Origin of the sequence: Escherichia sp. MOD1-EC6098 (assembly GCF_002965865.1) — a bacterium.
GTDB lineage: Bacteria > Pseudomonadota > Gammaproteobacteria > Enterobacterales > Enterobacteriaceae > Escherichia > Escherichia marmotae.
In genome coordinates this window covers 1-57,671 of record NZ_PTSN01000012.1, presented here as the reverse complement: position 1 = coordinate 57,671, position 57,671 = coordinate 1, and the positions used below count along the sequence as shown (strand labels likewise).

Annotated in this window: 50 protein-coding genes and 4 pseudogenes; 23 read left to right on the top strand and 31 right to left on the bottom strand. The window is 49.2% G+C overall.

Annotated features, from left to right (window positions below; translation table 11 throughout):
• Window positions 1–8: 8 nt before the first annotated feature.
• Both kdgT and sodA read right to left on the bottom strand, forming a co-directional pair.
• Window positions 9–992, bottom strand: a complete 984-nt coding sequence (gene kdgT / locus C0K55_RS13625; RefSeq protein WP_010376485.1) for a 2-keto-3-deoxygluconate transporter — start codon at window positions 990–992, stop codon at window positions 9–11.
• Window positions 993–1,251: 259 nt separating this feature from the next.
• Complete coding sequence (gene sodA, locus C0K55_RS13615; RefSeq protein WP_010350891.1) at window positions 1,252–1,872, bottom strand: superoxide dismutase [Mn]; 621 nt, start codon at window positions 1,870–1,872, stop codon at window positions 1,252–1,254.
• Window positions 1,873–2,156: 284 nt separating this feature from the next.
• Between sodA and rhaT the strand changes: the two genes are divergently transcribed.
• Window positions 2,157–3,191, top strand: coding sequence for an L-rhamnose/proton symporter RhaT (gene rhaT / locus C0K55_RS13610; protein WP_001517487.1), 1,035 nt, complete (start codon window positions 2,157–2,159; stop codon window positions 3,189–3,191).
• On the opposite strand, the gene rhaR is transcribed toward rhaT, so the two are convergent.
• On the bottom strand, window positions 3,188–4,036 hold the full coding sequence (gene rhaR / locus C0K55_RS13605; RefSeq protein WP_001517486.1) for an HTH-type transcriptional activator RhaR: 849 nt from the start codon (window positions 4,034–4,036) through the stop codon (window positions 3,188–3,190). The two genes, rhaT and rhaR, sit on opposite strands and share 4 nt — an antisense overlap.
• Window positions 4,037–4,108: 72 nt before the next feature.
• Entirely contained in the window at window positions 4,109–4,945 is an 837-nt protein-coding gene (gene rhaS, locus C0K55_RS13600; RefSeq protein ID WP_001517485.1) for an HTH-type transcriptional activator RhaS, read from the bottom strand.
• Between the two features lie 287 nt (window positions 4,946–5,232).
• Here rhaS and rhaB point away from each other — a divergent pair, with 287 nt between their 5' ends.
• The 4 genes from rhaB to rhaM all read left to right on the top strand — a co-directional run bounded on the left by rhaB (window position 5,233) and on the right by rhaM (window position 9,270).
• Entirely contained in the window at window positions 5,233–6,702 is a 1,470-nt protein-coding gene (gene rhaB, locus C0K55_RS13595; protein ID WP_105266123.1) for a rhamnulokinase, read from the top strand.
• On the top strand, window positions 6,699–7,958 hold the full coding sequence (gene rhaA / locus C0K55_RS13590) for an L-rhamnose isomerase (protein ID WP_001517483.1): 1,260 nt from the start codon (window positions 6,699–6,701) through the stop codon (window positions 7,956–7,958). The genes rhaB and rhaA overlap by 4 nt, the downstream gene beginning before the upstream one ends.
• 163 nt (window positions 7,959–8,121) lie before the next feature.
• A complete protein-coding gene (gene rhaD, locus C0K55_RS13585) occupies window positions 8,122–8,946 on the top strand; it encodes a rhamnulose-1-phosphate aldolase (RefSeq protein WP_016262733.1) in 825 nt (274 codons plus the stop codon).
• Window positions 8,947–8,955: 9 nt separating this feature from the next.
• Window positions 8,956–9,270: an L-rhamnose mutarotase gene (gene rhaM / locus C0K55_RS13580; protein WP_000619483.1), complete on the top strand. Its 315-nt coding sequence runs from the start codon at window positions 8,956–8,958 to the stop codon at window positions 9,268–9,270.
• Between the two features lie 94 nt (window positions 9,271–9,364).
• Here rhaM and C0K55_RS26600 read toward each other — a convergent pair.
• The 8 genes and pseudogenes from C0K55_RS26600 to C0K55_RS13545 all read right to left on the bottom strand — a co-directional run.
• Window positions 9,365–9,457 (bottom strand): annotated as a pseudogene (locus C0K55_RS26600) (MipA/OmpV family protein); the annotation flags it as partial.
• A pseudogene (locus C0K55_RS13575) lies at window positions 9,438–9,635 on the bottom strand (type II toxin-antitoxin system HicB family antitoxin); the annotation flags it as partial. The pseudogenes C0K55_RS13575 and C0K55_RS26600, both read right to left, overlap by 20 nt.
• Before the next feature lie 361 nt (window positions 9,636–9,996).
• Entirely contained in the window at window positions 9,997–11,535 is a 1,539-nt protein-coding gene (gene aldB / locus C0K55_RS13570) for an aldehyde dehydrogenase AldB (RefSeq protein ID WP_001517481.1), read from the bottom strand.
• A gap of 165 nt (window positions 11,536–11,700) precedes the next feature.
• The gene (yiaY, locus tag C0K55_RS13565; RefSeq protein WP_105266124.1) at window positions 11,701–12,852 is read right to left on the bottom strand and encodes an L-threonine dehydrogenase; all 1,152 of its coding nucleotides are present in this window, start codon (window positions 12,850–12,852) and stop codon (window positions 11,701–11,703) included.
• A 188-nt stretch (window positions 12,853–13,040) separates the two neighbouring features.
• A complete protein-coding gene (selB, locus tag C0K55_RS13560) occupies window positions 13,041–14,885 on the bottom strand; it encodes a selenocysteine-specific translation elongation factor (protein WP_105266929.1) in 1,845 nt (614 codons plus the stop codon).
• Complete coding sequence (gene selA / locus C0K55_RS13555) at window positions 14,882–16,273, bottom strand: L-seryl-tRNA(Sec) selenium transferase (protein ID WP_000206266.1); 1,392 nt, start codon at window positions 16,271–16,273, stop codon at window positions 14,882–14,884. Before selA ends, selB begins: the two co-directional genes overlap by 4 nt.
• Before the next feature lie 97 nt (window positions 16,274–16,370).
• Window positions 16,371–16,979: a glutathione S-transferase gene (locus C0K55_RS13550; protein ID WP_001517478.1), complete on the bottom strand. Its 609-nt coding sequence runs from the start codon at window positions 16,977–16,979 to the stop codon at window positions 16,371–16,373.
• A 147-nt stretch (window positions 16,980–17,126) separates the two neighbouring features.
• Window positions 17,127–18,302, bottom strand: coding sequence for an autotransporter outer membrane beta-barrel domain-containing protein (locus tag C0K55_RS13545; protein WP_001517477.1), 1,176 nt, complete (start codon window positions 18,300–18,302; stop codon window positions 17,127–17,129).
• 26 nt (window positions 18,303–18,328) lie between these two features.
• Between C0K55_RS13545 and C0K55_RS13540 the strand changes: the two are divergent.
• Window positions 18,329–18,421 (top strand): annotated as a pseudogene (locus C0K55_RS13540) (AraC family transcriptional regulator); the annotation flags it as partial.
• A gap of 154 nt (window positions 18,422–18,575) precedes the next feature.
• Here the strand turns inward: C0K55_RS13540 and C0K55_RS13535 are convergent.
• Window positions 18,576–19,712 carry an HlyD family secretion protein gene (locus C0K55_RS13535; RefSeq protein WP_001517476.1) on the bottom strand — a complete coding sequence of 379 codons (1,137 nt, stop codon included), beginning with the start codon at window positions 19,710–19,712 and terminating at the stop codon, window positions 18,576–18,578.
• Window positions 19,713–19,714: 2 nt separating this feature from the next.
• Entirely contained in the window at window positions 19,715–20,077 is a 363-nt protein-coding gene (locus C0K55_RS13530; protein WP_001517475.1) for a DUF3302 domain-containing protein, read from the bottom strand.
• Between the two features lie 535 nt (window positions 20,078–20,612).
• Here C0K55_RS13530 and mtlA point away from each other — a divergent pair.
• From mtlA to mtlR, 3 genes are all read left to right on the top strand, one after another.
• A complete protein-coding gene (gene mtlA, locus C0K55_RS13525) occupies window positions 20,613–22,526 on the top strand; it encodes a PTS mannitol transporter subunit IICBA (RefSeq protein WP_000093278.1) in 1,914 nt (637 codons plus the stop codon).
• 235 nt (window positions 22,527–22,761) lie between these two features.
• Window positions 22,762–23,910, top strand: a complete 1,149-nt coding sequence (gene mtlD, locus C0K55_RS13515) for a mannitol-1-phosphate 5-dehydrogenase (RefSeq protein WP_000645402.1) — start codon at window positions 22,762–22,764, stop codon at window positions 23,908–23,910.
• Window positions 23,910–24,497 (top strand): mannitol operon repressor MtlR, encoded by a 588-nt coding sequence (mtlR, locus tag C0K55_RS13510; protein ID WP_000228285.1) that lies wholly within the window; start codon window positions 23,910–23,912, stop codon window positions 24,495–24,497. The genes mtlD and mtlR overlap by 1 nt, the downstream gene beginning before the upstream one ends.
• Window positions 24,498–24,508: 11 nt before the next feature.
• Here the strand turns inward: mtlR and yibT are convergent, their stop codons facing one another.
• Window positions 24,509–24,721 carry a protein YibT gene (yibT, locus tag C0K55_RS13505; RefSeq protein ID WP_010376448.1) on the bottom strand — a complete coding sequence of 71 codons (213 nt, stop codon included), beginning with the start codon at window positions 24,719–24,721 and terminating at the stop codon, window positions 24,509–24,511.
• Between the two features lie 267 nt (window positions 24,722–24,988).
• Here yibT and C0K55_RS13500 point away from each other — a divergent pair, with 267 nt between their 5' ends.
• Window positions 24,989–25,351, top strand: coding sequence for a YibL family ribosome-associated protein (locus C0K55_RS13500; RefSeq protein ID WP_016262730.1), 363 nt, complete (start codon window positions 24,989–24,991; stop codon window positions 25,349–25,351).
• 545 nt (window positions 25,352–25,896) lie between these two features.
• Here the strand turns inward: C0K55_RS13500 and C0K55_RS27150 are convergent.
• Window positions 25,897–25,953, bottom strand: coding sequence for a lipoprotein (locus tag C0K55_RS27150; RefSeq protein WP_225996959.1), 57 nt, complete (start codon window positions 25,951–25,953; stop codon window positions 25,897–25,899).
• Here C0K55_RS27150 and C0K55_RS13495 point away from each other — a divergent pair.
• The 6 genes from C0K55_RS13495 to trmL all read left to right on the top strand — a co-directional run bounded on the left by C0K55_RS13495 (window position 25,935) and on the right by trmL (window position 36,213).
• Window positions 25,935–26,582: a hypothetical protein gene (locus C0K55_RS13495; RefSeq protein ID WP_442899380.1), complete on the top strand. Its 648-nt coding sequence runs from the start codon at window positions 25,935–25,937 to the stop codon at window positions 26,580–26,582. The genes C0K55_RS27150 and C0K55_RS13495 overlap by 19 nt on opposite strands.
• 43 nt (window positions 26,583–26,625) lie before the next feature.
• The gene (locus tag C0K55_RS13490; protein WP_105269113.1) at window positions 26,626–31,665 is read left to right on the top strand and encodes a YadA-like family protein; all 5,040 of its coding nucleotides are present in this window, start codon (window positions 26,626–26,628) and stop codon (window positions 31,663–31,665) included.
• Between the two features lie 408 nt (window positions 31,666–32,073).
• Window positions 32,074–33,729, top strand: a complete 1,656-nt coding sequence (lldP, locus tag C0K55_RS13485; RefSeq protein WP_001055313.1) for an L-lactate permease — start codon at window positions 32,074–32,076, stop codon at window positions 33,727–33,729.
• Window positions 33,729–34,505, top strand: coding sequence for a transcriptional regulator LldR (lldR, locus tag C0K55_RS13480; protein ID WP_001517469.1), 777 nt, complete (start codon window positions 33,729–33,731; stop codon window positions 34,503–34,505). Before lldP ends, lldR begins: the two co-directional genes overlap by 1 nt.
• Complete coding sequence (gene lldD / locus C0K55_RS13475; RefSeq protein ID WP_000586943.1) at window positions 34,502–35,692, top strand: quinone-dependent L-lactate dehydrogenase; 1,191 nt, start codon at window positions 34,502–34,504, stop codon at window positions 35,690–35,692. Before lldR ends, lldD begins: the two co-directional genes overlap by 4 nt.
• A 47-nt stretch (window positions 35,693–35,739) precedes the next feature.
• Window positions 35,740–36,213 (top strand): tRNA (uridine(34)/cytosine(34)/5-carboxymethylaminomethyluridine(34)-2'-O)-methyltransferase TrmL, encoded by a 474-nt coding sequence (gene trmL / locus C0K55_RS13470; RefSeq protein WP_000932355.1) that lies wholly within the window; start codon window positions 35,740–35,742, stop codon window positions 36,211–36,213.
• A 55-nt stretch (window positions 36,214–36,268) separates the two neighbouring features.
• Here trmL and cysE read toward each other — a convergent pair whose 3' ends face one another.
• The 5 genes from cysE to C0K55_RS13445 all read right to left on the bottom strand — a co-directional run bounded on the left by cysE (window position 36,269) and on the right by C0K55_RS13445 (window position 39,541).
• Complete coding sequence (gene cysE, locus C0K55_RS13465) at window positions 36,269–37,090, bottom strand: serine O-acetyltransferase (RefSeq protein ID WP_001277564.1); 822 nt, start codon at window positions 37,088–37,090, stop codon at window positions 36,269–36,271.
• 79 nt (window positions 37,091–37,169) lie between these two features.
• Window positions 37,170–38,189 (bottom strand): NAD(P)H-dependent glycerol-3-phosphate dehydrogenase, encoded by a 1,020-nt coding sequence (gene gpsA / locus C0K55_RS13460; protein ID WP_105266829.1) that lies wholly within the window; start codon window positions 38,187–38,189, stop codon window positions 37,170–37,172.
• Window positions 38,189–38,656, bottom strand: a complete 468-nt coding sequence (gene secB, locus C0K55_RS13455; protein ID WP_000003377.1) for a protein-export chaperone SecB — start codon at window positions 38,654–38,656, stop codon at window positions 38,189–38,191. The genes gpsA and secB overlap by 1 nt, the downstream gene beginning before the upstream one ends.
• Window positions 38,657–38,718: 62 nt before the next feature.
• On the bottom strand, window positions 38,719–38,970 hold the full coding sequence (grxC, locus tag C0K55_RS13450; RefSeq protein ID WP_000024387.1) for a glutaredoxin 3: 252 nt from the start codon (window positions 38,968–38,970) through the stop codon (window positions 38,719–38,721).
• Window positions 38,971–39,109: 139 nt separating this feature from the next.
• Window positions 39,110–39,541: a rhodanese-like domain-containing protein gene (locus tag C0K55_RS13445; protein WP_105266828.1), complete on the bottom strand. Its 432-nt coding sequence runs from the start codon at window positions 39,539–39,541 to the stop codon at window positions 39,110–39,112.
• Between the two features lie 244 nt (window positions 39,542–39,785).
• Between C0K55_RS13445 and gpmM the strand changes: the two genes are divergently transcribed.
• From gpmM to C0K55_RS13425, 3 genes are read left to right on the top strand one after another with little or no spacing between them, the layout of a single operon-like run.
• Window positions 39,786–41,330: a 2,3-bisphosphoglycerate-independent phosphoglycerate mutase gene (gene gpmM / locus C0K55_RS13435; protein ID WP_001517465.1), complete on the top strand. Its 1,545-nt coding sequence runs from the start codon at window positions 39,786–39,788 to the stop codon at window positions 41,328–41,330.
• A gap of 33 nt (window positions 41,331–41,363) precedes the next feature.
• Window positions 41,364–42,623 (top strand): murein hydrolase activator EnvC, encoded by a 1,260-nt coding sequence (envC, locus tag C0K55_RS13430; RefSeq protein WP_001517464.1) that lies wholly within the window; start codon window positions 41,364–41,366, stop codon window positions 42,621–42,623.
• 3 nt (window positions 42,624–42,626) lie between these two features.
• A complete protein-coding gene (locus C0K55_RS13425; protein WP_000483843.1) occupies window positions 42,627–43,586 on the top strand; it encodes a divergent polysaccharide deacetylase family protein in 960 nt (319 codons plus the stop codon).
• On the opposite strand, the gene waaH is transcribed toward C0K55_RS13425, so the two are convergent.
• The 3 genes from waaH to kbl form a co-directional block, all read right to left on the bottom strand.
• Window positions 43,573–44,607, bottom strand: a complete 1,035-nt coding sequence (gene waaH, locus C0K55_RS13420) for a UDP-glucuronate:LPS(HepIII) glycosyltransferase (protein ID WP_000982071.1) — start codon at window positions 44,605–44,607, stop codon at window positions 43,573–43,575. The genes C0K55_RS13425 and waaH overlap by 14 nt on opposite strands.
• A 238-nt stretch (window positions 44,608–44,845) precedes the next feature.
• The gene (gene tdh, locus C0K55_RS13415; RefSeq protein ID WP_000645981.1) at window positions 44,846–45,871 is read right to left on the bottom strand and encodes an L-threonine 3-dehydrogenase; all 1,026 of its coding nucleotides are present in this window, start codon (window positions 45,869–45,871) and stop codon (window positions 44,846–44,848) included.
• 9 nt (window positions 45,872–45,880) lie between these two features.
• Entirely contained in the window at window positions 45,881–47,077 is a 1,197-nt protein-coding gene (gene kbl / locus C0K55_RS13410; protein ID WP_001213851.1) for a glycine C-acetyltransferase, read from the bottom strand.
• Between the two features lie 213 nt (window positions 47,078–47,290).
• Here kbl and rfaD point away from each other — a divergent pair, with 213 nt between their 5' ends.
• From rfaD to C0K55_RS13390, 4 genes are read left to right on the top strand one after another with little or no spacing between them, the layout of a single operon-like run.
• A complete protein-coding gene (gene rfaD / locus C0K55_RS13405; RefSeq protein ID WP_000587764.1) occupies window positions 47,291–48,223 on the top strand; it encodes an ADP-glyceromanno-heptose 6-epimerase in 933 nt (310 codons plus the stop codon).
• 9 nt (window positions 48,224–48,232) lie between these two features.
• Window positions 48,233–49,279, top strand: coding sequence for an ADP-heptose--LPS heptosyltransferase RfaF (rfaF, locus tag C0K55_RS13400; RefSeq protein ID WP_000699256.1), 1,047 nt, complete (start codon window positions 48,233–48,235; stop codon window positions 49,277–49,279).
• A 3-nt stretch (window positions 49,280–49,282) separates the two neighbouring features.
• Complete coding sequence (rfaC, locus tag C0K55_RS13395) at window positions 49,283–50,242, top strand: lipopolysaccharide heptosyltransferase RfaC (RefSeq protein ID WP_105266827.1); 960 nt, start codon at window positions 49,283–49,285, stop codon at window positions 50,240–50,242.
• Between the two features lie 9 nt (window positions 50,243–50,251).
• The gene (locus tag C0K55_RS13390; protein WP_061090971.1) at window positions 50,252–51,517 is read left to right on the top strand and encodes an O-antigen ligase family protein; all 1,266 of its coding nucleotides are present in this window, start codon (window positions 50,252–50,254) and stop codon (window positions 51,515–51,517) included.
• Window positions 51,518–51,542: 25 nt separating this feature from the next.
• Here C0K55_RS13390 and C0K55_RS13385 read toward each other — a convergent pair whose 3' ends face one another.
• From C0K55_RS13385 to C0K55_RS13355, 7 genes and pseudogenes are all read right to left on the bottom strand, one after another.
• Entirely contained in the window at window positions 51,543–52,616 is a 1,074-nt protein-coding gene (locus tag C0K55_RS13385; protein ID WP_001236429.1) for a glycosyltransferase family 9 protein, read from the bottom strand.
• 32 nt (window positions 52,617–52,648) lie between these two features.
• The gene (gene waaZ / locus C0K55_RS13380) at window positions 52,649–53,500 is read right to left on the bottom strand and encodes a 3-deoxy-D-manno-oct-2-ulosonate III transferase WaaZ (RefSeq protein WP_061090972.1); all 852 of its coding nucleotides are present in this window, start codon (window positions 53,498–53,500) and stop codon (window positions 52,649–52,651) included.
• Between the two features lie 73 nt (window positions 53,501–53,573).
• A complete protein-coding gene (gene rfaY / locus C0K55_RS13375) occupies window positions 53,574–54,272 on the bottom strand; it encodes a lipopolysaccharide core heptose(II) kinase RfaY (RefSeq protein ID WP_000615163.1) in 699 nt (232 codons plus the stop codon).
• A gap of 17 nt (window positions 54,273–54,289) precedes the next feature.
• Window positions 54,290–55,306 (bottom strand): lipopolysaccharide 1,2-glucosyltransferase RfaJ, encoded by a 1,017-nt coding sequence (rfaJ, locus tag C0K55_RS13370; RefSeq protein ID WP_061090973.1) that lies wholly within the window; start codon window positions 55,304–55,306, stop codon window positions 54,290–54,292.
• A gap of 39 nt (window positions 55,307–55,345) precedes the next feature.
• Window positions 55,346–56,365, bottom strand: a complete 1,020-nt coding sequence (gene waaO / locus C0K55_RS13365; RefSeq protein WP_061090974.1) for a lipopolysaccharide 3-alpha-galactosyltransferase — start codon at window positions 56,363–56,365, stop codon at window positions 55,346–55,348.
• A complete protein-coding gene (gene waaB / locus C0K55_RS13360; protein ID WP_061090975.1) occupies window positions 56,365–57,444 on the bottom strand; it encodes a lipopolysaccharide 1,6-galactosyltransferase in 1,080 nt (359 codons plus the stop codon). The genes waaO and waaB overlap by 1 nt, the downstream gene beginning before the upstream one ends.
• A gap of 43 nt (window positions 57,445–57,487) precedes the next feature.
• Window positions 57,488–57,671: pseudogene (locus C0K55_RS13355) on the bottom strand (lipopolysaccharide biosynthesis protein); the annotation flags it as partial.

Below are 57,671 nucleotides of genomic sequence, written 5' to 3'. Positions count from 1 at the left end.
ATGGGGGATTATTTCACCGCACCTAATATTTCGATCTTCGCCACTCTGGCTTTAACTTTACGCGACCAGACAGAAGTCAAAATCGGCACCAGAATCGAAGTCACAATCACCGACGTTGCCACCAGTGAGGTTGCTGCTGGAGCCATAGGTTTAAAGGCCGGGATCATTTCTGCAATCAGTACCGGCGTAGCCACCGCAGCACCGGCAGAACTGGAAGCCGCAATTCCGGCAGTACCATCGCCACCACCAATCAACTTATCAGCAATAATCAATGGAATACCGGTCACGACAATCACCGCCACACCCAGCAAGATCCCCAGCAAACCAGTCTGAGCAATCACGGTTAAATCAATGGTATTGCCCAATGCAAAGGCAAAGAACGGGATCAGCGTCTGGACTGCTTTGCTGAAAAATTCTCGCAACTCAGGGTCAAGGTTCCCTAACGCAAAGCCTACGAGGAACGGTAATACCGCACCGACAAAAACATGCGGTTCGAACGAGGCAATTCCGGCGGTTCCCAGAATAATCATCGTCATGAGCGGCCCGGACTCCAGCGACATCAACACAAACGCTCCGGCCTCTTCTTTGGTGCCATACTGTTGCATGATCGAAGCGTAAAGCCCGCCGTTGGTCATATCCATTGCCGCCACCAGCGCCAGCGTTGAAAGTCCGGCAAAGAATCCGACTTCAACGCCATGTTCGGGAATAATGCGCGAGGCAATTGCCGCAACCACCCATGCAACAGCAATTTTGGTTACCACCAACGTGCCGGATTTACGCAACACCGTTCCCGTCGCGCTTAATTTGATCGACGCCCCCATGCAGAAAAACCACACCGCCAGAATCGGCACCGTGCCGGTAATCATCCCGTTAGTGAATGAGCCAAAGTATTTTCCCGCCCCTGGCGAGAAGGTGTGACACAGTGCGCCAAGGAACAACGGGATGAGCATCATCCCCCCTGGGATTTTCTCTATCGTGCGTTTTATCTGCATTTTCATCACCTATCGGCATATTTTTATAGGCTGATGCATACGTCCTTCACGGTGCATCAGTGTTGATGGAAACGAAGATAGACATTCAACAGAGCAATAAAAGTGATCAAAACCACACCAATTGAAACGTTGTTTTATTTTTATAGGATCATTGTTTTTATTTTGAAATTGATCACAAAAAAACCACCGCTATCTGCGATGGTTTGTTTTTTATGCTGGCAAATGGCGTTAACGCCTCATTGCAGCAGGCAATATGCGATTATTTTTTCGCGGCGAAACGTGCCGCTGCTTCGTCCCAGTTCACCACGTTCCAGAACTCTTTAATGTAGTCCGGACGGCGGTTCTGGAATTTCAGGTAGTAAGCGTGTTCCCACACATCCAGACCCAGAACAGGGAAGCCGGAAGCGCCAGAGATAGCTTCGCCCATCAGCGGGGAGTCCTGGTTAGCAGTAGAAACCACCGCCAGTTTATCGCCTTTCAGCACCAGCCATGCCCAGCCGGAACCAAAGCGGGAAGCTGCCGCTTTCTCAAATTCTGCTTTGAAGTTATCAACGGAACCGAAATCACGTTCGATAGCCGCTTTCAGATCGCCCTGCAGGGTGGTGCCTTTTTTCAGGCCTTTCCAGAACAGGCTGTGGTTAGCATGGCCGCCTGCGTTGTTGCGCAAAACGGTTTTCTTGTCTGCTGGCAGTTGATCCAGCTTAGTGATCAGCTCTTCAACCGGCAGGTTGGCAAATTCTGGCAGGCTTTCCAGCGCCGCGTTAGCGTTGTTGACGTAGGCCTGATGGTGTTTGGTGTGGTGGATTTCCATGGTCTGCTTATCGAAGTGCGGTTCCAGGGCATCGTAAGCATACGGCAGGGATGGCAGGGTGTAGCTCATATTCATCTCCAGTATTGTCGGGCGGCCGATTGTTAATGCCGCGTAAGCAGTTGGTTCATTATAGTTAATTAAATGATATTGAAAATGATTATCAATGCCGTACTTTTCGTAAGGATATGGTTTTGCAGGAAAATGCCAGAGATGTGAGCCAAATCACCCACTTAATGCCGTGATTGCCAGTAAATCGGCAACGGCGGCAACAGGCGAAAGGTTAATCGACAGCACGATTTTTACACTCATCTCGTCGGAGATGTGACGCGACGAAAAATGATGAGGATAAGAAAATGAGTAACGCGATTACGATGGGGATTTTTTGGCATTTGATCGGCGCGGCCAGTGCAGCCTGTTTTTACGCTCCGTTCAAAAAAGTAAAAAAATGGTCATGGGAAACCATGTGGTCAGTCGGTGGAATTGTCTCGTGGATTATTCTGCCGTGGGCTATCAGCGCCATGCTACTACCTGATTTCTGGGCATATTATAGCTCGTTCAGCCTCTCTACCTTGCTGCCGGTATTTTTGTTTGGCGCAATGTGGGGGATTGGTAATATCAACTACGGCCTGACCATGCGTTATCTCGGCATGTCGATGGGGATAGGTATCGCCATTGGCATTACGTTGATCGTCGGTACACTGATGACGCCAATTATCAACGGCAATTTCGATGTGTTAATTAATACCGACGGTGGGCGAATGACGTTGCTCGGCGTGCTGGTAGCGCTGATTGGCGTGGGAATTGTGACCCGCGCCGGGCAATTGAAAGAGCGCAAAATGGGCATTAAAGCCGAAGAGTTCAACCTGAAAAAAGGGCTGGTACTGGCGGTGATGTGCGGCATTTTCTCTGCAGGGATGTCCTTTGCGATGAACGCCGCAAAACCAATGCATGAAGCGGCTGCCGCGTTGGGTGTTGATCCATTGTATGTCGCTCTGCCAAGCTATGTTGTCATCATGGGCGGCGGCGCGATTATTAACCTCGGTTTCTGTTTTATTCGTCTGGCAAAAGTGAAAGATTTGTCGCTAAAAGCCGACTTCTCGCTGGCAAAACCGCTGATCATTCACAACATATTGCTCTCGGCGCTGGGCGGTTTGATGTGGTATCTGCAATTCTTTTTCTATGCCTGGGGTCACGCCCGCATTCCGGCGCAATATGACTACATCAGTTGGATGCTGCATATGAGTTTCTACGTTCTGTGCGGCGGTATCGTCGGTCTGGTTCTGAAAGAGTGGAACAATGCGGGTCGCCGTCCGGTAACGGTGTTGAGCCTCGGCTGTGTGGTGATTATTGTCGCCGCCAACATCGTTGGTATGGGCATGGCGAATTAATCTTTCTGGGAACAGAGATGACGCCACTGGCTGGGCGTCATCCCGGTTTCCCGGGTAAACACCACCGAAAAGTAGTTGCTGTCTTCAAAGCCACATTCTGTCGAGATATCACTGATTAACAGGCGGCTATGCTGGAGAAGATATTGCGCATGGCACACTCTGACCTGCCGCAGATATTGATTGATGGTCATGCCGGTCTGCTGGCGAAATTGCTGACGCAGGACGCGTTCACTGCACGATGCCTCATCACAAAATTTATCCAGCGCAAAGGGACTTTTCAGGCTGGCCGCCAGCCGGGTAATCAGCTTATCCAGCAACGTTTCGCTGGATGTTGGCGGCAACGAATCACTGGTGTAACGATGACGCTTCAAAAGCATCACCAACTGCCCAAACAGTAACTCCGCCATCTCGTTGGCGAACGGTGCATGCTGACTGCTTTCGTGCTCAAGCTGACCGATAACCTGCCGCGCCTGTGCCATGCCTACGCTACCTAAACGCCAGTGTGATTGTCCTGCGCTGGCGTTAAATCCCGGAATCGCCCCCTGCCAGTCAAGACTAAGCGTCAGTCGCTCCGGGCAATAAATAATGTTCTGCAACACCAGATCGTTAACAGAAGCGTAGGAGTGTTTATCATCAGCGTGAATATAAAAGAGATCGCCACGGGTAATGCGATAAGGGCGATCGTTGAGCACATGCAGACCATTACCGCGCCAGACGATCACCAGTTCACAAAAATCATGTGTATGTTCGGCAAAGACATCCTGCGGATAACGGTCAGCAACAGCGACCGCCTGCTGTTCGCTGGCAAAAAAATCTTTTTTGCGAAGGATTAACTGATGAACCACCGTGCCACCTCAGCCAGAAAACGCATTTGATTATTCATAATCTGGCGTGGAAATACGTTGAGAAGATTCGCGTTATTGCAGAAAACCATCCCGCCCCTGGCGAATATCACGCGGTGACCAGTTAAACTCACGGCGAAACAGCGTCGAAAAGTGGTTACTGTCGCTGAACCCGCAGCGATATGCGATTTCGGTCACGCTGGCCTCGCTATGACGTAACAGATGACGCGCCTTCACCAACCGTAAACGGTTAAGGTAACGCTGGGGAGTCAAACCGGTTTGCTGTTTTAGCTGACGATGCAAAGTGCGTAGTGACAGAGAAAACTTATCCGCCACCGTTTCCCAATTAACCTCGTCGGCAAAATGCTCCTCCAGCCAGGCCAGGAGCAAGTTCAGACGTGATTCACGACTTTCCATACTCTCCTGCAAACTGTTTTTACGCAGCAAGAGCAGTAATTGCATAAACAAAATCTCGCGACTGGCTTTCGAGGGTAAATCACTCGCCCTTTCATGCTGTTCCAGTTGCGAAACCAGTTGCCGCACCTGCTGCAATACGCTTTGGCTCACGCGCCAGTGAGACGGATATTGCCCGTCCAGCTCTTGCGGAAGAAGCTGATGCAGCCCGGCGAGAAACTGAAATCGATCCGGTGAGCGATACAGCACATTGGTCAAACACAGATTGTCCGTATGTTCGTATAAATGCCGATCATGATCGCGCACGAAGCAGATTGTGCCACCGGAGATGGTATAAGGCTGCCCATTGAAAATGTGGATACCCGTGCCATATTCAACAATCACAATCTCATGAAAATCATGGTGATGCTCAGGGAAATCCGCTTGCGGAAGCCGGGGTTCTATCGCCACGGACGCGTGACCAGACGGAAAAAAATCCACACTTTGTAATACGGTCATACTGGCCTCCTGATGTCATCAACATGGCGGAATAGTAATCAAGCGGTTTGGTTCTTACCTTAAATTTTTGACGGCAAAACTCGTAAAAAATGTCGATTTTTCAAGATACAGCGTGAATTTTCAGGAAATGCGGCAAACATCACACCACCACAATTCAGAAAATTGTGAACGCTATCACGTTCATCTTTCCCTGGTTGCCAGTGGTGTATTTTCCTGTCAGTAACAAGAAGGTAGCGAACTCGGGCGCTTTTTAGACTGGTCGTAATGAAATTCAGCAGGATCACATTATGACCTTTCGCAATTGTGTCGCCGTCGATCTCGGCGCATCCAGTGGGCGCGTGATGCTGGCGCGTTACTCCCGTGAATGTCGCAGCCTGATGCTGCGTGAAATCCACCGATTTAACAATGGACTGCATAACCGGAACGGCTATGTCACCTGGGATGTGGATAGCCTGGAGAGCGCCATTCGCCTTGGGCTAAACAAGGTTTGTGAGGAAGGGATTCGTATCGATAGCATCGGTATTGATACCTGGGGCGTGGACTATGTACTACTCGACCAACACGGTCAGCGCGTGGGTCTGCCTGTTGCTTATCGAGATAGCCGCACCAGTGGTCTGATGGCGCTGGCACAACAGCAATATGGAAAGCGCGATATTTATCAGCGTAGCGGCATTCAGTTTTTGCCCTTCAATACGATCTATCAGCTACGTGCGCTGACAGAGCAACAACCCGAACTTATTCCACACATTGCTCACGCTCTGCTAATGCCGGATTACTTTAGTTATCGCCTGACCGGCAAGATGAACTGGGAGTACACAAACGCCACCACCACGCAACTGGTCAATATCAATAGCGATGACTGGGATGACTCCCTGCTGGCGTGGAGCGGTGCCAACAAAGCCTGGTTTGGCCGCCCGACGCATCCGGGCAATGTCATTGGTCACTGGATTTGTCCGCAGGGTAATGAAATTCCTGTGGTCGCCGTTGCCAGCCATGATACCGCCAGCGCGGTTATCGCTTCGCCGTTAAACGGATCACGCGCCGCTTACCTCTCCTCCGGAACCTGGTCATTGATGGGCTTCGAAAGCCAGACGCCATTCACCAATGATGCGGCGCTGGCAGCCAACATCACCAATGAAGGTGGTGCGGAAGGTCGCTATCGGGTGCTGAAAAATATTATGGGCTTATGGCTGCTTCAGCGGGTGCTTCAGGAACGGCAAATCAACGATCTCCCGGCACTTATCGCTACGACACAGGCGCTTCCGGCCTGCCGCTTCATCATCAATCCCAATGACGATCGCTTTATTAATCCTGACGCGATGTGCAGCGAAATTCAGGCTGCGTGTCGGGAAACGGCGCAACCGATCCCAGAAAGTGATGCTGAACTGGCGCGCTGTATTTTCGACAGTCTGGCAGTGCTGTATGCCGATGTGCTGCATGAACTGGCACAGCTACGCGGTGAAGATTTCTCGCAACTGCATATTGTCGGCGGCGGCAGCCAAAACGTACTACTCAACCAGTTGTGCGCCGATGCCTGCGGTACTCGGGTGATCGCCGGGCCTGTAGAAGCTTCAACGCTCGGCAATATCGGCATCCAGTTAATGGCGCTGGATGAACTCAACAATGTGGATGATTTCCGTCAGGTGGTAAGCGCCACTGCGAATCTGACCACCTTTACCCCTAATCCTGACAGTGAAATTGCCCACTATGTGGCGCAGTTTCGCTCTACACGACAGACTAAGGAGCTTTGCGCATGACCACTCAACTGGAACAGGCCTGGGAACTGGCGAAACAGCGTTTCGCGGCGGTAGGAATTGATGTCGAGGAGGCACTGCGCCAACTTGATCGCTTACCCGTTTCAATGCACTGCTGGCAGGGCGATGATGTTTCTGGTTTTGAAAACCCGGAAGGTTCGCTGACTGGAGGGATTCAGGCCACCGGCAACTACCCGGGAAAAGCGCGCAATGCCGAAGAGCTGCGTGCCGATTTGGAACAGGCTATGCGGCTGATTCCGGGGCCGAAACGGCTTAATTTACATGCGATCTATCTGGAGTCAGACACGCCAGTCTCGCGTGACCAAATCAAACCTGAACACTTCAAAAACTGGGTTGAATGGGCGAAAGCTAATCAACTCGGTCTGGATTTTAACCCTTCCTGTTTCTCGCATCCGCTAAGCGCCGATGGCTTTACGCTCTCACATGCCGACGACCGCATTCGCCAGTTCTGGATTGATCACTGTAAGGCCAGCCGCCGCGTTTCGGCCTATTTTGGCGAACAACTCGGCACGCCATCAGTGATGAACATCTGGATCCCGGATGGCATGAAAGATATCACCATTGACCGCCTTGCCCCGCGCCAGCGTTTGCTGGCAGCACTGGATGAAGTGATCAGCGAAAAGCTGGATCCGGCGCACCATATCGACGCCGTAGAGAGCAAATTGTTTGGCATTGGCGCGGAGAGCTATACGGTTGGCTCTAATGAGTTTTATATGGGTTATGCCACCAGCCGCCAGACTGCGCTGTGCCTGGATGCCGGACACTTCCACCCGACTGAAGTCATTTCCGACAAGATTTCCGCCGCCATGTTGTATGTGCCGCAGTTGCTGCTGCACGTCAGCCGCCCGGTACGCTGGGACAGCGATCACGTCGTGCTGCTGGATGATGAAACCCAGGCGATCGCCAGCGAGATCGTCCGTCATGACCTGTTTGACCGGGTACATATCGGCCTCGACTTCTTTGATGCCTCCATCAACCGCATTGCCGCGTGGGTCATTGGTACACGCAATATGAAAAAAGCTCTGCTGCGTGCGTTGTTAGAACCGACAGCCGAACTGCGCAAGCTGGAAGCGGCAGGCGATTACACCGCGCGACTGGCGTTGCTGGAAGAGCAGAAATCGTTGCCGTGGCAGGCGGTATGGGAAATGTATTGCCAGCGTCATGATACGCCAGTGGGTAGCGAGTGGCTGGAAAGCGTGCGGGCTTATGAAAACACGATTTTGCGTCAACGCGGGTAAATACCGCTGAATGCGGCACAAGTGACTTATCCGATCTACAGGTCAGCAACAGTTATATGCCTGATAAGACGTATCAGGCATTGAGTGCCGGATGCGGCACAGGTGCCTTATCCGGCCTACAGGTCGTGCATCCGACAACACCGAATTTACAGGAACACAGAACATGCAAAACATTACCCAGTCCTGGTTTGTCCAGGGAATGATCAAAGCCACCACCGATGCCTGGCTGAAAGGTTGGGACGAGCGCAACGGCGGCAACCTGACGCTGCGCCTGGATGACGCCGATATCGCGCCTTATCACGACAATTTCCATCCACAACCGCGCTATATCCCGCTCAGTCAGCCAATGCCTTTACTGGCAAATACACCGTTTATCGTCACCGGTTCCGGCAAATTCTTCCGTAACGTCCAGCTCGATCCCGCTGCCAATTTAGGCATCGTAAAAGTCGACAGCGACGGTGCGGGATACCACATTCTCTGGGGGCTAACCAACGAAGCCGTTCCGACCTCCGAACTTCCGGCTCATTTCCTCTCCCACTGCGAACGCATTAAAACCACCAACGGTAAAGATCGGGTGATCATGCACTGCCATGCCACCAACCTCATCGCCCTCACCTATGTGCTGGAAAACGACACGGCTGTTTTCACCCGCCAACTGTGGGAAGGCAGCACCGAGTGCCTGGTGGTATTCCCGGATGGTGTCGGCATTCTGCCGTGGATGGTGCCAGGCACGGACGAAATCGGCCAGGCCACCGCGCAAGAAATGCAAAAACATTCACTGGTACTCTGGCCATTCCACGGCGTCTTCGGCAGCGGTCCGACGCTGGACGAAGCGTTTGGCCTGATCGATACCGCAGAAAAATCGGCGGAAGTGTTGGTAAAAGTGTATTCGATGGGCGGCATGAAACAGACCATCGGCCGTGAGGAGTTGATAGCCCTCGGCAAACGTTTCGGCGTTACGCCACTGGCTAGCGCGCTGGCGCTGTAAGGAGTAAACATGATCCGCAAAGCCTTTGTTATGCAGGTAAACCCCGACGCCCACGACGAGTATCAACGTCGGCATAACCCGATCTGGCCGGAACTGGAAGCGGTATTGAAATCTCACGGCGCGCACAACTACGCTATCTATCTCGATAAAGCGCGAAATTTGCTGTTTGCCAGCGTGGAAATTGAATCTGAAGAACGCTGGAATGCGGTTGCCAGCACTGACGTTTGCCAACGTTGGTGGAAATATATGACTGACGTTATGCCCGCTAATCCGAATAACAGCCCGATCAGTAGCGAGCTACAAGAAGTGTTTTATCTGCCGTAATCCATTGCGGTGCCGGATACCCCTCCGACACCGTAATTACAACTGATTAATATAGATTTTGCTAACGCAATTTATCCAACATCTCCCTGGTCAATTAAAAACGCCAGCTCACACCAGTGACAAACATAAAACTCTCATAACGATCGATCATTGGGCTGTCGGTAATCTCGTCCGGCAGCTTCTGCCAGAAACGCACTTCTGCTGGCGTAATCAGGATGATTGCGCACGTAGGTATCAATCTTGTTCAGTAACCCTTTCGGCATTGTAATATTGATTCGTTCAGCCCGACCTTCGAACTGATTCATATTGATATCTACCAGCAGCCATTGCCCGCCAATAAAGTCCTGCACCCGCTGAGCCAGATGTTTTGGTAGCAATCACGATAGCGCGATTTATATAGGCCGTCAGGTGGATAAAGTTGACTCAGGAATGTCGCTCGGAAGAAGAATAATGGTGTGCAGTAACTTGTTGAAAAGATGTGAGGATACTCGCAATTTAGTTCAATAAATATTCAGCTATTCAAGACGTAAACATTTGAACCGATAAGACGCGCAAGCGTCGCAGATAGTGATAACGTGCGCGTTGCTTATGCCGGATGCGGCGTGAACGCCTTATCCGGCCTACAATATCATGCAAATTCAATATATTGCATGAGCCATGTAGGCATGATAAGACGCGCAAGCGTCGCATCAGGCAATGAATACCCGATGCAACCCGTTTTTCACATCAGAACAGCCCCAACGGTTTATCCGAGTAGCTCACCAGCAGACACTTAGTTTGCTGATAATGCTCCAGCATCATCTTATGGGTTTCACGCCCAATACCCGACTGCTTGTAGCCGCCAAACGCCGCATGTGCCGGGTAAGCGTGATAACAGTTGGTCCACACGCGCCCAGCCTGAATGCCGCGCCCCATCTTATAGGCCAGATTGCCGTTACGACTCCAGACGCCTGCGCCCAGGCCATATGGCGTATCGTTGGCAATCTCCAGCGCCTCGTCCATCGTCTTAAATGTCGTCACCGCCAGCACCGGGCCAAAAATCTCTTCCTGGAAGACGCGCATATTATTCTGACCAAACAGGATCGTCGGTTCGAGGTAGTAGCCGTCTTTCAGTTCCCCTTCCAGTAGCTTACGCCGCCCGCCGGTAAGCACATCCGCACCCTCTTTTTTACCGATATCAATGTAATTGAGGATGGTTTCCAGTTGTCCGTGAGAAACCTGCGCGCCCATTTGCGTCACGCTGTCGAGCGGGTTACCGCTACGAATGCTTTCAACACGACGGATGGCGCGTTCCATAAAGCGTTCGTAGATAGACTCCTGCACTAAAGCACGACTCGGACAGGTACAGACTTCGCCCTGGTTGAAGGCGAACAATGCAAAGCCCTCCAGCGCCTTGTCGAAGAAAGCATCTTCTTCATCCATGACATCAGCAAAGAATATATTTGGCGACTTACCGCCCAGCTCCAGCGTCACCGGAATAATGTTCTGGGTAGCGTACTGCATAATCTGCTGACCGACTTCCGTTGAGCCGGTAAATGCCACTTTAGCAATGCGTTTTGAGGTCGCCAGATATTCGCCAATTTCGCCACCAGCGCCGTTGACCACGTTGACTACGCCTGGCGGCAGTAAATCACCCACGATTTCCATCAGCAGCAGCACCGAAAGTGGAGTGAGTCGCGCCGGTTTCAGCACCACACAGTTGCCCGCCGCCAGCGCCGGAGCCATTTTCCAACTCGCCATCAACAGCGGAAAGTTCCACGGGATAATTTGCCCCACCACACCTAACGGTTCGTGGAAGTGATAAGCCACGGTTTCGCTATCCACTTCACTGATCCCGCCTTCCTGCGCCCGAATACACGAAGCGAAATAGCGAAAATGGTCAATTGCCAGCGGCACATCGGCAGCACTGGTTTCACGAATGGGCTTGCCGTTATCCCAGGTTTCTGCCGTCGCCAACAGTTCCAGATTTTGCTCCATCCGATCGGCAATCTTAAACAGAATCGCCGCACGATCCTGCACCGAGGTATGCGCCCATTTATCTTTCGCTTTATGGGCTGCATCCAGCGCCAGATCGATATCGCGTTTGCCCGAAGACGCCACTTCGCACAGAAGCTGCCCGGTCACTGGCGTCAGGTTCTGGTAGTACTCGCCGTCGGCGGGCGCGACCCATTCGCCGCCGATAAAGTTGTCATAGCGGGTTTTTAACTTGAGGGGGAAACCATATTCGCCGGGCTTAATCTGTGCTGAAGGGGGATTGTTGGTCATGGTAGTCTCCTTGCTGTGTGAGGTATAACAAGGGTAGACATGGTTGGTGAAATCTTCGCCAGCCGGTGATAGCTTTACGACGGCAATCACAAATTTACGGGCAAGGATTACAGAGATAGTTGATAAAAAACGGCTGACAATTTGCCAGCCGTTACGGGAAGGTGATTACATCGCAGCGCGATAAATCGCCATAATTTCTTCGTGAGTTGCCTGAATCGGGTTAGTAAAACCGCAGGCGTCTTTCAGGGCATTGGTCGCCAGCACCGCAAAATCTTCCTCTTTTACGTTCAGGTCACGCAGACCCGCAGGGATATTCACTTTCTTCGCCAGTTCACGAATAGCGTTAATGCAGGCTTCTGCACCTTCCGCGTCGTTTTTACCCGTCACGTTCACGCCCATTGCCGCCGCGCAGTCACGCAGACGCGCACCGGCAACTTTGCTGTTGAACACCTGAACATGCGGCAGCAGAACGGCATTGCATACGCCGTGCGGCAGGTTGTAGAAACCGCCTAACTGGTGCGCCATCGCATGAACATACCCCAGAGAGGCATTGTTGAACGCCATACCCGCGAGGAACTGAGCGTAGGCCATTGCTTCACGCGCTTTAACGTTGCTGCCATCTTCTACTGCTACTGGCAGGTTTTCGGCAATCATGGTCACTGCTTTCAATGCGCAAGCGTCGGTGATCGGCGTTGCCGCAATAGAAACATACGCTTCGATGGCGTGCGTTAAGGCGTCCATCCCGGTAGCGGCAGTCAGTGATTTCGGCATACCGATCATCAGTGAGGAGTCATTGACAGAAAGCAGCGGAGTCACGTGTTTATCCACAACCGCCATTTTGATGTGACGCGCTTCGTCGGTGATGATGCAGAAACGGGTCATTTCAGACGCAGTGCCCGCAGTGGTATTGATGGCAATCATCGGCAACTGCGGTTTTGCAGAGCGATCAACGCCTTCGTAATCGCGAATATCACCACCGTTGGCTGCCACCAGCGCAATACCTTTTGCGCAGTCGTGCGGAGAACCACCACCTAAGGAAATCACGCTATCACAATTATTTTCTTTTAGTAATTTCAAACCTGCCGCGACGTTTTCCGTGGTTGGGTTCGGCTGGGTGCCATCATAAATAACGCTAAAAATATTGCGTTCTTCCAGTGCTTTTTGCACATCACCCGCCATGCCTAATTTCGTTAACATATTGTCAGTAACAATTAATGTACGGCGAAATCCATATTCTGCCATCATATTCATTGCATCATTCAATGAATCAGCACCGATGACATTCACTGAAGGAATAAAAAAGGTTGAAGCTGCCATAAAACACTCCGGGAAGAGTAAAAAGGGCTGGCAGATTACAAAGTATTTTCATTCGAAAATATGATCGACATTCCCGTTTATTAAAATATTTTTAATAAAAAGCACGTTATATTCATCATACAACGTGCTTCCTTAATATTAATAAGAATTTTGTATTAATTCATATTTGTTATGAATTAATCATTTCCTTATTTTTCGGGAAATAATAATGCGTCACGTAATAAATGATCATTTCCACGGCGACGCGTAAAGCCAATCCGGTCAAAATATTCCAGAATTTGAATCGCCAGTTTTCGGCCAACGCCTAAGCGATCGCGGAAATCCGCCGCGCAGGTCGAGCCACACTCCTGATCGAGATCACGGATCATATTGGCAAACTCGACAATTCGATCATTGCGATAATAACGATCTTTGACGATCGCCGTAATTATCCCCTGCTGTGCCGCCTGGCGCAGCGTCAGGCGCATTGCCTGCTCGTCGGTTCCCGTCTCTTTTGCCAGGTCGCGTACCCACCACGGCTCGTCGCCAAACAGCGGTTCCACTTTTTGCCAGATAGCCTGCTGCTCTTCGCTAAATCCGGCTTTGTGATCCGGCAGATGCAGCCAGCCGTGATGGCTGTGGATCTCGCCGCTTTCGCGCATCTTTTCAATCAGCAACAGTACCAGGGCTTCATCTTCCATCGGCAACGCCATGCGCCGCAGACGTTCGCGTCCCGGCCCTAGTTCGTCGCGATGCTGTTCATGATAAGCCGCTAATGTGTCGAGAATTTTACGCTGCCAGCGAGCAGCAACCGGTGCATTCAGCAAGCTATAACCGGCCTGAATATAGCCCGGCTGTTGCAGCAATTCGCGCATCCCTTCGCCGTTGAGCTGACGCGCCCATGCAAAATCCGCGAGATTCACCGCACCGCGCTCCAGGTGAACAGCCAGCGCTTCGGCATCATTCTGCACCCGTGCCAGTAACGCCAGCCATTGCAGATATTCCGGCTTACGTTTACCGCGGCGCGGCGGGTTGAGCATCACCACGCGGGCACCCGCCAGCGTGTTGCGGGCTGATATATCGCGTAGCACTAAGCGATCGTTATCCGCCAACCACAGCGGCGTGTCGAACACCAGTTCGGCAAGGTTATCTTCCAACAGCGAAACACGCCCCGTAACGTGGCTGGCGGCGTGGTGAATATGCAGCGGCTGCCACTGGGTCAGCGGCGTATGGGTTTGAAGCTCGACAATCACCCGCGTGAACGGATCTGGCGGCACATCTGCCAGCAGCCAGTCGCCTCGATTAATCTGTTCTTTCTCCGCATCACCGGCGATATTAAGCGCAATACGCTGCCCGGCATGGGCGGTTTCTGTTGGTTGATTTTGCGCATGGAGAGCACGCACGCGCATCGGTTTATTTACCCCCGTCAACCATAATGAATCGCCAACATTCACTTCCCCACTTAACGCCGTACCCGTCACCACCAGCCCGGCACCTTTTACGGTAAAAGCACGGTCGATAGCGAGGCGGAAACTGTGCTGACTGGCGTGTTCACGTTCCGGCAACTGAAGCAGATGTTCGCGCAGAGCATCAATTCCCCTTCCTTCAGTCGCTGCGGTGACAAACAGTTTTGCCTCAGCAAAACCGTATTCCCGCAGCACCTCCTTTACCTGGCGTTCAACCTCATCAACGCGCGCTTCGTCCACGCGATCGGCTTTGGTCAGCGCGACCGTCAGCATCGGGTTACCGGTAAGCTGCAAAATCGCCAGATGCTCACGGGTCTGTGCCATCACGCCGTCATCGCACGCCACCACTAACAGCGCATGATCGATACCACCAACGCCCGCCAGCATGTTGGAAAGAAACTTTTCATGGCCGGGAACATCAATAAATCCAGGAACGCGTCCATCCGGCTGCGGCCAGTAGGCATAGCCGAGATCGATGGTCATGCCACGCTTTTTTTCTTCCGGCAGACGGTCGGCATTTACGCCAGTAATCGCCTGTAATAATGTCGTTTTGCCGTGGTCAACGTGTCCGGCAGTCGCAATAATCATTTCAACAACATCTCCAAAAACCGTTGCTCATCTTCAAGGCAGCGTAAATCCAGCCACAGACGCCCGTCGTAAATGCGGCCAATCACTGGCACCGGCAATTCACGCCAGCGGGCGGCTAATGCCTCAAGGTGGCTACCGCGTCCATCATGAGGTGTAAACGTTAATGCCGCGCTCGGCAGGCGATCAACAGGCAGCGAACCACTGCCGATCTGCGACAAGCATGGCATAACTTGTACCGCAAACTCCGCGCCGTAATGTGCGGCAAGGGGAGCCTGTAAACGTTGCGCCTGGATTTGAATGACCTCTGCGCTGCGGGTAAGCAGACGCAGGGTCGGTAATTTTTCTGTCAGAGCCTCAGGGTGTAAATAAAGACGCAGCGTGGCTTCCAGCGCCGCGAGGGTCATTTTATCTGCGCGTAATGCACGCTTCAGCGGGTGACTTTGCAGCCGGGCGATCATCTCTTTTTTACCGACGATAATCCCTGCCTGTGGCCCGCCTAACAGCTTGTCGCCGGAGAAGCTCACGAGGCTGACGCCCGCGGCAATCAACTCCTGCGGCATCGGCTCTTTCGGCAAACCGTACTGGCTAAGATCGACCAGCGAACCGCTGCCTAAATCAGTCACTACTGGAACATCCAGCTCTCTGCCGAGCACCACCAACTCCGCTTCGTCTACCGCTTTGGTGAACCCCTGAATGCTGTAGTTACTGGTATGCACCTTCATCAACAGCGCGGTATTTTCATTCACCGCCTGACGATAATCATTAGCGTGGGTACGGTTGGTGGTTCCTACTTCATGCAGGGTACAGCCTGCCTGACGCATTACGTCAGGGATACGAAACGAGCCACCAATCTCCACCAGTTCACCGCGAGAAACCACCACCTCTTTGCCGCTGGCAGTTGCTGCCAGCATTAACAGCACCGCTGCTGCATTGTTATTGACGATGCAGGCATCTTCCGCGCCAGTAAGGCGGCACAACAACTGTGCCAGCGCGCGATCGCGATGCCCACGTCCGGCGTCATCCAGATCATATTCCAGCGTCACCGGTGAACGCATAACTTGCGCAACAGCTTCCACCGCCGCTTCCGCCTGCAATGCCCGACCAAGATTAGTATGCAGCACCGTTCCCGTCAGGTTGATCACCGGACGCAGCGCGCTCTGCGCCTCTTTCGCCAGTCGGGCATTGACTTCTTGCGCCCAGTTCTCACACCACGCGGGTAGCGTCTGACTGTCGCGAATTACTTCTCGCGCTTCGTCAAGCATCTGACGCAGCAACTCCACCACGCGAGTGTGGCCATAAGTATCACGTAAAGAAAGGAAGGAACTATCACGCAATAAGCGATCAATAGCGGGAAGCTGACTATAGAGGGAACGCGTTTCGGTTGTCATAGGAAACCAGGCTCATCAAGGCCCTCTCACACGGAGAAGGGCGTTTAACATAACCGCAGATTGTAACGTGAGAAGTGTCTGGAGGACATATCGCGCATCAAGCCTTTGGCGGTTCGGTGCGAGCGAAGCTTTCGCGGCTAAAGAGATTCTCGACCAGTTTGACTAAGTGTGGGCGGTCCACACACCAGCCCGGCGCAACGCGGCGGAAATTGAGATACCCGACGGCACAGGCAATAGCGATAGTCGCCAGATTGACCGTATCGGTTTTGAGCGTGCCATCGACCAGATATCCTTCCAGCACATCCAGACTGCGGTTGATTTTCTCCCGCTGGCGTAACAGCTCATCTTCAGACTGCTGCGCCGCCGGGCGCGCCTGCTCACGCACCGAAGCCAGCCCGGCATCCATAATGCCATCTGCCAACGCCTCAATCTTACGCACTCGCAACGACTCTAGCGGATCGCGCGGCAGCATCGCCGGAGCAACGTTCATTAATTCGATATATTCGGCAATGATTGGCGAATCAAACCAGCATTCGCCCTCTTCGGTCACCAGCACCGGCACTTTCCCTAACGGGTTAAATTTCGCCACGCCGTTGTCTACGTTATAGGGCAGTTCATTGATAAATTCGAAAGTAATGCCCTTTTCTAACAACAGAATAGAAAGTTTGCGTACAAACGGGCTGGTGTAGCTACCGATGAGTTTCATTATGTTTCCTTTTTGTTAACAAAATATGAGTATGACCCAGGGTTAAAAAAAAGGGCAGATGTTATTGATATGAGCGTGATGACAAACACAAGATGGCCCGATACGTACACATACCGGGCCTTGTAAATGAAACGATCTTTTTAAATATCAGAATGAATAGCGGATATTCGCATTGATAGCATTATCGACGTTGTACTTACCAAATGCTGATTTCTCAACGGTCAGGCCGATACGGGTATTGTCTTTAATGCGTGTATCAATCCCAATGTTGGCTAACATACGACCATCTTTACCGTTGTACACGGTGGACTCACCAGCAAAATCACGGTAAGTAGTGGTGCCAGAATTCCGCAGGTCAAACTGATAACTTAAACCTGCCTTCGCTGTAACCTGCCAGTCGTGACCATCCAGCGTTTTTCCGAATTCCACACCAGTACGGCCAATCAGGGGGTTTGCCGTTTTACGCTTCATGCTGATATCCATGCCGTTGTATTGCCAGTTAAAGGTATTGCCTGACAACGTGCCGTAGACCAGTTCAACCTGCGGTTCAATAAAGACATCAGGCTTCCACTGATAGCGCCAGCCGGTTTCTGCGCCTAAATACCATGAGTGGGCAGTATCGTCTGCCTTACCAAGCCCTAATGTTTGCATTGTGTAATCGTCACGATGGTGGACATATTTTCCGACCACATCAATATACAATCCTGAATCAAACAGGGTGGATGCGTATAAACCGCCGCCTACAGAGCGGGTTTTCCCCTGGTAACTTTCGCCACTGGCTTTGCTGTCAGTAACAGTCATCATGATACCTGTAAAAAGATCGCCTCCATCAAAGTGATGTTTTTTGTCGGCACCAATTTGCAGATGCATGTGACGATCAGAGAATCCCCCCTCACCTGAACCAGAAGTGGTCATAAACCGTGCCCAGGCACCGGCTTCTCCTTGGGTATCGCGTAGATCACCCATACGTCGGTTAAGGTTATTCACCTCAGATAGGAAGTTTCTGTACCGGATATCCATAAAGCGCTGACTTTCACTGAGTGCAGCATTATTACGCTGAACATCGAATCCTTTCAGACGCCACTGTGTGGCACTGTCAGTATTTACCACCTCAATATCAGGGGTCATTGAGTGAAAACCCATTTGTTGAGTCACAGTTTTAAACGCCTGGGTATTGTTGGTTCCATTTTCTGCCGTGATCAACGGAATATCACCGACAGACATTTCGTTAAGCGGTTTAGTCGGTTTCACATACAGAATATTGTTCTCTGCGATTAACTTATCAACAACCGTAATATTTAGCCGGACTCTCAAAAAATGCATGGAACTAAAACGGGTCTATTTACAGATATACAAGCACATCTTATTTCATTCGAAACTTCAAAAGTTACTTTGGTATTACACCGAAACAGTTTTCTCTCAAGGTAAAAAGAAAAAATTAAATGTCCACTTTCTGGTATCAGGGGAGCGTTTATATGCTCAGTGGACTAGACAAAAAGGACACGAGTTTCGTAGGCCGAACAGCGAATACTCATGTCCTGTATTTGCAACTTTTTTAGCTCTCAACCACATTTATGCGACTCAATACCCCAACATTCAATGATCCAAATAAAGATAATGCATCCAACTGGTCATTCTCAGCAGCACCTTCCGCATCACTGAAACATGGCTGAAATGGTCGGAGTAAACCGCCACCTGGGCGTAGATACCATCAGGTAAAGCATCAATATCAGCGTTAGGGTCCAGTTCGATGGTTCCCAGCACACCGTCAGTTCCAGGCACGACCGTTAATGATTGCAGTACCCCCTGCGCCTGGTACGAACCTCCAGGCACCACCGGCAAGATACTGGTCAGTTTGCCGTGGAATACCTGCCCCGGCAGCGCGTTAAATACCACTTCCGCATCATCGCCGGGTTTCAGACGCAACAGCGAGTTTTGCCGGAACTGGGCGACAATTTGCCGTTTTTGCTCAGGGATAAAGACCATCACCGGACGCAGCGGCAAAGCTGCCGCGTAAGTGCCTGGACGGATTAGCACCTGAGTAACATAGCCATTGCTCGGTGCACGAATAATGGTCTGCTCAAGGTTATATTTCGCTTCGGTAAGTTGCGCCCTTAAGCTGACAATCTGCGACTGCTCGCCGTTGACCATGCTGTCGAGTTGGCTCTGGATCTGCGCCTGCTCCGCCACGGAACCTTTCACCAGCGCATCCTGGGCGAGAAAATTTTGCCGCGCGTCGTCGATGTCACGTTCCGAAAACGGATTCACCGCCGCCTGGCTACCTTTCAGGTAACGTTGATAATTTTTAAACAGCCGGTCGCGCTCCGCTGAAACCTGAGTGGTGTTAGCCTGCGCTTCAGTGAGCTGCGCTTGCAGCGTCTTAATATTATGTGTCGCCGTCATCAGGTCGGCCTGAAGTCGGTCTACCCGCGCCTGATAACGCACCGGGTCGAGCTTAAAAAGCACCTCGCCCTTTTGAATAAGCTGATTATTTTTGTCCGTGACTTCAGTAACAATCCCTGTGACCTGGGGCGTGATGGGGATGGCAATCACCGCCTTTTGCGCCATAAAGGTATAGGGATGGTTATAGTTCATCAATAAAATCAAACCACTCACCAGAAACACGCCACCGAGCGCCGCCGTCGCCAGCGTCCACTGATTCACCGGAATACGGAAGATTTTAAATATCGCCCATGCCAGCGCCACGTAAGTTAAGACAATCAACAGATCCATGATTAGATCTCCGGAAACGTGGAGTAGTCAGGTTTTTTCTCAGCAGCGAGTTGCTGCTCCAGCCGGGAGATGCGATCAGAAAGCGCGGCAATTTCTGGGTCAGGCGTTTTCTCTTGCGGTGTAATATGCGACTGCATCCCCCAGCCGCGCTCCGGTTGGTAAAGCGTGGCCCAGATCCACAGGAACGGCCAGATAATGTGGAGCGTAAATAAGCTGACCCACCCTGCGGTATGAATGGCGTCGGCATGAGGATGGTTGCGTTTTTTGGCAATCAAATAGGGGATGTCATGTATCGCGATGATTCCATAAAAGATCACCAGAAAGACGAAAATCAGCACTCCCAACGCGAAATAGTTTAGAAACATAGCTGCCTCGGATTCACGCTTATCAGAGTTGTTATGGGCTGGCAGCCAGATGGGCGTCGGGCTGATTATTTGACAATAATCCGGGTTTGCGATTCTCGCCATCACACCGAAGAATAATTTTAAGCGGTGATGAGTTACTCAGTGACATAACGGCCTTAAGGCAGAGCCAGAACATGCCGTAGATCACACCGGGTGAACGACTTAAGAAAATATCTTGTGATTTAGATCACAAAAATTCAACAAACCATCAAAGAAAAAACGTGACAAACCTCACATTTAAATGCCATTTTTAGCGAAAATCACCGCCTTGTTGTTTTTTTACACAAGTATTTTGTGATGAATATCACGTCAATTACCTCTCTACCCCCTATATTTATGTGATTTATATCACACAAAAGACCGTCGACTGGACAGTTAACCGATTCAGTGCCAGATTTCGCAGTATCTACAAGGTCCGGCTACCTCTGCCGCCACATTAACAAAAAACCTCGGGCTTCCAGCCTGCGCGACAGCAAACATAAGAAGGGGTGTTTTTATGTCATCCGATATTAAGATCAAAGTGCAAAGCTTTGGTCGTTTCCTCAGCAACATGGTGATGCCAAATATCGGCGCGTTTATCGCGTGGGGTATCATCACCGCGTTATTTATTCCAACAGGGTGGTTACCGAACGAAACGCTGGCGAAGCTGGTCGGGCCGATGATCACTTATCTCCTGCCGCTGCTGATCGGTTATACCGGTGGTAAGTTGGTAGGTGGTGAACGTGGCGGCGTGGTCGGTGCTATCACCACCATGGGCGTTATCGTCGGCGCAGATATGCCGATGTTCCTCGGTTCTATGATTGCAGGCCCGCTGGGCGGCTGGTGCATTAAGCATTTCGACCGCTGGGTAGATGGTAAGATCAAATCCGGTTTTGAGATGCTGGTGAACAACTTCTCTGCCGGTATCATGGGGATGATCCTCGCGATTCTGGCATTCATGGGGATTGGTCCGCTGGTTGAAGCCCTGTCTAAAATGCTGGCTGCGGGCGTTAACTTCATGGTTGTCCATGACATGCTGCCGCTGGCGTCTATCTTTGTTGAACCGGCGAAAATCCTGTTCCTTAACAACGCCATTAACCACGGTATCTTCTCGCCGCTGGGTATTCAGCAGTCCCATGAGATGGGCAAATCCATCTTCTTCCTGATTGAAGCAAACCCGGGTCCGGGTATGGGCGTTCTGCTGGCGTACATGTTCTTTGGTCGTGGTAGCGCTAAACAGTCTGCGGGCGGTGCGGCAATCATCCACTTCCTGGGCGGTATCCACGAAATCTACTTCCCGTATGTGCTGATGAATCCGCGTCTGATCCTCGCCGTTATCCTCGGCGGTATGACTGGCGTGTTTACGCTGACTATTCTGGGCGGTGGTCTGGTTTCTCCGGCATCTCCGGGTTCTATCCTCGCGGTACTGGCGATGACGCCAAAAGGTGCTTACTTCGCTAACATCGCGGGTGTATGTGCGGCAATGGCGGTTTCCTTCGTTGTCTCTGCCATTCTGCTGAAAACCAGCAAAGTGAAAGAGGAAGACGATATTGAAGCGGCAACTCGCCGTATGCAGGACATGAAAGCTGAGGCTAAAGGCGCGTCTCCGCTGTCTGCTGGTGATGTGACTAACGACCTGAGCCACGTGCGTAAAATCATCGTTGCCTGTGACGCTGGTATGGGTTCCAGTGCAATGGGCGCAGGTGTGCTGCGTAAGAAAATTCAGGATGCCGGTCTGTCACAGATTTCCGTCACTAACAGCGCGATCAATAACCTGCCGCCAGATGTGGACCTCGTCATCACTCACCGTGATCTGACCGAGCGCGCTATGCGTCAGGTTCCGCAGGCTCAGCATATTTCGCTGACTAACTTCCTCGACAGTGGCCTGTACACCAGCTTGACCGAACGTCTGGTTGCTGCCCAGCGCCATACTGAAAACGAAGAGAAAGTGAAAGACAGCCTGAAAGACAGCTTTGACGATTCTAACGCCAACCTGTTCAAACTGGGCGCGGAGAACATCTTCCTCGGTCGTAAAGCGGCAACTAAAGAAGAAGCTATTCGCTTTGCTGGCGAACAACTGGTGAAAGGCGGTTACGTTGAGCCGGAATACGTACAGGCAATGCTGGATCGTGAAAAACTGACCCCGACCTATCTGGGTGAGTCTATCGCCGTGCCGCACGGTACGGTTGAAGCGAAAGATCGCGTGCTGAAAACTGGCGTCGTGTTCTGTCAGTACCCGGAAGGCGTGCGCTTCGGTGAAGAAGAAGATGACATTGCCCGTCTGGTGATTGGTATTGCTGCCCGTAACAACGAGCACATTCAGGTTATCACCAGCCTGACCAACGCGCTGGATGATGAGTCCGTCATTGAGCGTCTGGCACACACCACCAGCGTGGACGAAGTGCTGGAACTGTTGGCTGGTCGTAAGTAACCCATTCCCACCCTCTCCACATGGAGAAGGTGGGGCTAATTGCCTGATGCGCTACGCTTATCAGGCCTACAAAACAAAGTGCCATTTATTGAATTTGCTCGTTCTTGTAGGCCGGATAAAGCGTTTACGCCGCATCCGGCAATATCTCGGCCCCTCTCCTCATGGAGAGGGTTTGGGTGAGGGAAATGCCTCACCCCAGCCCTCTCGGGTAAAAACATTGATGAAGGTTAATACTATGAAAGCATTACATTTTGGCGCAGGTAACATCGGTCGTGGCTTTATCGGTAAACTGCTGGCTGATGCGGGTATTCAACTGACATTTGCCGATGTCAATCAGGTGGTACTTGATGCCCTGAATGCCCGTCATAGCTACCAGGTTCATGTGGTCGGTGAAACCGAGCAGGTCGATACCGTTTCCGGCGTTGATGCCGTCAGCAGTATTGGTGATGACGTGGTGGATTTAATCGCTCAGGTCGATTTAGTCACTACCGCCGTTGGCCCGGTCGTGCTGGAACGAATTGCTCCGGCGATTGCTAAAGGGCTGGTGAAACGCAAAGAACAAGGTAATGCATCCCCACTGAACATCATCGCGTGTGAAAACATGGTTCGCGGCACCACTCAGTTGAAAGGCCATGTAATGAATGCCCTGCCGGAAGAAGCAAAAGCGTGGGTTGAAGAACACGTTGGCTTTGTCGATTCCGCCGTTGACCGCATCGTGCCACCTTCTGCTTCTGCAACCAACGATCCGCTGGAAGTGACGGTAGAAACCTTCAGCGAATGGATTGTCGATAAAACTCAATTCAAAGGCGCGCTGCCAAACATCCCAGGTATGGAGCTAACCGACAACCTGATGGCATTTGTTGAGCGTAAACTCTTCACCCTGAATACGGGCCATGCTATAACCGCGTACCTCGGAAAACTGGCGGGTCATCAGACCATTCGTGACGCAATTCTCGATGAGAAAATCCGTGCGGTGGTAAAAGGTGCGATGGAAGAAAGCGGCGCGGTGCTAATCAAGCGCTACGGTTTTGATGCTGATAAACATGCTGCGTATATCCAGAAAATCCTCGGCCGTTTTGAAAACCCGTATCTGAAAGATGATGTGGAGCGTGTAGGCCGTCAGCCGCTGCGTAAACTGAGCGCCGGAGATCGTCTGGTAAAACCGCTGCTGGGTACGCTGGAGTACGGTTTACCGCACAAAAACCTGATTCAGGGTATTGCTGCCGCCATGCACTTCCGCAGTGAAGAAGATCCACAGGCTCAGGAACTGGCTGCGCTGATTGCCGACAAAGGGCCGCAGGCTGCGCTGGCACAGATTTCCGGGCTTGATGCCAACAGCGAGGTTGTCACAGAAGCGGTAACCGCTTATAACGCAATGCAATAATGGTGGACCAGGCGCAGGGGTCCCTGCGCCCGAATAACAGATTGTCAGATATGCAGGCAACAATGGAACAAACCCAGGCCTTTGAAAACCGTGTGCTTGAGCGTCTGAATGCTGGCAAAACCGTGCGAAGCTTTCTGATTACCGCCGTCGATCTCCTGACCGAGGCGGTGAATCTTCTGGTGCTTCAGGTATTCCGCAAAGACGATTACGCGGTGAAGTATGCTGTAGAACCGTTACTCGACGGCAATGGCCCGCTGGGCGATCTGTCCGTGCGCTTAAAGCTGATTTATGGGCTTGGCGTAATCAGTCGCCATGAATACGAAGATGCGGAACTGTTGATGGCACTGCGGGAAGAGCTGAACCACGACGGCAACGAGTACGCGTTTACCGATGATGAAATTCTTGGGCCATTTGGCGAACTGCATTGCGTGGCGGCGCTACCACCGCCGCCACAGTTTGAACCAGCAGACTCCAGTTTGTACGCGATGCAAGTTCAACGCTATCAACAAGCTGTGCGATCAACAATGGTCCTTTCACTGACAGAGCTGATTTCCAAAATCAGCTTAAAAAAAGCCTTTCAAAAGTAAGCAATGCTCGCTTACTGCTGCCCCTCTACCTGCTTCGGTCGATAAAGCCGACGATAATATTCCAGGCGTTGGAGATATAACGGCACGCTTTCCTCAGGTATATCGGACGGGATCGCGTTACGAGGGGGAAGTTTATTCAGATACTCCCGGAACGCCTGGCTAGATGCCATGAAATCTACGGCTTTATCGATAAAAAGCGGAACGTTTTCACCTATTTTGCCCATCATAATATCTCCGAATTACCCCGCGCCGGGAATGCGCGGCCGCCAATTTTAGTTTAGATCCCGGTAAAAATGGCATTAAGGAAAACGTGCGAAATCTACAACGTTTGTCCTTGCTTGCTTATTACTTTTTATTAATCAATAAATTACATTCTTTTCTGAACGCAAAATTGGTTACCCAGCAAAACTATTACAATACCATCGGTTGTGAACAAAGCACCCCGTCACGCATACTAGGACTATAAATTTATCTTTATCAGAAGCCATCACATGAAAGAAGTCGAAAAAAACGAAATTAAACGTCTTAGCGATCGCCTGGACGCCATCCGTCACCAACAGGCCGACCTGTCGCTAGTTGAAGCCGCAGACAAATATGCCGAACTGGAAAAAGAGAAAGCCACGCTGGAAGCTGAAATTGCTCGTCTGCGTGACGTTCACAGCCAAAAACTCAGCAAAGAAGCACAAAAGCTGATGAAAATGCCTTTCCAGCGTGCGATTACTAAAAAAGAGCAAGCGGACATGGGCAAACTGAAGAAGAGTGTTCGTGGGCTGGTGGTGGTGCACCCAATGACAGAGCTGGGCCGTGAAATGGGCCTGCAAGAGATGACAGGGTTCTCAAAGACCGCGTTTTAAGTTCCTTTCTGGTCGCTGTAATCACAGCCTCTCACGATTTACTCGCTCCTGCTGGCACATGCAGGAGCCCCTTTCAAATACTAAAAATTATTAACATTCTTAGCATTGCATGTTCAATTTTGTCCGACTGTCTGCATGAACATCACAAGTCAAATTCTGAAAATATGCTGCGTAATAAAAGAGCTATATATAAATAATAAGTATGATTATTTACATTCCAATGATTAATTATTTATGTTTTCCAGCCAGTGTCACATTTATCGTCACAAAACATTTACCATACAAATATTAACTTCTTACCCTCCTCACCTTAACTCCGTTAAACATTTGACATGAATTGACACCGGTCATTAAAATTCGCGAGATTAGGTTATTAGTATCTACAAACTAAAATAGTTTGACATCTAATAACACACTCTCAGCACCCATTAATTCGAAAACTCTCTCATAAATTTTTATTGTGAATATGAAATATTAAATTATTCATACAAAAAATAACTACAACGTAGTTATCAAAGCATCAGGATTATGAAAAGGAATTCATCCTATGAACATGAAGAAAGCAGTACTAAGAGTGTTAACAATATCGTCACTCTGCGCATTAACAGGGTGTGACAATACTGAAAAAGTAAACGCAATTGATGAGTTCACCAAACAGCAAGCGTTGCAACAAGGTCAAATAGACACTCTAAAAAAGCAGCAAGAACAATATAAAAATAAAATTGAAATTATTGAAAAACAACAAAATAGCATCATAAGCAGTACCAAAACTCTTGCCAGCATCGTAAAGGCAGTCAAAGACAAACAGGACGAATTTATCTTCACTGAATTTAACCCAGCACAAACCCAATACTTCATTTTAAATAACGGCTCTGTCGGTTTAGCAGGTCGGGTACTGTCTGTCGATGCGGTTGAAAATGGCAGCGTTATTCGTATTTCGCTGGTTAACCTATTAAGCATTCCCGTATCAAATATTGGCTTTCATGCTACATGGGGCAATGAAAAACCTGCCGATCCTAAAGACTTAACAAAATGGCAGCAATTACTTTTCAGTACCTCAATGAACTCCTCGCTGAAATTATTACCAGGTCAATGGCAAGACATTAATCTGACGCTGAAAGGCGTATCTCCCAATAATCTGAAATACCTGAAACTCGCCATCAATATGGCAAACCTTCAGTTCGACGACCTTCACTCTGCGGAATCCCGACAGAGAAAAAGCAAAAAATAAATGCGGTTTCTGCGCTTATATCAAGGAATAGAGAGCATCAATAATGAACAAAATATTTAAAGTTATCTGGAACCCGGCGACGGGCAGTTATAGCGTTGCCAGCGAAACGGCAAAAAGCCGTGGGAAGAAGAGCGGGCGCAGTAAGCTGTTAATTTCTGCGTTAGTTGTCGGTGGGTTGTTGTCGTCTGGAGCACATGCAGAAGTCGCTCTTGATGGCGGTAAATCTGCTGAAGCTACTCCACTTAGTAATGGCTGGATTGCCATTGGTATAGGGGCAGTCGCAACATCAGCACAAACAGGGCCAAGTGGAGGATCCAATACATCAAGTGTTGCAATAGGGCAAAGTGCGTTCTCTGGCGTGGGGGGAACCTCATTAGGCTTCAGTAGCAATGCGTCTGGAGAAAGATCGGTAGCGTTGGGGCAAGCAACTGTAGCTACTGGCAGCCGGGCTATTGCAATCGGAAGTGCGGCTCAAGCAACCAAAGAGTATTCCCTTGCGTTGGGGAATAGCGCTCATGCTAACGGTGATTATGCCACCGCGATAGGCAAAGACAGCGAAGCCAATGGCTTGTATTCACTCGCGATAGGCCAAGCAAGTGAGGCGACCAAAGCCGGTTCTGTTGCTATGGGCTATAACAGCCAGTCGAACGGGACAGGGGCTGTCGCGCTAGGGCAGGACAGCTTTGTGAGCGGAAACAACAGCGTCGCTCTGGGTAATGGAGCCAGAACATCAGGAAATAATTCCGTCGCGCTTGGTGCGGGTGCTCTCGCAGCGGAAGACAATGTTATCTCTGTCGGTAACAATACGGACCAGCGAAAAATTGTATTTGTTGATAAAGGCATCATCAACAAAACAAGTACCGATGCCGTCAATGGCTCGCAGATTTTTGCGCTTAGCCAATCGGTAGCAAACCGGTTAGGCGGCAATGCCAGCGTGAATGCTGCTGACGGAACCGTTAATGCGCCAACCTATACTATTTCCTCAGGGACCTACAACAATGTAGGTGATGCTCTTGATGCAGTGAATTCGACAATCAACACCACCAATACGGCGGTGACAGATCTGAAGGACGATTCTCTGCTATGGGATGGCACTGCATTCAGTGCCAAACACGGCACCAGCACCACCAACAAAATCACCAACGTCATGGCCGGTAGCCTGTCAGACACCAGTACCGATGCCGTCAACGGCTCGCAACTGAAAACGACAAACGATAACGTTACCACCAACACCACCAACATCACCAACCTGACCAATGATGTCGCGGATATCAACACCACAATCACAGGCCTGGAAGATGATGCACTGCAGTGGAATGGTACTGCGTTCAGCGCCAAACATGGCACTAACACCACCAGCAAAATCACCAACGTCATGGCCGGTAGCCTGTCAGACACCAGTACCGATGCCGTCAACGGCGCGCAACTGAAAACGACAAACGATAACGTTGCCACCAACACCACCAACATCACCAACCTGACCAATGATGTCGCGGATATCAACACCACAATCACAGGCCTGGAAGATGATGCCCTGCAGTGGAATGGTACGGCATTCAGCGCCAAACATGGCACTAACACCACCAGCAAAATCACCAACGTCATGGCCGGTGACCTGTCAGATACCAGTACCGATGCCGTCAACGGCTCGCAACTGAAAACGACAAACGATAACGTTGCCACCAACACCACCAATATCACCAACCTGACCAATGATGTCGCGGATATCAACACCACAATCACAGGCCTGGAAGATGATGCCCTGCAGTGGAATGGCACGGCATTCAGTGCCAAACACGGCACTAACACCACCAGCAAAATCACCAACGTCATGGCCGGTGACCTGTCAGACACCAGCACCGATGCCGTCAACGGCTCGCAACTGAAAACGACAAACGATAACGTTGCCACCAACACCACCAACATCACCAACCTGACCAATGATGTCGCGGATATCAACACCACGATCACGGGCCTGGAAGATGATGCCCTGCAGTGGAATGGTACTGCGTTCAGTGCCAAACACGGCACCAGCACCACCAACAAAATCACCAACGTCATGGCCGGTGACCTGTCAGACACCAGCACCGATGCCGTCAACGGCGCGCAACTGAAAACGACAAACGATAACGTTGCCACCAACACCACCAACATCACCAACCTGACCAATGATGTCGCAGATATCAATACCACAATCACGGGTCTGGAAGATGATTCCCTGCAGTGGAATGGTACTGCGTTCAGTGCCAAACACGGCACCAGCACCACCAACAAAATCACCAACGTCATGGCCGGTGACCTGTCAGACACCAGTACCGATGCCGTCAACGGCTCGCAACTGAAAACGACAAACGATAACGTTGCCACCAACACCACCAACATCACCAACCTGACCAATGATGTCGCGGATATCAATACCACGATCACGGGCCTGGAAGATGATGCCCTGCAGTGGAATGGTACTGCGTTCAGTGCCAAACACGGCACCAGCACCACCAACAAAATCACCAACGTCATGGCCGGTGACCTGTCAGACACCAGTACCGATGCCGTCAACGGCTCGCAACTGAAAACGACAAACGATAACGTTGCCACCAACACCACCAACATCACCAACCTGACCAATGATGTCGCGGATATCAATACCACAATCACGGGTCTGGAAGATGATTCCCTGCAGTGGAATGGTACGGCGTTCAGTGCCAAACACGGCACCAGCACCACCAACAAAATCATTAATGTGGCGGCGGGAACACTATCGTCGTCAAGTACCGATGCCGTAAATGGCGGACAACTGTATGGTTTGAGCAGTTCTATCGCTAACTATTTGGGTGGAAATGCCTCTGTTGATTCAAGCGGCGTGTTTACTGGACCAACCTATAATATCGGGGGCACTGATTACGATAACGTAGGTGAAGCATTAGCCGCTATTGACTCCTCAGTTGTAGCCTCACTCGGTGATGCCCTTGCCTGGGATGCCAAAACAGGCACATTCACAGCCAGTCATGGTGGTAGTGCCAGTAAAATCACTAACGTCGCCGCCGGTTCAATTTCTAAAGACAGCGCAGACGCAGTGAACGGTGGACAGCTCTATGATGTAAGCAACTCTATTAGTGACATTCTTGGCGGTGGTTCCACTGTTAATGCTGACGGCACAATCAACGCACCAGCCTATACTATCGCTAATACTGACTACGATAATGTAGGTGATGCACTGAGCGCGATAGACTCGACGCTTGATGATGCAATGATTTGGGATGATAACGCAGGTGCCTTTAGTGCGGCCCACGATGGTGATACCACCAGTAAAATCACTAATGTAAAAGCCGGTAACGTGGCGGTTGATAGCACCGATGCGGTTAATGGTTCTCAGTTGTATGCCACAAATGTGCTCATCAACCAGAATAGCGATATGATTAACCAGCTCGCTGGCGACACCAGTACGACCTATATTGAAGAGCATGGTGCAGGTGTAAATTACGTCCGTACAAACGATACCGGCTTGACCTTTATAGATGCCAGCGCAGCGGGCGTCGGCTCTACCGCGTTGGGTTATAACGCGACCGCATCGGGTGAAAACAGCCTCGCTATTGGTCGAGACAGCGTCAGCTCGATCGACTCCGGTATAGCACTGGGCAGTGGCTCAACCTCTGACCGTGTCATCGTCAAGGGCTCCCGTTCTGGCAGCGTAACGGAAAACGGGGTTGTCATTGGTTATGACACCACTGATGGCGAATTACTCGGTGCGCTATCTGTAGGTAAAGATGGTGAAAGTTATCGCCAAATCATTAACGTCGCAGATGGTTCAGAGGCTCATGACGTCGTCACTGTCCGTCAGTTGCAAAATGCGATAGGTTCAGTTGCAAGCACTCCTGCTAAGTACTTCCACTCAAACTCGAAAGAAGAGGATTCACTGGCCGTTGGGACGGACTCTCTGGCGATGGGTGCAAAAACAGTGGTCAATGGTGATGCCGGAATTGGTATTGGTTTTGGCTCCTTAGTGGTACAGGACGCAATTAACGGTATCGCTATCGGTTCCAGTGCTCGCGCGAACCATGCTAACAGCATTGCAATGGGTAATGGTTCTCAAACCACCGTTGGGGCCCAAAGCAACTATACCGCTTACAATATGGATGCCCCGCAAAACTCGGTGGGTGAATTCTCTGTAGGCAGCACCAATGGTCAGAGGCAAATCACTAATGTGGCAGCGGGCTCACAGGATACCGATGCGGTTAATGTTGGCCAGTTGAAAGTGACGGATGCGCGCGTTGAGATCAACACGACCAGTATCAATAACCTGAACAATCAGGTGAGCAATCTCGATACCCGTGTTACCAACATCGAGAATGGTATTGGCGATATTGTTACTACCGGAAGTACGAAATACTTCAAGGCAAATACAACCGGTGCGGATGCCAATGCACAGGGGGCGGACAGCGTCGCTATCGGTTCAGGATCAATCGCTGCTGCAGATAACAGTGTAGCCTTAGGTACAGGTTCGATCGCCGATGAAACCAATACCATATCTGTGGGGTCATCAACTAATCAGCGCCGCATCACCAATGTTGCTGCCGGTAAAAATGACACTGATGCAGTGAACGTCGCACAGTTGAAATCGTCCACTGAGGGTGGTGTTCGTTACAGTACGAATGAAGACGGTACGATTAACTACAGTACGTTAAACCTGGGTGATGGTAAGGGGGGCACGACGCAAATCAGTAATGTGTCAGCCGCTGTGAACGATCACGATGCGGTTAACTACGCACAGCTAAAACAAAGTATCCAGGATACCAATAGCTACACAGACCAGAAAATGGTTGAAATGGATAACAAAGTGAAGGGCGTAGAGAAAAAAATGAGCGGTGGTATCGCTTCGGCAATGGCGATGACTGGTCTGCCTCAGGCCTACACGCCAGGTGCCAGCATGGCTTCTATTGGTGGCGGTACTTATAACGGTGAATCGGCTGTTGCTTTAGGTGTATCGATGGTGAGTGCCAACGGTCGTTGGGTCTACAAATTACAAGGTAGTACCAATAGCCAGGGCGAATACTCCGCCGCACTCGGTGCCGGTATTCAGTGGTAATTATCCATTAACGAATGGGTAAACCCTGATGCGCTACGCTTATCCGGCCTACAGGAGGATTCCACAAATTCCTGTAGGCCGGATAAGGCGTTCACGCCGCATCCGGCAAAATAAGGTGCACCAGGTCAACAATCTGCGGGCAATTCTCTGATGAGGATTGCCCTTTTCTTTACCAGACACCTTCCTCACCCCAAATTGGCCCTACCAATTCTTCCCTTATCTGGCCTCTGGTTCACAGTTCATCAATTCAAACTCACATTAACGTTGCCATCACATAACATTTGGTTAACCATTCATTGTCATTATCCCTACACAACAAAATTGGCAGTGCCACTTTTACACAACGTGTGACAAGGAGATGAGCAACAGACTCATTACACGATGTGCGTGGCCTCCAGGAGACCTGCAATGAATCTCTGGCAACAAAACTATGATCCCGCCGGGAATATCTGGCTTTCCAGCCTGATAGCATCGCTTCCCATCCTGTTTTTCTTCTTTGCGCTGATTAAGCTCAAACTGAAAGGATACGTCGCCGCCACCTGGACGGTCACTATCGCTCTGGCGGTAGCTTTACTGTTCTATAAAATGCCGGTCGCCAACGCGCTGGCCTCCGTGGTTTATGGCTTCTTCTACGGCCTGTGGCCGATCGCGTGGATTATTATTGCAGCGGTATTCGTCTATAAGATCTCGGTGAAAACCGGGCAGTTTGACATCATCCGCTCGTCCATTCTTTCAATAACCCCTGACCAGCGCCTGCAAATGCTGATCGTCGGTTTCTGTTTCGGCGCATTTCTCGAAGGGGCTGCAGGCTTTGGCGCACCGGTCGCGATTACCGCAGCCTTACTGGTCGGCCTGGGCTTTAAACCACTGTACGCCGCCGGGCTGTGCCTGATTGTTAACACCGCACCGGTGGCATTTGGCGCAATGGGTATTCCGATTCTGGTTGCCGGGCAGGTAACAGGCATCGACAGCTTTGAGATTGGCCAGATGGTAGGCCGCCAGCTACCATTTATGACTATTATCGTGCTGTTCTGGATCATGGCAATTATGGACGGCTGGCGCGGTATCAAAGAAACCTGGCCTGCGGTCGTGGTTGCGGGTGGCTCGTTTGCCATCGCACAGTACCTCAGTTCCAACTTCATTGGGCCGGAACTGCCGGACATTATCTCTTCGCTGGTATCGCTACTCTGCCTGACACTGTTCCTCAAACGCTGGCAGCCGGTGCGCGTTTTCCGCTTCGGTGATTTGGGGGCGTCACAGGTTGATATGACGCTGGCTCACACCGGTTACACCGCAGGTCAGGTATTGCGTGCCTGGACACCGTTCCTGTTCCTGACCGCCACCGTAACACTGTGGAGTATTCCACCGTTTAAAGCCCTGTTCGCTTCGGGCGGAGCGCTGTATGAGTGGGTCATCAACATTCCGGTGCCGTACCTCGATAAACTGGTTGCTCGTATGCCGCCGGTGGTCAGCGAAGCCACCGCCTATGCAGCCGTGTTTAAATTCGACTGGTTCTCTGCCACCGGCACCGCCATTCTGTTTGCTGCGCTGCTCTCTGTTATCTGGCTGAAAATGAAACCGTCTGACGCTATCAGCACCTTCGGCAACACGCTGAAAGAGCTGGCGCTGCCCATCTACTCCATTGGTATGGTGCTGGCGTTCGCCTTTATTTCGAACTATTCCGGGTTGTCGTCAACACTGGCGCTGGCTCTGGCACACACCGGCCACGCATTCACCTTCTTCTCGCCATTCCTTGGTTGGCTGGGTGTATTCCTGACCGGCTCGGATACATCATCTAACGCCCTGTTTGCCGCTCTGCAAGCCACAGCAGCACAACAAATTGGCGTCTCTGACCTGTTGCTGGTTGCAGCCAACACTACCGGCGGCGTCACCGGCAAGATGATCTCTCCGCAATCTATCGCCATCGCCTGTGCGGCAGTAGGCCTGGTTGGCAAAGAGTCTGATTTGTTCCGCTTTACTGTCAAACACAGCCTGATCTTCACCTGTATGGTGGGCGTGATCACCACGCTGCAGGCCTATGTCTTAACGTGGATGATTCCTTAATGATGGTTATACCCAGACGCCTGTCAGACGAGGTAGCAGATCGTGTGCGGGCGCTGATTGATGAAAAAAATCTGGAGGCGGGCATGAAGTTGCCCGCTGAACGTCAACTGGCGATGCAGCTCGGCGTGTCGCGTAATTCATTACGCGAGGCGCTGGCAAAACTGGTAAGCGAAGGCGTGCTGCTCAGCCGACGCGGCGGCGGGACGTTTATTCGCTGGCGTCATGATGCATGGTCGGAGCAAAACATCGTCCAACCACTGAAAACGCTGATGGCCGATGATCCGGATTACAGCTTCGATATTCTGGAAGCCCGCTACGCCATTGAAGCCAGCACCGCCTGGCATGCGGCGATGCGCGCCACGCCTGGCGACAAAGAGAAAATTCAGCTTTGCTTTGAGGCAACGCTCAGCGAAGACCCGGACCTCGCCTCACAAGCAGACGTTCGTTTTCATCTGGCGATTGCCGAAGCCTCACATAACATTGTTCTGCTACAGACCATGCGCGGTTTCTTTGATGTCCTGCAGTCCTCGGTAATGCAAAGTCGCCAGCGGATGTATCTGGTTCCGCCCGTTTTTTCGCAACTGACTGAACAGCATCAGGCAGTCATTGACGCCATTTTTGCTGGTGATGCCGACGGTGCGCGTAAAGCGATGATGGCGCATCTCAGTTTTGTCCACACCACCATAAAACGATTCGATGAAGATCAGGCACGCCGCGCACGCATTACCCGCCTGCCCGGTGAGCATCATGAGCATTCGAGGGAGAAAAACGCATGATTATTTCCGCAGCCAGCGATTATCGCGCCGCCGCACAACGCATTCTGCCGCCGTTCCTGTTCCACTATATGGATGGCGGCGCATATTCTGAATACACCCTGCGCCGCAATGTAGAAGATTTGTCCGACGTGGCGCTGCGCCAGCGCATTCTGAAAAACATGTCTGACTTAAGCCTGGAAACGACGCTGTTTAATGAGAAATTGTCGATGCCAGTAGCGCTGGCTCCGGTGGGCTTGTGCGGCATGTATGCGCGTCGCGGCGAAGTCCAGGCAGCAAAAGCGGCAGATGCGCATGGCATTCCGTTTACTCTCTCGACGGTTTCCGTTTGCCCGATTGAAGAAGTTGCACCAGCCATCAAGCGCCCAATGTGGTTCCAGCTTTATGTACTGCGCGATCGCGGCTTTATGCGTAACGCGCTGGAACGGGCAAAAGCCGCGGGTTGTTCGACGCTGGTTTTCACCGTTGACATGCCAACGCCGGGCGCACGCTACCGTGACGCACACTCGGGTATGAGCGGTCCGAATGCCGCAATGCGCCGCTACTTGCAGGCGGTGACTCATCCGCAATGGGCTTGGGATGTGGGTCTGAACGGTCGTCCGCATGATTTAGGTAATATCTCAGCTTATCTCGGTAAACCGACCGGACTGGAAGATTACATCGGCTGGCTGGGGAATAACTTCGATCCATCCATCTCCTGGAAAGACCTTGAGTGGATCCGTGATTTCTGGGATGGCCCGATGGTGATCAAAGGGATCCTCGATCCGGAAGATGCCCGGGATGCAGTCCGTTTTGGCGCGGATGGCATTGTAGTTTCTAACCACGGCGGTCGTCAGTTGGATGGCGTGCTCTCTTCCGCCCGCGCACTGCCTGCTATTGCAGATGCGGTGAAAGGCGATATCGCGATTCTGGCGGATAGCGGCATTCGTAACGGGCTTGACGTTGTGCGTATGATCGCACTCGGTGCCGATACCGTACTGCTGGGCCGTGCTTTCCTGTATGCACTGGCCACGGCGGGCCAGGCGGGCGTGGCAAACTTGCTGAATTTGATCGAGAAAGAGATGAAAGTGGCGATGACGCTGACTGGCGCGAAATCGATTAGCGAAATCACGGAAGACTCGCTGGTTCAGGGGCTGGGTAAAGAGTTGCCTGCGGCACTGGCTCCGATGGCGAAAGGGAATGCAGCTTAAGGGTTAGATTAATATCTGCTATCCTGCCCCCGCACTAAGGGGGCAGTATGCTAAACATCGTACTTTACGAACCAGAAATTCCGCCAAACACTGGCAACATCATTCGTCTTTGCGCTAATACCGGCTTTCGTCTGCATATCATCGAACCGATGGGATTTGCCTGGGACGACAAGCGCCTGCGCCGCGCGGGGCTGGACTACCACGAATTTACCGCCGTTACGCGTCATCATGACTATAGCGCGTTTCTTGAGGCGGAAAATCCCCAGCGTCTGTTTGCCCTTACCACTAAAGGTACGCCCGCACATAGCGCCGTAAGTTATCAGGATGGCGATTATCTGATGTTCGGCCCGGAAACACGTGGCTTACCCGCAACCATCCTTGACGCCCTGCCCGCTGAACAAAAAATTCGTATTCCAATGGTGCCGGACAGCCGCAGCATGAACCTGTCCAATGCGGTGTCGGTGGTGGTGTATGAAGCCTGGCGGCAGTTGGGGTATCCGGGGGCGGTGTTGAGAGATTAGTTACCGTAGGCCGGATAAGATGCGTTAGCATCGCATCCGGCACGATCACAGGACATCAGATCCCATCGCCATACTCAAACGTATGGTGAATGCCGTTGAAATGCTGATCCATATCCATTGACGGTTTATCGCTGTCTGGTTTACCGACGATACGCGCCGGAACGCCAGCGGCAGTGGTATGCGGCGGCACTGGTTGCAGCACCACGGAACCTGCGCCAATCTTCGCGCCACGACCAACTTCAATGTTGCCGAGAATTTTCGCACCAGCGCCAATCATCACGCCTTCACGAATTTTCGGGTGACGATCGCCGCTGGTTTTACCTGTGCCACCGAGCGTCACGGATTGCAGAATCGACACGTCATTTTCAATTACCGCCGTTTCACCAACGACGATGCCCGTCGCGTGGTCGAGCATGATACCGCGACCAATTTTTGCCGCCGGATGGATATCGACCTGGAACGTCACAGATACCTGGTTTTGCAAGAAAATTGCCAGTGCACGGCGGCCCTGATTCCACAACCAGTGACCAATGCGATACGCCTGCAAGGCATGAAAACCTTTCAGGTATAACAATGGCGTTGAGTATTTATCGACTGCCGGGTCGCGGGTACGCACCGCCTGGATATCGCAGGCCGCAGAAGCGATCATTTCCGGGTCGGCGGCATAAGCTTCTTCAACCACTTCGCGAATAGCAATGGCAGGCATAATGGGCGATGACAGCTTGTTCGCCAGCATATAGCTCAATGCACTCCCCAGGTTTTCGTGCTTGAGTAGCGTTGCGTGGTAAAAACTGGCCAGCATTGGCTCACAGTCCGCCAGCGTTCTGGCTTCAGCTTTAATATTGTTCCAGACAATTTCCAGTTCTTCACACGACATTGCTTACTCCACACGATGAGGTAATGACCGGCCCGTTCTGCGCGAGCCGGGTCATAGCGGTAACAAAGGTTCCCTGGGTTTAGTGGCTGCTGCGCTCGTCCTTGCGTGCACGACCTAATAGTGTCAATGCTGCCTCGCGCGCGTTTTTTCCGCAATATAATACTTGATAAATTTCCTCGGTTATTGGCATTTCAACGCCGAAGCGATGCGCCAGTTCGCGAACCTCTTTCGTATTGCGGTAACCTTCCACCACCTGACCAATCTTCTCCTGCGCACTTTGTACATCCATGCCCTGACCGAGCATCATGCCAAAGCGGCGGTTACGCGACTGGTTGTCGGTACAGGTAAGCACCAGATCACCCAGGCCTGCCATGCCCATAAAGGTGGCAGGCTCGGCACCCAACGCCGTGCCCAGACGCGACATTTCAGCCAGGCCACGGGTAATCAGCGCCGTTCGCGCATTCGCCCCAAAACCGATACCGTCAGACATCCCCGCACCAATCGCAATGACGTTTTTCACCGCGCCGCCAAGTTGCACGCCAATGAAATCCGGGTTGCTGTAGACACGGAAACTTTTGCCGCAGTGCAGCAGTTGCTGGAGATCGTCAGCAAAATCCTGGTCGGTAGAGGCCAGCGAAATAGCCGTTGGTAAACCTGCTGCCAGCTCTTTCGCGAAAGTGGGGCCAGAGATAACCGCCAGCGGAATTTGATCGCCTAACGCTTCGCGCGCCACGTCCTGTAACAGACGCCCGGTTTCCGCTTCCAGCCCTTTGGTTGCCCATACCAGGCGCGCGTCAGGACGCATCAACGGTTTAATCTGCCGCAGTACTTCACCAAAGACATGGCTGGGTACGACGACGAGAATATTACGGCTGGCTGCCAGCGCAGTGGCGAGATCACTTTCAAGGTGGAGCGTATCGGGAAAAGGCACATCGGGGAGAAACGCGGCGTTACAAAGGTCGCGTTCAAGCGTCGCGATATGTTCAGGGTCATGGCCCCAGAGGACAACCTCGTGGCCATTTCTTGCCAGGGTGATGGCAAGAGCGGTGCCGTACGAGCCGGCACCGATCACAGTCATTGAAGCATTACGTTGGTTCATCAGGCATCCTGATGTTCTTCAGTACCTTCGCCAGCCTGCTGCTGTAAATAGTTCATGAACAGAGCATCGAAGTTAACCGGCGCAAGGTTCAGTTGCGGGAATGTACCGCGGGATACCATGCTGGTGATGCATTCACGAGCATACGGGAACAGAATGTTCGGGCAGTATGCGCCCAGGCAATGTGCCATCTGGGTGCCTTCGATACCCGCGATGGAGAAAATACCGCCCTGCTGAACTTCGCACAGAAACGCGGTTTCTTCGCCCAGGGATGCCGTTACGGTAACACGCAGTACCACTTCGTAAACGTCATCTGCCAGTTGGGAAGATGCCGTATCCAGATCAAGTTTAACTTCTGGCTGCCAATCTTTCTGGAAAACGTGCGGCGCGTTCGGCGCTTCGAAAGAAATATCCTTGGTATAAATACGCTGGATCTGGAAAGTCATTTCGGTGTTGTTTTGTTCTGACATGTGTAGAAAACCCTTAAGTGTTGTCCTTAAATACTGCGCAATGTAATGCCAACGTTCACACGTTATTTCAGCAGAGGATCCAGTCCACCACGTGCATCCAATGCATACAAGTCGTCACAGCCGCCAATGTGCTGTGCGTCAATAAAAATCTGCGGAACCGTGGTGCGGCCACTGCGTTTGATCATCTCTTCACGCTTAGCGGCGTTGCCATCAATCGGCAGTTCCTGGAAATTCACGCCCTTGCTGCTCAGCAATGCTTTCGCACGATGGCAATAAGGGCAGGTTTCTTTGGTATAAATTTCAACATTGGCCATAATTTAGCTCCTGTTTTTTACCTGTTGTTTTATGTTGCAGGGTAGCGACAAAATAGAATATCCCCAGAAGCTTATATCAATAAGTCACTGGGGGCATAATTGCAGCTAACTATCAGCGGCATAAAAAACGACAGGTAAATTATTTGCCGCGCACCAGAGGCAAGTTCTCGCCAGCCCAGCCAGCTACGCCTTCTTTCAGCACAAATACTTGCGCAAACCCAGCTTTCGTCAGCGCGTTTGCTGGCTCCTGGCACTGCATGCCAGAACCGTCAACCACGATAACCGGTTTGTCTTTGTGCTTATCAAGCTCACCAACATTGTTGGTTTTGATTTCGGTCGGCAACAAATTGATAGAGCCAGCGATATGGCCTTTACGGAAGTCATCACGTTGGCGTAAATCCACAACCACAGCGTCTTCTTTGTTGATCAGACGCGTCGCTTCACCACGTGTAATCACCTTCACTTTCGAGGTCAGGCTTTTGAACGTAGTAACCAGGACCGCCACCAGTAACGCGATCCAGGCGATACTCAGCATGGGATGGCGGCCGACAAATTGCATAATTTCTTGCATGGGGGGTAACAACTCCCGACGTAGTGATTAAAAAAACCAGGAAAGGAGTATACCTGCGCGTTGCGGCAAATACAGCCAGCGCGTGCACTGGAATGCAATTTTGCGGGGCGCTACGAAAAAAAATCGCAAATCAGCCCCCGGCTTTCACTGTGCGGCGTCATAATTTGATCTTCAGAGGCTATTTTATCGATTCAGCTGTAGTAAAATTACGCAAATTTTGACTCTTGAGTATGAGGTTGTCGCAATGTCGGTTTCTAAAAAACCTATGGTACTGGTGATTCTGGATGGCTATGGCTATCGCGAAGAACAGCAGGATAACGCCATTTTTAGTGCAAAAACCCCGGTAATGGATGCACTGTGGGCCAATCGTCCGCATACCCTGATCGACGCTTCCGGTCTGGAAGTCGGTCTGCCTGACCGTCAGATGGGTAACTCCGAAGTAGGTCACGTTAACCTGGGTGCCGGCCGCATCGTGTATCAGGACCTGACTCGTCTGGACGTTGAAATCAAAGATCGCGCGTTCTTCGCTAACCCGGTGCTAACTGGCGCGGTAGATAAAGCGAAAAACGCGGGCAAAGCTGTACACATTATGGGTCTGCTCTCCGCTGGCGGCGTACACAGCCACGAAGATCACATCATGGCAATGGTAGAACTGGCCGCTGAACGTGGCGCAGAAAAAATCTATCTGCACGCATTCCTCGACGGTCGCGACACCCCACCGCGCAGCGCTGAAGCTTCTCTGAAAAAATTCGAAGAGAAATTTGCCGCACTGGGTAAAGGCCGCGTAGCGTCCATTATTGGTCGTTACTACGCGATGGACCGCGACAACCGTTGGGATCGCGTTGAAAAAGCTTATGACCTGCTGACTCTGGCGCAGGGCGAATTCCAGGCTGATACCGCCGTTGCCGGTTTGCAGGCCGCTTATGCTCGTGACGAAAACGATGAATTCGTGAAAGCGACTGTCATCCGTGCCGAAGGCCAGCCAGATGCAGCAATGGAAGACGGCGACGCACTGATTTTCATGAACTTCCGTGCTGACCGTGCCCGTGAAATCACCCGCGCGTTCGTTAACGCTGATTTCGACGGTTTCGCCCGTAAGAAAGTGGTTAACGTTGATTTCGTGATGCTGACCGAATACGCCGCCGACATCAAAACCTCAGTGGCTTACCCACCAGCCTCTCTGGTTAACACCTTCGGTGAGTGGATGGCGAAAAATGACAAAACTCAGTTGCGTATTTCCGAAACCGAAAAATATGCCCACGTCACCTTCTTCTTTAACGGCGGCGTAGAAGAGTCGTTCAAAGGCGAAGATCGCATTCTGATCAACTCACCGAAAGTCGCGACCTACGACCTGCAACCGGAAATGAGCTCCGCAGAACTGACCGAAAAACTGGTTGCGGCAATCAAGAGCGGCAAATACGACACCATCATCTGTAACTACCCGAACGGCGACATGGTAGGTCACACCGGGGTGATGGAAGCGGCAGTTAAAGCGGTAGAAGCGCTGGATCACTGCGTGGATGAAGTGGCGAAAGCCGTTGAATCTGTTGGCGGTCAACTGCTGATCACCGCTGACCACGGTAACGCTGAACAGATGCGCGATCCGGCTACCGGTCAGGCGCACACGGCGCACACCAACCTGCCTGTTCCGCTGATTTACGTTGGCGATAAGAACGTGAAAGCGGTTGAAGGTGGCAAACTTTCTGACATCGCGCCGACCATGCTCTCTTTAATGGGTATGGAAATCCCGCAAGAGATGACTGGTAAGCCGCTGTTCATCGTGGAATAATCCCTCCCCATGAGGGGAAAGGCGATTAATACCATGACACGGGCCACGAAACCGCGCAGGTTTGCAGTCAGGCCCATCATTTACGCCAGCGTTCTTAGCGCTGGCGTATTGTTGTGCACTTTTTCCGCCCAGGCGGATGACCGCGACCAACTCAAGTCTATTCAGGCCGATATCGCCGCGAAAGAGCGCGCGGTACGCCAACAACAGCAACAACGCGCAAGCCTGCTCGCACAATTGAAAAAGCAGGAAGAGGCGATCTCTGAAGCCACCCGTAAGCTGCGCGAAACGCAAAACACGCTCAATCAACTGAATAAACAGATTGATGAGATGAACGCGTCAATTGCTAAGCTGGAGCAGCAAAAAGCCGCTCAGGAACGCAGCCTCGCCGCGCAACTGGATGCCGCGTTTCGTCAGGGTGAGCATACCGGTATTCAGCTCATTCTTAGCGGTGAAGAAAGCCAGCGCGGCCAGCGTTTGCAGGCTTACTTCGGTTACCTCAACCAGGCACGACAAGAAACCATCGCTGAGCTGAAGCAGACGCGCGCAGAAGTTGCCATGCAGCGTGCTGAACTGGAAGAGAAACAGAGCGAACAACAAACACTGTTATATGAACAGCGCGCCCAACAGGCGAAGCTGACCCAGGCGCTGAATGAGCGTAAGAAGACGCTGGCAGGGCTGGAGTCTTCCATTCAACAAGGTCAGCAACAGTTAAGCGAGCTGCGCGCCAACGAATCTCGTCTGCGCAATAGCATTGCTCGTGCAGAAGCGGCAGCGAAAGCACGTGCTGAACGTGAAGCGCGCGAAGCCCAGGCAGTGCGCGACAGGCAGAAAGAAGCGACGCGCAAAGGCACCACCTACAAACCAACCGAAAGCGAAAAATCGCTGATGTCCCGTACCGGTGGTTTAGGTGCACCGCGTGGTCAGGCATTCTGGCCTGTTCGTGGGCCAACACTGCATCGCTATGGCGAACAGCTACAGGGCGAGCTGCGCTGGAAAGGGATGGTTATTGGTGCTTCTGAAGGCACTGAAGTTAAAGCGATTGCCGACGGTCGAGTAATTCTGGCTGACTGGCTGCAAGGCTACGGTCTGGTGGTGGTGGTTGAGCACGGTAAAGGCGATATGAGTCTTTACGGCTATAATCAGAGCGCACTGGTGAGCGTTGGCTCGCAGGTTCGCGCGGGTCAGCCAATTGCACTAGTGGGCAGCAGTGGCGGTCAGGGTCGGCCTTCACTCTATTTCGAAATTCGCCGCCAGGGTCAGGCGGTCAATCCACAGCCGTGGTTGGGAAGATAAGTTTTGTTTCCATTTCGTCGTAACGTTCTTGCATTTGCCGCTCTGTTGGCGCTTTCCTCCCCCGTACTTGCTGGCAAACTTGCCATCGTTATTGATGATTTTGGCTATCGCCCGCACAACGAAAACCAGGTGCTGGCGATGCCATCCGCTATCTCCGTCGCCGTGCTACCCGACTCGCCGCACGCCAGAGAGATGGCGACCAAAGCGCATAACAGCGGTCACGAAGTGTTGATTCATCTGCCGATGGCACCATTGAGTAAACAGCCGCTGGAAAAAAATACGTTGCGCCCGGAAATGAGTAGCGACGAAATTGAGCGCATCATTCGCAGTGCAGTCAATAACGTGCCCTATGCTGTGGGGATCAACAACCACATGGGCAGCAAGATGACCTCGAACCTGTTTGGTATGCAGAAAGTGATGCAGGCGCTGGCACGTTACAATCTTTACTTCCTCGACAGCGTAACCATCGGCAATACCCAGGCGATGCGCGCTGCGCAAGGTACTGGCGTGAAAGTTATTAAACGGAAGGTATTCCTCGACGATTCGCAAAACGAAGCGGATATTCGTGTGCAGTTTAATCGCGCAATTGAACTGGCGCGTCGCAACGGTTCGACGATCGCCATTGGTCATCCTCACCCTTCAACGGTACGTGTGCTGCAGCAGATGGTTTATAACCTGCCGCCAGACATTACGCTGGTGAAAGCCAGCAGCTTGCTGAATGAACCGCAGGTCGATACATCGACTCCGCCGAAAAACACCGTGCCCAACGCGCCGCGTAATCCGTTCCGTGGTGTGAAGCTGTGTAAACCGAAGAAACCGCTGGAACCGGTTTATGCTAATCGCTTCTTTGAAGTATTAAGCGAAAGCATCAGCCAGAGCACACTGATCGTTTACTTCCAGCATCAGTGGCAAGGCTGGGGCAAACAGCCCGAAGCGGCAAAACTTAACGCTAGCGCAAATTAAAGGCGCTACGCGTAATGCGATGGTGCGACCGTGTTTTGTCGCGCCATTGCCATAAGCGGAAAGACCACAGCAACGCCTGATAACCCACCTTCACGCTGCGCACATTAGTAATCAGGCGCTTATACATGCCGGAAGTAAATATCTCGGCAATCATCTGCTGGCGGGTAATAATATCCGGCTCTTTACGTACCGCATGGCAAACGCGCAATGCTTCATACGTTATTTGCTGATGAAATTCCGGATAAATCGTAATTTTGTCGGCGTACTGGCGATTTAATTTTTCCAGCAGACGCGTGATTTTAATATAGTGGCGTTGATAATTAAGGTTTTTATTCCCTTGTCTATTCAGACGACTCACTGACGAATTATGCAGATAATATTTATATAATGGTTGCTCGGTATATCGCGCGCGCAGCGCGTTAAACATAAATTCTGTTGTCCAGACAATATCCTGATGATGTAATCCGGCAATAAATTTAATGTTATTTTTTACAATAACATCGCGGCGATAAACGCCCATCCAGACAACGTGAGTCCAGCGGCGGGAAGAAAGCCCCATCCGCAGCCAGTCCGGGCCAGTTAACACGCCGGTTGAGCGAAGGCGATCGGTGGGAATAGATTGCCAGGTTTCCCCGGTATCACGAAAACACCAGTCAGCATTGCACTGCGCCACGTCGAGATCGTCCTCTAGCGCCATTGTCATCAGCGTTTCGTACATAGAGGGATAGACTTCATCATCTGCATCGACAAAAGCGACATATTTGCCCGTCGCCGCCTCAATCCCACGATTACGCGCTACCGATGCGCCAGCATTCGCCTGATGCAACAAGCGAACGTGCGGATAGTTTTCCGCGTAATGCTTTGCTATTTCAACAGAATTATCCGTTGAACCATCGTTAATAATAATAATTTCCAGAGCAGTCCAGGTTTGCGCAATTAAAGATTCCATACACGTGCGAAAATCATCGCCCGCATTATATAACGGGATAATAACACTAAGTTTATTGGTGCTGTTCATCATAAGTTACCGACGACCTCTGAAATTACCGTTCCTTTGTACAGGCTTTGCATTAAGAAACTATTAAGCCGGTGAGATATTATTTTTACGGGTGAGAGAGTAACTTCAGGTTAGAGAGATAATGAGAACAGCTATATAAGAGAACAGCGCAATTACTTATTCTTTATTGTACTGACAAGATTTTACATATTTAACGGATTATCCTCAGGAAAAAGGGCTGGAATGCCAGCCCTTTTTTGTGTTAATCCCAGCTCAGGATAACTTTCCCAGACTGGCCAGAACGCATGGCGTCAAAGCCTTTCTGGAAATCATCGATGGAGAAACGATGGGTAATGATTGGCGAGAGATCCAGACCAGACTGAATCAGCGCCGCCATTTTATACCAGGTTTCGAACATCTCACGGCCGTAAATGCCTTTAATGAACAAGCCCTTAAAGATCACTTTTGTCCAGTCGATAGACATGTCAGACGGCGGGATACCCAGCATTGCAATACGACCGCCGTGATTCATGGTGTCCAGCATGGTGCGGAACGCCGCTGGCGCACCGGACATCTCCAGACCAACATCAAACCCTTCGGTCATGCCGAGTTCTGCCATTACATCATTGAGGTTTTCTTTGGCAACGTTAACCGCGCGAGTGATGCCCATTTTACGCGCCAACTCCAGACGGTATTCGTTAACGTCGGTGATCACCACGTTGCGTGCGCCGACGTGTTTTGCTACCGCCGCCGCCATAATACCAATTGGCCCCGCACCAGAAACCAGCACATCCTCGCCAACCAGATCGAACGACAGCGCCGTGTGTACCGCATTACCGAACGGATCGAAAATCGCAGCTAAGTCGTCGGAGATATTGTCGGGAATTTTGAAGGCGTTGAATGCCGGGATCACCAGATATTCAGCGAAGCAACCCGGACGATTAACGCCAACGCCGATCGTGTTGCGGCACAGATGAGTACGACCACCACGGCAATTACGGCAATGACCGCAAGTAATATGGCCTTCACCGGAAACGCGATCGCCAATTTTGAAGCCTTTCACTTCCTGGCCAATACCAACCACTTCACCAACATATTCATGGCCTACGACCATTGGCACCGGAATGGTTTTTTGCGACCACTCATCCCAGTTGTAGATGTGAACGTCAGTCCCGCAGATGGCTGTTTTACGGATTTTAATCAGCAGGTCGTTATGTCCGAGTTCCGGTTCAGGAACGTCGGTCATCCAGATGCCCTCTTCCGCTTTCAGTTTGGATAACGCTTTCATCTCACATCCTCAGGCGATAACGCCCAGTTGTTTACCAATACGCGTGAACGCTTCGACCGCACGCGTAATTTGCTCAGGAGTATGCGCCGCAGACATCTGGGTACGAATACGTGCCTGACCTTTCGGTACGACCGGATAGAAGAAACCGGTAACGTAAATGCCCTCTTTTTGCAGCTCACGAGCAAATTTCTGTGCCACTACAGCATCACCAAGCATGACCGGAATAATGGCGTGATCGGCACCCGCCAGGGTAAAGCCAGCGGCTGACATCTGCTCACGGAACTGACGCGCGTTCGCCCACAGGCGGTCACGCAGTTCACTGCCCGCTTCGACCATCTCCAGCACTTTAATGGAAGCGGCGACAATGGCCGGTGCCAGCGAGTTGGAGAATAAGTACGGACGAGAACGCTGGCGCAGCCACTCAACCACTTCTTTGCGCGCCGCGGTGTAACCGCCGGAAGCACCGCCCAGCGCTTTACCCAGCGTGCCGGTGATGATATCGACACGGCCCATCACGTCGCAGTATTCATGAGAACCGCGGCCGTTTTCACCGACAAAACCGACAGCATGAGAGTCATCGACCATCACCAAAGCGTCGTATTTATCCGCGAGATCGCAAACTCCTTTCAGGTTGGCAATTACGCCATCCATAGAGAACACACCATCGGTGGCGATTAACACATGGCGCGCCCCGGATTCACGCGCTTCTTTCAGCCGCGCTTCCAGCTCCTGCATATCGTTATTGGCGTAGCGATAGCGTTTGGCTTTGCACAGACGCACACCGTCAATGATCGAAGCGTGATTCAGCGCGTCAGAGATAATGGCGTCTTCTGCGCCCAGCAGCGTTTCAAACAGACCACCGTTGGCGTCAAAACAGGATGAGTAGAGAATCGCATCTTCCATACCCAAGAATGCTGCCAGTTTCTGCTCAAGCTCTTTATGGCTATCCTGAGTACCGCAAATAAAACGTACTGAAGCCATCCCGAAACCGTGAGAATCCATTCCCGCCTTTGCCGCCGCAATCAGCTCAGGATGGTTCGCCAACCCGAGATAGTTATTGGCACAAAAGTTAATGACGTGGCTTCCATCAGCCACAGTGATGTCCGCTTGTTGCGCAGACGTGATAATGCGCTCTTCTTTAAACAACCCTTCCGCCCTTGCGGTTTCCAGGTCGTTAGTTAACTGCTGATAAAATTCTCCACGCATTGCGACTCTCCAGACAGGACAAATTCCCGCACATATTACCCAAACTTACAGGTCGCGACGAGATGACGCGTTAACACTTCTGTAAAATTTAGAATAAATAACGCCCATCATTCTCACTTTCGGTGAATGGCTGAAGCCAACGCCGTGTAGTGATATGATAGAAGTATTCGTGTCTGAGATTGTCTCTGACTCCATAATTCGAAGGTTACAGTTATGATCATCGTTACCGGCGGCGCGGGCTTTATCGGCAGCAACATCGTTAAGGCCCTGAATGATAAAGGCATCACCGATATTCTGGTGGTGGACAACCTGAAAGACGGCACCAAGTTTGTGAACCTGGTGGATCTGAATATCGCAGACTATATGGATAAGGAAGACTTCCTGATCCAGATTATGGCTGGCGAAGAGTTCGGTGATGTCGAAGCGATTTTCCATGAAGGCGCGTGCTCTTCCACCACCGAGTGGGATGGCAAGTATATGATGGATAACAACTATCAATACTCCAAAGAGCTGCTGCACTACTGTCTGGAACGCGAAATCCCATTCCTGTATGCATCTTCCGCAGCCACCTATGGCGGACGCACCTCCGACTTTATCGAATCCCGCGAATACGAAAAACCACTGAACGTCTACGGTTACTCAAAATTCCTGTTTGATGAATATGTTCGTCAAATCCTGCCAGAAGCGAACTCGCAGATTGTCGGTTTCCGTTACTTCAACGTTTATGGGCCGCGTGAAGGCCATAAAGGCAGCATGGCGAGCGTCGCTTTCCATCTCAACACTCAGCTTAACAACGGTGAATCACCGAAACTGTTCGAAGGTAGCGAAAACTTTAAACGCGACTTCGTCTACGTGGGCGACGTGGCTGATGTGAACCTGTGGTTCCTGGAAAATGGCGTTTCCGGCATCTTTAACCTCGGCACCGGTCGTGCAGAATCTTTCCAGGCCGTGGCGGATGCGACGCTGGCTTATCACAAGAAAGGCCAGATCGAATACATTCCGTTCCCGGATAAACTGAAAGGCCGTTATCAGGCATTCACCCAGGCAGATCTCACTAACCTGCGTGCTGCGGGTTATGACAAACCATTCAAAACCGTTGCCGAAGGCGTAACGGAATATATGGCCTGGTTGAATCGCGACGCATAAGAGCTTTGAATGAAAATACTGGTGATCGGCCCGTCTTGGGTTGGCGACATGATGATGTCGCAAAGTCTCTATCGTACGCTCCAGGCGCGCTATCCCCAGGCGATAATCGACGTGATGGCACCTGCCTGGTGCCGTCCGTTATTGTCGCGGATGCCGGAAGTCAACGAAGCCATTCCCATGCCCCTCGGTCATGGGGCGCTGGAGATTAGCGAACGCCGCAAGCTGGGGCATAGCCTGCGCGAAAAACGTTACGACCGCGCCTACGTCTTACCCAACTCCTTTAAATCAGCATTAGTGCCTTTCTTCGCAGGTATTCCTCATCGCACCGGCTGGCGTGGTGAAATGCGCTATGGTTTACTCAACGATGTTCGCGTACTTGATAAAGAAGCCTGGCCACTGATGGTGGAACGCTATGTCGCGCTGGCCTACGACAAAGGCATTATGCGCACAGCACAAGATCTGCCGCAGCCACTGCTATGGCCGCAGCTACAGGTGAGCGAAGGTGAAAAATCGTATACCTGTAATCAATTTTCCCTCTCATCAGAACGCCCGATGATTGGCTTTTGCCCTGGTGCAGAGTTTGGTCCGGCAAAACGCTGGCCGCACTACCACTACGCGGAACTGGCGAAACAGCTCATTGATGAAGGTTATCAGGTGGTTCTGTTTGGCTCGGCTAAAGATCATGAAGCGGGTAATGAGATCCTTGCGGCATTGAATACCGAGCAGCAGTCGTGGTGTCGTAATCTGGCAGGGGAAACGCAGCTTGATCAAGCGGTTATCCTGATTGCGGCTTGTAAAGCCATTGTCACTAATGATTCAGGGCTGATGCACGTTGCGGCAGCGCTTAATCGCCCACTGGTTGCACTGTATGGCCCGAGCAGCCCGGACTTCACACCGCCGCTTTCCCATAAAGCGCGGGTGATCCGCCTGATTACGGGTTATCACAAAGTGCGTAAAGGTGACGCCGCAGAGGGTTATCACCAGAGCCTGGTCGACATTACGCCACAACTCGTGCTGGAAGAACTCAACACGCTGTTGTTACAAGAGGAAGCCTGACGGATGCGGGTACTGATCGTCAAAACATCGTCGATGGGCGATGTTCTCCACACGCTGCCCGCGCTCACCGATGCACAGCAGGCAATCCCGGGGATTACGTTTGACTGGGTGGTGGAAGAAGGTTTTGCACAAATTCCTTCCTGGCACGCCGCCGTTGAGCGGGTTATTCCGGTAGCGATACGTCGCTGGCGTAAAGCGTGGTTTTCAGCGCCTGTTAAAGCAGAGCGGAAAGCGTTTCGTGAAGCGCTACGGGCGGAAAACTATGACGCGATTATTGATGCGCAAGGACTGGTAAAAAGTGCCGCGCTGGTGACACGTCTGGCGCATGGCGTTAAGCATGGAATGGACTGGCAAACTGCTCGCGAACCACTGGCAAGCCTGTTTTATAATCGCAAGCACCATATTGCGAAACAGCAGCACGCCGTAGAACGAACCCGTGAGTTGTTCGCTAAAAGCCTGGGGTATAGCAAACCACAAACCCAGGGCGATTATGCTATTGCGCAGCATTTCCTGACAAATCCACTACCGGATGCTGGTGAATATGCTGTATTTCTGCATGCCACGACCCGTGATGATAAGCACTGGCCGGAAGAGCACTGGCGAGAATTAATCGGCTTGCTGGCAGATTCGGGGATCCGCATTAAACTCCCTTGGGGCGCACCGCATGAAGAAGCTCGGGCGAAAAGGCTGGCGAAGGGATTTGATTATGTCGACGTATTGCCGAAGATGAGTCTGGAAGGAGTTGCCCGAGTGCTGGCCGGGGCGAAATTCGTGGTTTCGGTAGATACGGGGTTAAGCCATTTAACTGCGGCTCTGGATAAACCCAATATCACTGTTTATGGACCGACCGATCCGGGATTAATTGGCGGATATGGGAAGAATCAGGTGGTTTGTAGGGCCCCGGGGAAAAGCTTAATTAATCTCAACGGTCACGCAGTTTTAGAAAAATTATCATCATTATAAAGGTAAAACATGCCAACCTTCATTAAACTCCAATCATGGAAACCTTATGCTCTAAAATCATCTACGATTTTAGAGATAATGACTTATATATTAAGTTTTTTTTCGTTGATAATTGCATTCGTCGATAACACTTTCAGCATAAAGATATATAATATCACTGCTGTAGTTTGCTTATTATCACTAATTTTACGTGGTAGACAAGGAAATTATAATATAAAAAAACTTATTCTTCCCCTTTCTATATTTTTTATAGGATTGCTTGATTTAATTTGGTATTCTTTATTTAAAGTAGATAACTCACCATTTCGTGCTACTTACCATAATTACTTAAATACTGCCAAAATATTTTTATTTGGTTCTTTTATTGTTTTTTTAGCCCTTACCAGCAAACTAAAACAAAAAAAAGAAATTGCATTATATGTTATGTATTCTCTGTCATTTATAATTGCCGCATATGCATTTTATATTAATAGCATTTATGAACATGATCGCATTTCTTTTGGTATAGGAACGGCAACAGGAGCGGCATATTCAACTATGTTAATAGGCATAGTTAGTGGTGTTGCAATTCTTTATACTAAAAAAAATCATCCTTTTTTATTTTTATTAAATAGTTGCGCGGTGCTTTATGTTCTGGCACTAACACAAACCAGAGCAGCCCTACTGCTCTTCCCTGTGATTTGTACTGTTGCATTAATAGCTTATTATAACAAATCACCAAAAAAATTCAGCACCGCTATCATTCTACTAATTACCATATTGGCTAGTGTTGTAATTATATTAAATAAACCAATTCAATATCGTTATAATGAAGCGTTAAATGATTTAAACAGTTACACCAATGCTAATAGCGTGACTTCCTTAGGTGCAAGACTAGCAATGTATGAAATTGGTTTAGATATATTCAAAGAATCACCTTTTTCATTTAGATCTGCAGAGTCGCGCGCTGAAAGTATGAATTTGTTAGTCGCAGAACACAGCAGACTGAGAGGGGCATTGGATTTTTCTAACGTACATCTGCATAATGAGATAATTGAAGCTGCTTCACTGAAAGGTATGATGGGAATTTTTTCCACTATATTCTTCTATTTCTCACTATTTTATACAGCATATAAAAAACGCGCATTGGGTTTGTTGATATTAACGCTTGGTATTATGGGGGTTGGACTCAGTGATGTGATCATATGGGCACGCAGCATTCCAATTATCGTTATATCCGCCATAGTTCTCTTACTCGTTATTAATAATCGCAACAATACTATTAATCAAGAATAGACAAGTTTAAGAAGTGAGTTAAAACTCACTTCTTATCTATACAACTTAATCTCTTTACTGAATCAGTTAAAGTTTCAGTATCGATATCTTTTACCGTAAATGTTGGGGATACTATTTGTATAGATTGATGATTATTCGGAGCCCAAATTAAATGTGAGGGATATTCCGGAGCACGTGAATTAGGATAAAATGCAAGCGTTGGTTTATGATAAGCCGCAGCGATATGAACAAGAGCTGTATCAACAGAAATGACAAAATCACTATACCTGGTCAACGCAACAGTATAAATAAATTCGTTGAAAGGTAGTGTTTCAATTTCAGATATTGGTATTGTCAATAAATCTTGCGGTAACCCGGTAAATATCACTCGATAATTTTTAAACCATATCTTCACTTCTTGATATATAAATTTTATTTGTTCAGGAGTAAGTCGGCATATTTTTTTTGCACCTAATGGGTTAATGATGACTATTTTTGTATTTCCAATAAAATCTTTTATTTTATTTTCAACATCTACAGGTAAATGCAAGTCGTAGTCGGTGGAAAATTCACCCTCACCATAAATATGCTTCAGTATTTCTGTTGCTCGTGTACTCATGTGTTCTTTTAAACATTCATCGTGGGGATGGTAAAATGAATAGTAACGCTTATACCATTGATCAAAACCCAAAATGTAAGAATCTTTTAAACTTGATAATATTAAACTATGCTTAAATGAAGGCATAGTTTCAAAGGGGTCTAATACAATATCGAACTGTAAATCCCGCAGATGCTTACATAGACTAAGCATTTTAAGGAAGCCAGTTGATTCTTTAATACAGAAATCAAATATATTTTTATTATTAGAGAGAAACTCCCCACCCTTTCTATTTGTGAGAATGGTTATTTTAACCCCTTTACTGTAAAGTTCACGATAAATCGAACTTAATACAATTAGATCACCGAGTTTATTATTATCATGAATTATAAGACATGATTTAACTTGCGCAGGTTCTGTAACTTGATTATTAATTTCCCTACGAAATATAAAAGAAAGGAAATTAATCTTGATTTTGTTTATATAAAATCTTTTCTTTTTATGAAAAGTTCCTAGGCGCATTTTTATACCATATTATTTTAGTTTCATGATGTTTAATTAGCATAAGAATCAGTTGAGACTTCATATTGTATTTTTATTCTTGTCTCATCTTTTGATTCTTCGGTACTGATTTCTTGAAGTTTAATGAATGGAATTACATCGTAAGAAATAGCTGTATCATCAGATAAATTATAAATATTAATATCTTCTACATTATCACGCATAAAACGGAAGAATGGTAATATTTTGAATAAATCCCTACTCAATTCTGAGGGCATGGGATTATTATTTTCATCATAGAATCGCGAGCAGCTACCAGTTAAATCCAGACCAGAACAAATAATCCGTGCATACTTCAGTGAATATGCTATTTGAATTGCAGCAAAGGCAATAGTATGACATGAGCAATAACCAAAACTGATGTCCTTGCAAAATCCGACCAGACGACCTCTTTTAGACCAAGGTACAGAGATCAGCAGTTCTTTGTGAATCTGACTCAATATATTAAATTTGATCTTCTTTATAAAACCACCTTTTTCCCGGCGGTAAAAAGACCGTAATACAAGGCAGTTCTGGAGGATATAAAGTTTATCTTCTTCGGAAGCGTGTTCATAAACGTCAATGTTTACTATGGTATAACGACTTCTCTGGCTAAATTTATAAAAATCATCACGACGCTGATGTAAAAAGCGAACATCTGTAAGTACATATATAAAGGGAACAATATTATGACTTAACAGATATTGCGCTGAACCATTGACAGCAATAATATCCTTTGCCCGTAATATCGACAAAGGCGTCTTTTGCGATGTGGGACCAGACAGAAAAATAATAACATCATCAGATGTCTTATTTTCTATCAGGTTTTCAACATCCTTTTTGTCAATGTATCGAATATTCTTCATGATAAACCTGTGAAATAAATAACTCCGTGTAAAAATGCCTAACGAAGACAAGTAATTGCGGGATATTTCTATTTTAGCGTGCTGGTTTCCCTTTCAAACGCCGCATAAAATTGCGCATTTTTTTACGATATACTAAAAGATAATAACCTAGATCTTTAATCTCATTTTTAATACCGTAATGACGCTCTAAATCAATACGATCTTTCGCTTTACGCTGTGCTGAAGCACGTTTTCCTGAAAGATCAATAATTCTAACCTCACCATTTTTTATAATGAAGTTACCACGATGAGGATCACCAGAAACCATACCATGTTGATGCAATGAATTAATTGATTGCTGAATTTTATTTTTTAGCACATCATCAATATCGGGTATATCACACAACTCTACACCATCAATATACTCGATAATCATAATATAAGTATGGACGAATCGTAAGGTTTTTCGCTCAGCCAACAAATAAAAATCATTGAGGGTATTTAACCCTTCATTTCGTACTTTTTGGGTTTGCTCAAAAAGGCGTTCGTAATAATCACCTTTTAACAGCGACTTAAAGAAACGTTCGTTACGCTTAACTTTCGGGGAAAAGACCTTAAGTATTAATTTACCGTAATCGGTATCAATAAGCATGACTTTCGTATCATCAATAGAACGAAAAACTTTGATGATATTTATATTATAAGACAAGAAGTCATTTAATACATTGAGATACTTTGAATTGCTTTCATCGGTAAAAACAACTAAGTCTTTGATCTTGTTCTTCTGAATCATGATAAACCAGTTAAATGTTATTTACGGTAATATTTTCGGCAAAGATAACAGACTCCTGCTATGATTCCTGAGATATAATGATGTTGCACTAACAGATGTTTATATCTTTTTTTAAATTCAATAATTGATTTTGCATCTCGCGGAGAGTCATCTTTCCAGGGGGAATTTTCTAACGCTATTTTATAGTATTTCACCGATGGATATATTGCCCATTTGTGCCACGGTTTAGTAGCACCTGTATAATGAATAAGAAGAGTACTTTCTGTAATCAACTTTTTATAGTTTTGATGTGTTTTATCTTTTAATTCACTTTTAATTGTATAAATTGTATTGTACTCACGAAGTAAAAATATTGTCATTCCCTTCAGTAAGACATTCATAACATCCTGGTCAGGATATTTATAAATATTATCTTTGCTCATAAGAATAGACAACGCTTTTTCTGTTAGTTTTGCGTCAACCCATTTTTTTAAGTCTAAATAAACGACACCAGAATTAAAGTACTGCCCCAGTAGTTCAGGATCAGACAACCTTGATACTGCCTTTTCCTGCATTGGCTCAACATCTTTAACAACAGCAGCCACCGCTCCGTTTAAATCCAGATGCAATAGCGGGCTAATATCACCTTTACAAACAACATCCGCATCAAGATAAAGCAAACGATCAAGCGTTAAACCCAACAATTGAAATGCAAATAAACGAAAGTACATTGCTCTTGACCAGACCTGTGTACAAGGCAAGCACTGAAGCTTATCAGTATTAATTCTATATAACGTGATTCTTAATTGGTATTGTTCTGCAAGTTTTGCGACTTTTTGAAAAAAGTCATCATTGTAGATATCAGCAATAATATAAAAATCAAGATTAATATGTCGATTATTTAGAACAATTGATGTGATAGAAACACCTACACCATCAAGATAATTAGCATCGACACCATAGGCAACATTTAAACATTCAGAAGTATTTATATCAGCTAGCCGAAAATCCCAGGCTTTAACTTTATCTATCTCTATGGCAGGAAATGAGTCCACAATGCTACCCTTATATCATTATTTTATAGTTTCCCAGTTTTAATGCATTATCTTTTTAATAAAATACAAAAGATAATTGCTAAATCCTTTTAGATATCTATGCTTTTTAAGCATATGTTTTGCGCTATACCTTAATTGATTGCTATTGTTAGGTTTCAGCAACGCCGTATTCTTCCATGGCGAAGCATTTTTTGCCTCCATAAAGGCTTGTGATACAGGATAATCCCAGGCCCAGTCATGCCAGGGCTTGGTTGGACCGATATAATGGATAAAAATAGTATTTCCGTTTACTGGGTTTTTAAAACTTTCTTTGAGTTGATAATTTAAGCTAAACTGGGTGTTATATTTAATATCAGCAAAAATAAGTTTGTCTGCCAGCAGCATATTTAATACATCCTGATCAGGATGTGTTATTTTTTTGATTATTTCTGGTTCATTTAACATTGCAATGGCTCGCGCAGAAACCAGCTCGACTGCCCATTGTTCTGTATTGATAAATAAAAAACCGGAGTTAAAGTAACCTTTAGCAATCCCCGCAACACCTAACGAATGTGCGCGTTTTTCCCACCAGTCAGCCTGGCCTTCCGTAACAACCATTGCGACTTTATAGTCTGGAAACGAGAAATCGATTAGTGGCTCAATAGCCCCCTGGCAAATGATATCTGCATCCAGATAAAGGACTTTAGGCACCTTATTAATAAAGTAATCCGCAATAATAAATCGAAAATATATTGCATAAGTCCAGTTCTTGGTACTTGGCAATGATCGAAGTCGATCACCATTAATCAGATATATTTTAATTCTGGTTTTATACTGTAACGCCAGGGCATCAAAATACTTACGATCATCATCACCAAAATAATCAGTAAAAATATGGAAACACAATCGACTTCCTTCATTATATTTTAATATAGAAGCAATCGATATTCCGCAACCAAAAAGAAAATTTTTGTCAGTTCCATAAGCGATGTCCAGACAAAGATTTTCTGTTTCTACTTTATGATTATAATCAATAACTGAATTAAGAAACTCAGTTTCCTGGAAAAACACCTGCTGCATTATTTCCTCCGGGAAATAGCAGAAATAATTATCTTATGTAATCTGTCGTAATACTTCGGTTTATAAAACTTATCTATCGATGAAGGAATTTTCCCATGTTCGATATGAATTTCACCTGCTATATATTTATTCAGAAGAGTTACAAAACCAGTAATATCTCCCGGTTGATACAGATGACCATTAACATCAGATTGAATAATGTCAGCAGGTCCGGAGACACAATCGGCACTGATACAAGGAATTCCCCATGATAAAGCTTCAAGTAAAGTCATTGGGAAACCTTCAAAAGATGACGTGAGTAATAACGCACTCACTTTTTTAATATCTTGCTGGACTAATTCCCAAGGATGTTGTTGCCAACCATACCAGACAATTCGATCATCAATATTTAATTCTCTACTATAAGCCTGGCATTTTTCAAAATCGGAGCCATCACCCAATACATGGAGTTTCCAGTTACCTTGAGCTTGTGATAAGCCATCAAGGAGGTCTTTAACCCGCTTCTGTCCCTCGAATTTCATACGCCCAACATAAATGAACGTTGCCGTTTCGCCTTCCTCAGGCGCAGGAATGACTGTGTCTTTAGCTTCGACTGGATTAAAAATAACATTTATCGTCGATTCTGGTACACCCCGATTAATCATTTGCTGTTTAATGCCAGAGCTGATTGCTAAATGATAGTCGGCACAGGTGATATATTCAGCATGTTTTTTGTGATCTAAAGAAAAATGTGGCCATGAAAATACTGGCACATCAATTCCTGATTTTTTACGTGCTTTGGCCGCATACAAACACGAGATAACGTCAATACAAATAACAACATCTGGCTGATAATCCTGAAGCCATTTGCTTAAAGCATGAATATGTTTCGTTCGACGCAAAAAACCTAACCGAATATTGGAAAATGAACACGAGTATTCAATACCTTCCAACCATCCCTTATCCATTTTGTCATTGCGACAAAAGAAAAACATTTCACTTTGGATGTGTTGTTGCCTGAAGGTATTAATGACATCGCGGATAACCGTTTCCATGCCACCAAATCCAGAAACCGCTTCTCCGATAAATGCTATTTTCATAGAAACTCTCATTAATTGAGTAAAACTCACTGTTTTAATAGTTTTATTTGCCTATAAAATCAGCAACAATTGTTGACATCATTTTATCAGGACTGAATTTATATAAATTATCATAATCCATTGGTTTAACAGATGAGTTAATAAAATACTCTAATTTATCCCAATCATCATGACCTATTATAAAAAAACGAGACTCACTATAAATTTCTGAACCCAGTATATTTGTA

Coding starts and splice junctions, on each gene's coding strand:
- kdgT (WP_010376485.1), bottom strand. CDS start 992: ATGCAGATAAAACGCACGATAGAGAAAATCCCAGGGGGGATGATGCTC.
- sodA (WP_010350891.1), bottom strand. CDS start 1,872: ATGAGCTACACCCTGCCATCCCTGCCGTATGCTTACGATGCCCTGGAA.
- rhaT (WP_001517487.1), top strand. CDS start 2,157: ATGAGTAACGCGATTACGATGGGGATTTTTTGGCATTTGATCGGCGCG.
- rhaS (WP_001517485.1), bottom strand. CDS start 4,945: ATGACCGTATTACAAAGTGTGGATTTTTTTCCGTCTGGTCACGCGTCC.
- rhaB (WP_105266123.1), top strand. CDS start 5,233: ATGACCTTTCGCAATTGTGTCGCCGTCGATCTCGGCGCATCCAGTGGG.
- rhaA (WP_001517483.1), top strand. CDS start 6,699: ATGACCACTCAACTGGAACAGGCCTGGGAACTGGCGAAACAGCGTTTC.
- rhaD (WP_016262733.1), top strand. CDS start 8,122: ATGCAAAACATTACCCAGTCCTGGTTTGTCCAGGGAATGATCAAAGCC.
- rhaM (WP_000619483.1), top strand. CDS start 8,956: ATGATCCGCAAAGCCTTTGTTATGCAGGTAAACCCCGACGCCCACGAC.
- aldB (WP_001517481.1), bottom strand. CDS start 11,535: ATGACCAACAATCCCCCTTCAGCACAGATTAAGCCCGGCGAATATGGT.
- yiaY (WP_105266124.1), bottom strand. CDS start 12,852: ATGGCAGCTTCAACCTTTTTTATTCCTTCAGTGAATGTCATCGGTGCT.
- selB (WP_105266929.1), bottom strand. CDS start 14,885: ATGATTATTGCGACTGCCGGACACGTTGACCACGGCAAAACGACATTA.
- selA (WP_000206266.1), bottom strand. CDS start 16,273: ATGACAACCGAAACGCGTTCCCTCTATAGTCAGCTTCCCGCTATTGAT.
- C0K55_RS13550 (WP_001517478.1), bottom strand. CDS start 16,979: ATGAAACTCATCGGTAGCTACACCAGCCCGTTTGTACGCAAACTTTCT.
- C0K55_RS13545 (WP_001517477.1), bottom strand. CDS start 18,302: ATGCATTTTTTGAGAGTCCGGCTAAATATTACGGTTGTTGATAAGTTA.
- C0K55_RS13535 (WP_001517476.1), bottom strand. CDS start 19,712: ATGGATCTGTTGATTGTCTTAACTTACGTGGCGCTGGCATGGGCGATA.
- C0K55_RS13530 (WP_001517475.1), bottom strand. CDS start 20,077: ATGTTTCTAAACTATTTCGCGTTGGGAGTGCTGATTTTCGTCTTTCTG.
- mtlA (WP_000093278.1), top strand. CDS start 20,613: ATGTCATCCGATATTAAGATCAAAGTGCAAAGCTTTGGTCGTTTCCTC.
- mtlD (WP_000645402.1), top strand. CDS start 22,762: ATGAAAGCATTACATTTTGGCGCAGGTAACATCGGTCGTGGCTTTATC.
- mtlR (WP_000228285.1), top strand. CDS start 23,910: ATGGTGGACCAGGCGCAGGGGTCCCTGCGCCCGAATAACAGATTGTCA.
- yibT (WP_010376448.1), bottom strand. CDS start 24,721: ATGGGCAAAATAGGTGAAAACGTTCCGCTTTTTATCGATAAAGCCGTA.
- C0K55_RS13500 (WP_016262730.1), top strand. CDS start 24,989: ATGAAAGAAGTCGAAAAAAACGAAATTAAACGTCTTAGCGATCGCCTG.
- C0K55_RS13490 (WP_105269113.1), top strand. CDS start 26,626: ATGAACAAAATATTTAAAGTTATCTGGAACCCGGCGACGGGCAGTTAT.
- lldP (WP_001055313.1), top strand. CDS start 32,074: ATGAATCTCTGGCAACAAAACTATGATCCCGCCGGGAATATCTGGCTT.
- lldR (WP_001517469.1), top strand. CDS start 33,729: ATGATGGTTATACCCAGACGCCTGTCAGACGAGGTAGCAGATCGTGTG.
- lldD (WP_000586943.1), top strand. CDS start 34,502: ATGATTATTTCCGCAGCCAGCGATTATCGCGCCGCCGCACAACGCATT.
- trmL (WP_000932355.1), top strand. CDS start 35,740: ATGCTAAACATCGTACTTTACGAACCAGAAATTCCGCCAAACACTGGC.
- cysE (WP_001277564.1), bottom strand. CDS start 37,090: ATGTCGTGTGAAGAACTGGAAATTGTCTGGAACAATATTAAAGCTGAA.
- gpsA (WP_105266829.1), bottom strand. CDS start 38,189: ATGAACCAACGTAATGCTTCAATGACTGTGATCGGTGCCGGCTCGTAC.
- secB (WP_000003377.1), bottom strand. CDS start 38,656: ATGTCAGAACAAAACAACACCGAAATGACTTTCCAGATCCAGCGTATT.
- grxC (WP_000024387.1), bottom strand. CDS start 38,970: ATGGCCAATGTTGAAATTTATACCAAAGAAACCTGCCCTTATTGCCAT.
- C0K55_RS13445 (WP_105266828.1), bottom strand. CDS start 39,541: ATGCAAGAAATTATGCAATTTGTCGGCCGCCATCCCATGCTGAGTATC.
- gpmM (WP_001517465.1), top strand. CDS start 39,786: ATGTCGGTTTCTAAAAAACCTATGGTACTGGTGATTCTGGATGGCTAT.
- envC (WP_001517464.1), top strand. CDS start 41,364: ATGACACGGGCCACGAAACCGCGCAGGTTTGCAGTCAGGCCCATCATT.
- waaH (WP_000982071.1), bottom strand. CDS start 44,607: ATGATGAACAGCACCAATAAACTTAGTGTTATTATCCCGTTATATAAT.
- tdh (WP_000645981.1), bottom strand. CDS start 45,871: ATGAAAGCGTTATCCAAACTGAAAGCGGAAGAGGGCATCTGGATGACC.
- kbl (WP_001213851.1), bottom strand. CDS start 47,077: ATGCGTGGAGAATTTTATCAGCAGTTAACTAACGACCTGGAAACCGCA.
- rfaD (WP_000587764.1), top strand. CDS start 47,291: ATGATCATCGTTACCGGCGGCGCGGGCTTTATCGGCAGCAACATCGTT.
- rfaF (WP_000699256.1), top strand. CDS start 48,233: ATGAAAATACTGGTGATCGGCCCGTCTTGGGTTGGCGACATGATGATG.
- rfaC (WP_105266827.1), top strand. CDS start 49,283: ATGCGGGTACTGATCGTCAAAACATCGTCGATGGGCGATGTTCTCCAC.
- C0K55_RS13390 (WP_061090971.1), top strand. CDS start 50,252: ATGCCAACCTTCATTAAACTCCAATCATGGAAACCTTATGCTCTAAAA.
- C0K55_RS13385 (WP_001236429.1), bottom strand. CDS start 52,616: ATGCGCCTAGGAACTTTTCATAAAAAGAAAAGATTTTATATAAACAAA.
- waaZ (WP_061090972.1), bottom strand. CDS start 53,500: ATGAAGAATATTCGATACATTGACAAAAAGGATGTTGAAAACCTGATA.
- rfaY (WP_000615163.1), bottom strand. CDS start 54,272: ATGATTCAGAAGAACAAGATCAAAGACTTAGTTGTTTTTACCGATGAA.
- waaO (WP_061090974.1), bottom strand. CDS start 56,365: ATGCAGCAGGTGTTTTTCCAGGAAACTGAGTTTCTTAATTCAGTTATT.
- waaB (WP_061090975.1), bottom strand. CDS start 57,444: ATGAAAATAGCATTTATCGGAGAAGCGGTTTCTGGATTTGGTGGCATG.